The organism is Flavobacterium sp. 140616W15 (assembly GCF_003668995.1).
Taxonomy (GTDB): Bacteria; Bacteroidota; Bacteroidia; order Flavobacteriales; family Flavobacteriaceae; genus Flavobacterium.
Genome location: NZ_CP033068.1, coordinates 1,672,472 through 1,730,142, shown reverse-complemented (window position 1 = coordinate 1,730,142; position 57,671 = coordinate 1,672,472). Strand labels below are relative to the sequence as shown.

At 30.6% G+C, this 57,671-nt stretch carries 47 protein-coding genes and 2 pseudogenes (1 of these 49 cut by a window edge); 32 read left to right on the top strand and 17 right to left on the bottom strand.

Features of this window, described 5'->3' with window-relative positions; translation table 11 throughout:
- Positions 1-541, bottom strand: the start of a protein-coding gene (locus tag EAG11_RS07375; protein WP_129538615.1) for a class I SAM-dependent DNA methyltransferase. 1,487 nt of this gene lie to the left of the window's left edge; only the first 541 of its 2,028 coding nucleotides appear in the window; its start codon is at positions 539-541; the stop codon falls past the left edge of the window.
- A 427-nt stretch (positions 542-968) separates the two neighbouring features.
- Here EAG11_RS07375 and EAG11_RS07370 point away from each other — a divergent pair, with 427 nt between their 5' ends.
- The 21 genes and pseudogenes from EAG11_RS07370 to EAG11_RS07270 all read left to right on the top strand — a co-directional run bounded on the left by EAG11_RS07370 (position 969) and on the right by EAG11_RS07270 (position 18,539).
- Entirely contained in the window at positions 969-1,259 is a 291-nt protein-coding gene (locus EAG11_RS07370) for a hypothetical protein (RefSeq protein WP_129538614.1), read from the top strand.
- 161 nt (positions 1,260-1,420) lie between these two features.
- Entirely contained in the window at positions 1,421-1,840 is a 420-nt protein-coding gene (locus tag EAG11_RS07365; RefSeq protein ID WP_129538613.1) for a helix-turn-helix transcriptional regulator, read from the top strand.
- A gap of 141 nt (positions 1,841-1,981) precedes the next feature.
- A complete protein-coding gene (locus EAG11_RS07360) occupies positions 1,982-2,680 on the top strand; it encodes a pseudouridine synthase (protein ID WP_129538612.1) in 699 nt (232 codons plus the stop codon).
- Between the two features lie 429 nt (positions 2,681-3,109).
- Positions 3,110-3,504: pseudogene (tssD, locus tag EAG11_RS22770) on the top strand (type VI secretion system tube protein TssD).
- 221 nt (positions 3,505-3,725) lie between these two features.
- Positions 3,726-5,567, top strand: a complete 1,842-nt coding sequence (locus tag EAG11_RS07350; RefSeq protein ID WP_129538611.1) for a type VI secretion system Vgr family protein — start codon at positions 3,726-3,728, stop codon at positions 5,565-5,567.
- Position 5,568: 1 nt separating this feature from the next.
- On the top strand, positions 5,569-6,072 hold the full coding sequence (locus EAG11_RS07345) for a hypothetical protein (RefSeq protein ID WP_129538610.1): 504 nt from the start codon (positions 5,569-5,571) through the stop codon (positions 6,070-6,072).
- A 5-nt stretch (positions 6,073-6,077) separates the two neighbouring features.
- A complete protein-coding gene (locus tag EAG11_RS07340; RefSeq protein WP_207209624.1) occupies positions 6,078-6,806 on the top strand; it encodes a hypothetical protein in 729 nt (242 codons plus the stop codon).
- A gap of 18 nt (positions 6,807-6,824) precedes the next feature.
- Positions 6,825-7,052 (top strand): hypothetical protein, encoded by a 228-nt coding sequence (locus EAG11_RS07335; protein ID WP_129538609.1) that lies wholly within the window; start codon positions 6,825-6,827, stop codon positions 7,050-7,052.
- A 20-nt stretch (positions 7,053-7,072) separates the two neighbouring features.
- Positions 7,073-7,543 carry a hypothetical protein gene (locus EAG11_RS07330; protein ID WP_129538608.1) on the top strand — a complete coding sequence of 157 codons (471 nt, stop codon included), beginning with the start codon at positions 7,073-7,075 and terminating at the stop codon, positions 7,541-7,543.
- Positions 7,483-7,866, top strand: a complete 384-nt coding sequence (locus EAG11_RS07325) for a hypothetical protein (RefSeq protein WP_129538607.1) — start codon at positions 7,483-7,485, stop codon at positions 7,864-7,866. The genes EAG11_RS07330 and EAG11_RS07325 overlap by 61 nt, the downstream gene beginning before the upstream one ends.
- A gap of 1 nt (position 7,867) precedes the next feature.
- Positions 7,868-8,266, top strand: a complete 399-nt coding sequence (locus EAG11_RS07320) for a PAAR-like protein (RefSeq protein ID WP_129538606.1) — start codon at positions 7,868-7,870, stop codon at positions 8,264-8,266.
- A 188-nt stretch (positions 8,267-8,454) separates the two neighbouring features.
- Complete coding sequence (locus EAG11_RS07315) at positions 8,455-10,926, top strand: hypothetical protein (protein WP_129538605.1); 2,472 nt, start codon at positions 8,455-8,457, stop codon at positions 10,924-10,926.
- Between the two features lie 2 nt (positions 10,927-10,928).
- Positions 10,929-12,092: a CHAP domain-containing protein gene (locus EAG11_RS07310; protein WP_164998669.1), complete on the top strand. Its 1,164-nt coding sequence runs from the start codon at positions 10,929-10,931 to the stop codon at positions 12,090-12,092.
- Between the two features lie 11 nt (positions 12,093-12,103).
- Complete coding sequence (locus EAG11_RS07305) at positions 12,104-13,318, top strand: hypothetical protein (protein ID WP_129538603.1); 1,215 nt, start codon at positions 12,104-12,106, stop codon at positions 13,316-13,318.
- A gap of 44 nt (positions 13,319-13,362) precedes the next feature.
- Complete coding sequence (locus EAG11_RS07300; RefSeq protein ID WP_129538602.1) at positions 13,363-13,575, top strand: hypothetical protein; 213 nt, start codon at positions 13,363-13,365, stop codon at positions 13,573-13,575.
- Between the two features lie 194 nt (positions 13,576-13,769).
- Complete coding sequence (locus tag EAG11_RS07295) at positions 13,770-14,564, top strand: hypothetical protein (RefSeq protein ID WP_129538601.1); 795 nt, start codon at positions 13,770-13,772, stop codon at positions 14,562-14,564.
- 347 nt (positions 14,565-14,911) lie between these two features.
- Positions 14,912-15,226: a hypothetical protein gene (locus EAG11_RS07290; RefSeq protein ID WP_129538600.1), complete on the top strand. Its 315-nt coding sequence runs from the start codon at positions 14,912-14,914 to the stop codon at positions 15,224-15,226.
- Positions 15,227-15,229: 3 nt separating this feature from the next.
- Positions 15,230-15,619 carry a hypothetical protein gene (locus EAG11_RS07285; RefSeq protein ID WP_129538599.1) on the top strand — a complete coding sequence of 130 codons (390 nt, stop codon included), beginning with the start codon at positions 15,230-15,232 and terminating at the stop codon, positions 15,617-15,619.
- Positions 15,620-16,148: 529 nt separating this feature from the next.
- Positions 16,149-17,246 carry an exopolyphosphatase gene (locus tag EAG11_RS07280; protein ID WP_129538598.1) on the top strand — a complete coding sequence of 366 codons (1,098 nt, stop codon included), beginning with the start codon at positions 16,149-16,151 and terminating at the stop codon, positions 17,244-17,246.
- A 165-nt stretch (positions 17,247-17,411) separates the two neighbouring features.
- Complete coding sequence (locus EAG11_RS07275) at positions 17,412-17,936, top strand: DinB family protein (protein WP_129538597.1); 525 nt, start codon at positions 17,412-17,414, stop codon at positions 17,934-17,936.
- 249 nt (positions 17,937-18,185) lie between these two features.
- Complete coding sequence (locus EAG11_RS07270) at positions 18,186-18,539, top strand: DUF6713 family protein (RefSeq protein WP_129538596.1); 354 nt, start codon at positions 18,186-18,188, stop codon at positions 18,537-18,539.
- 127 nt (positions 18,540-18,666) lie between these two features.
- Here EAG11_RS07270 and EAG11_RS07265 read toward each other — a convergent pair whose 3' ends face one another.
- Positions 18,667-19,500 (bottom strand): AraC family transcriptional regulator, encoded by an 834-nt coding sequence (locus EAG11_RS07265; RefSeq protein ID WP_207209623.1) that lies wholly within the window; start codon positions 19,498-19,500, stop codon positions 18,667-18,669.
- A gap of 86 nt (positions 19,501-19,586) precedes the next feature.
- Between EAG11_RS07265 and EAG11_RS07260 the strand changes: the two genes are divergently transcribed.
- Genes EAG11_RS07260 through EAG11_RS07250 form a run of 3 tightly spaced genes read left to right on the top strand, consistent with a single transcriptional unit; the run spans position 19,587 to position 22,096 of the window.
- Positions 19,587-20,534 (top strand): NADP-dependent oxidoreductase, encoded by a 948-nt coding sequence (locus tag EAG11_RS07260; RefSeq protein ID WP_129538595.1) that lies wholly within the window; start codon positions 19,587-19,589, stop codon positions 20,532-20,534.
- Positions 20,535-20,546: 12 nt separating this feature from the next.
- A complete protein-coding gene (locus tag EAG11_RS07255) occupies positions 20,547-21,512 on the top strand; it encodes an alpha/beta hydrolase (RefSeq protein WP_129538594.1) in 966 nt (321 codons plus the stop codon).
- Positions 21,509-22,096, top strand: coding sequence for an NAD(P)H-dependent oxidoreductase (locus EAG11_RS07250; protein WP_129538593.1), 588 nt, complete (start codon positions 21,509-21,511; stop codon positions 22,094-22,096). Before EAG11_RS07255 ends, EAG11_RS07250 begins: the two co-directional genes overlap by 4 nt.
- Before the next feature lie 90 nt (positions 22,097-22,186).
- Here EAG11_RS07250 and EAG11_RS07245 read toward each other — a convergent pair whose 3' ends face one another.
- The 5 genes from EAG11_RS07245 to EAG11_RS07225 all read right to left on the bottom strand — a co-directional run bounded on the left by EAG11_RS07245 (position 22,187) and on the right by EAG11_RS07225 (position 30,656).
- The gene (locus tag EAG11_RS07245) at positions 22,187-22,504 is read right to left on the bottom strand and encodes a DUF2834 domain-containing protein (protein WP_129538592.1); all 318 of its coding nucleotides are present in this window, start codon (positions 22,502-22,504) and stop codon (positions 22,187-22,189) included.
- Positions 22,505-22,690: 186 nt separating this feature from the next.
- Positions 22,691-23,968: a RagB/SusD family nutrient uptake outer membrane protein gene (locus EAG11_RS07240; protein ID WP_129538591.1), complete on the bottom strand. Its 1,278-nt coding sequence runs from the start codon at positions 23,966-23,968 to the stop codon at positions 22,691-22,693.
- Between the two features lie 15 nt (positions 23,969-23,983).
- Positions 23,984-27,049 (bottom strand): SusC/RagA family TonB-linked outer membrane protein, encoded by a 3,066-nt coding sequence (locus EAG11_RS07235; protein WP_129538590.1) that lies wholly within the window; start codon positions 27,047-27,049, stop codon positions 23,984-23,986.
- A 296-nt stretch (positions 27,050-27,345) separates the two neighbouring features.
- Positions 27,346-28,764 carry an AcvB/VirJ family lysyl-phosphatidylglycerol hydrolase gene (locus tag EAG11_RS07230; protein ID WP_129538589.1) on the bottom strand — a complete coding sequence of 473 codons (1,419 nt, stop codon included), beginning with the start codon at positions 28,762-28,764 and terminating at the stop codon, positions 27,346-27,348.
- A 155-nt stretch (positions 28,765-28,919) separates the two neighbouring features.
- Positions 28,920-30,656, bottom strand: coding sequence for a tetratricopeptide repeat protein (locus EAG11_RS07225; protein WP_129538588.1), 1,737 nt, complete (start codon positions 30,654-30,656; stop codon positions 28,920-28,922).
- Positions 30,657-30,883: 227 nt separating this feature from the next.
- Here EAG11_RS07225 and EAG11_RS07220 point away from each other — a divergent pair, with 227 nt between their 5' ends.
- The 5 genes from EAG11_RS07220 (at position 30,884) to EAG11_RS07200 (ending at position 39,037) form a co-directional block, all read left to right on the top strand.
- A complete protein-coding gene (locus EAG11_RS07220) occupies positions 30,884-34,048 on the top strand; it encodes a gliding motility-associated C-terminal domain-containing protein (RefSeq protein WP_129538587.1) in 3,165 nt (1,054 codons plus the stop codon).
- Positions 34,049-34,069: 21 nt separating this feature from the next.
- Positions 34,070-35,008 (top strand): type IX secretion system membrane protein PorP/SprF, encoded by a 939-nt coding sequence (locus tag EAG11_RS07215; protein WP_129538586.1) that lies wholly within the window; start codon positions 34,070-34,072, stop codon positions 35,006-35,008.
- 60 nt (positions 35,009-35,068) lie between these two features.
- Positions 35,069-35,239, top strand: coding sequence for a hypothetical protein (locus EAG11_RS07210; RefSeq protein ID WP_230728931.1), 171 nt, complete (start codon positions 35,069-35,071; stop codon positions 35,237-35,239).
- Between the two features lie 220 nt (positions 35,240-35,459).
- Complete coding sequence (locus EAG11_RS07205) at positions 35,460-36,521, top strand: AraC family transcriptional regulator (RefSeq protein WP_129538585.1); 1,062 nt, start codon at positions 35,460-35,462, stop codon at positions 36,519-36,521.
- A gap of 116 nt (positions 36,522-36,637) precedes the next feature.
- Positions 36,638-39,037: a TonB-dependent receptor domain-containing protein gene (locus tag EAG11_RS07200; RefSeq protein WP_129538584.1), complete on the top strand. Its 2,400-nt coding sequence runs from the start codon at positions 36,638-36,640 to the stop codon at positions 39,035-39,037.
- 50 nt (positions 39,038-39,087) lie between these two features.
- Here EAG11_RS07200 and EAG11_RS07195 read toward each other — a convergent pair whose 3' ends face one another.
- The 10 genes and pseudogenes from EAG11_RS07195 to EAG11_RS07150 all read right to left on the bottom strand — a co-directional run bounded on the left by EAG11_RS07195 (position 39,088) and on the right by EAG11_RS07150 (position 54,204).
- On the bottom strand, positions 39,088-40,638 hold the full coding sequence (locus EAG11_RS07195) for a DHA2 family efflux MFS transporter permease subunit (RefSeq protein WP_129538583.1): 1,551 nt from the start codon (positions 40,636-40,638) through the stop codon (positions 39,088-39,090).
- Positions 40,639-40,746: 108 nt separating this feature from the next.
- Positions 40,747-41,340, bottom strand: coding sequence for a TetR/AcrR family transcriptional regulator (locus EAG11_RS07190; protein WP_129538582.1), 594 nt, complete (start codon positions 41,338-41,340; stop codon positions 40,747-40,749).
- Positions 41,341-41,523: 183 nt separating this feature from the next.
- Positions 41,524-42,174, bottom strand: a complete 651-nt coding sequence (locus EAG11_RS07185) for a VOC family protein (protein ID WP_129538581.1) — start codon at positions 42,172-42,174, stop codon at positions 41,524-41,526.
- Between the two features lie 150 nt (positions 42,175-42,324).
- Complete coding sequence (locus EAG11_RS07180) at positions 42,325-43,083, bottom strand: LytTR family DNA-binding domain-containing protein (protein ID WP_129538580.1); 759 nt, start codon at positions 43,081-43,083, stop codon at positions 42,325-42,327.
- 59 nt (positions 43,084-43,142) lie between these two features.
- The gene (locus EAG11_RS07175; protein WP_129538579.1) at positions 43,143-44,462 is read right to left on the bottom strand and encodes a RagB/SusD family nutrient uptake outer membrane protein; all 1,320 of its coding nucleotides are present in this window, start codon (positions 44,460-44,462) and stop codon (positions 43,143-43,145) included.
- Between the two features lie 10 nt (positions 44,463-44,472).
- Entirely contained in the window at positions 44,473-47,808 is a 3,336-nt protein-coding gene (locus EAG11_RS07170) for a SusC/RagA family TonB-linked outer membrane protein (protein WP_129538578.1), read from the bottom strand.
- A 25-nt stretch (positions 47,809-47,833) separates the two neighbouring features.
- Positions 47,834-50,429 (bottom strand): annotated as a pseudogene (locus EAG11_RS07165) (zinc-dependent metalloprotease).
- A 105-nt stretch (positions 50,430-50,534) separates the two neighbouring features.
- The gene (locus EAG11_RS07160) at positions 50,535-52,097 is read right to left on the bottom strand and encodes a histidine kinase (protein WP_129538577.1); all 1,563 of its coding nucleotides are present in this window, start codon (positions 52,095-52,097) and stop codon (positions 50,535-50,537) included.
- A 228-nt stretch (positions 52,098-52,325) separates the two neighbouring features.
- Positions 52,326-53,057 (bottom strand): hypothetical protein, encoded by a 732-nt coding sequence (locus EAG11_RS07155; protein WP_129538576.1) that lies wholly within the window; start codon positions 53,055-53,057, stop codon positions 52,326-52,328.
- 589 nt (positions 53,058-53,646) lie between these two features.
- Positions 53,647-54,204 (bottom strand): GNAT family N-acetyltransferase, encoded by a 558-nt coding sequence (locus EAG11_RS07150; RefSeq protein WP_129538575.1) that lies wholly within the window; start codon positions 54,202-54,204, stop codon positions 53,647-53,649.
- 728 nt (positions 54,205-54,932) lie between these two features.
- On the opposite strand from EAG11_RS07150, the gene EAG11_RS07145 reads away from it, so the two are divergent.
- The 3 genes from EAG11_RS07145 to EAG11_RS07135 all read left to right on the top strand — a co-directional run bounded on the left by EAG11_RS07145 (position 54,933) and on the right by EAG11_RS07135 (position 57,410).
- Positions 54,933-56,684, top strand: coding sequence for a HAMP domain-containing sensor histidine kinase (locus EAG11_RS07145; protein WP_129538574.1), 1,752 nt, complete (start codon positions 54,933-54,935; stop codon positions 56,682-56,684).
- 76 nt (positions 56,685-56,760) lie between these two features.
- Positions 56,761-57,213 (top strand): response regulator transcription factor, encoded by a 453-nt coding sequence (locus EAG11_RS07140; RefSeq protein ID WP_129538573.1) that lies wholly within the window; start codon positions 56,761-56,763, stop codon positions 57,211-57,213.
- Positions 57,214-57,233: 20 nt separating this feature from the next.
- Entirely contained in the window at positions 57,234-57,410 is a 177-nt protein-coding gene (locus EAG11_RS07135) for a helix-turn-helix transcriptional regulator (protein WP_129538572.1), read from the top strand.
- The last annotated feature ends 261 nt before the right edge of the window (positions 57,411-57,671 follow it).

Here is a 57,671-nt window from a genome sequence, read left to right as displayed (position 1 = left end):
GTGTTGCTGCTTTATAGAACTCTGTAAATGATTTTTTAGATTCTAAAAAATCTAATGAAGTGTAAGTATTTATTAACTTGTAAGTTTCATCGGTTGCGCCGAAGACATAATAAATTTTGATAGTTACATTGTTGGCGTTATTACCCGATATCCCAATTGCAATTGCTTCGGTATATTTTTTACTCATTATTGCACATTGTGCATAATGGATTGCTCCATTAACTGCAAAATTTTTAACGGATTTGATATCGTTTTTTATTTTATCTCCATTTGTTGCCCATAATTTATTAATCCCTAGTTTGTTTTCAATTAAAACTGGTATATCAAAAGTCTCCAAATGAAAATCGGGCTTCCAAGATTTGCCTTTTTCTGTTTCTCCTGCTTCTTCAAGTTCGAGACGTTTTAAAATTACACCTTGTTGAATTGCATTTTTTAGATAATCAGACATTGCTGATTCTACAGTATATTTAGTTTGCTTAATTCTTGCAAATTCTGACTTTACCCAATCATTTACATTGTCTTCTAAATTCCAGTCTTTCATTTTATTTTTCCTATATATGTTTCTATACCGATTGACAAAAATAGCTTTTTTGAATAGACTTTGATAATAAAAAAAAGGGAGGAGGCTTATGCAAAAAAAACTTTTTTGGTCTGTTTTTCTTTGAGTAGTTTCTATTTAGCAGTTCATACTCTTCGTAAGCTGTTCTATTTTCAGTGATCACGGAGGAGTTAGAACCTCATTAAATTAAATAGTATTTAATTAGTATTTTTAAGACGCATTTATCAAATGATTCCTTATTCTTCTAATATCTTAATTTAATTTCCTCACAAAGTTCGGGAATCGTTTGCGGGCACTAGCAAAAAAACTCCATAAATTCAGAAAAAAAAACCTGCTTTATTGTGGTGATTTTGAGTTTACTAGGCTATTCCTGGTAGATGTTCCATAATTAATTTTAAATATAGAAATTATGGAAACTTTAAATCAAAACTGCCAGACTTTATTTGAAATTGAACAGAACTACAAAACGAAAGTAAAAAACTTTGAAAGACCAGAAATCAAATCTTCAAAAGATGCATATAAATTGGCTCTTTCAACTTGGGATTATAGTAAAATAAATCCTTCTAGCAGTTCAAAAGTATTGTTTATGAATCAAGTTGACAAAACACTTAGAATTTACGAAATCTCCTCCAGAGGAATAGCAGGAACTGTTGTAGAGCTTCAGAGAAATCTGAAGCTTTGTTTTTTATTATGTTTTTAATTCTTTGTATCACACGAAAGAGATTCATCCCAGAGTAGGACAAAAGCAGATATAATATCTGACAAAAGAATGTTTTATAAGATATTTTTTTATCTTTGAAACTCAGGATTTTTAAGCCAAATGGCTTTATCTTTGAGCCTTTAGAAAAATTGATATTCATTATGGAACAGAAAATACATCAAGGAAGAAACGTAAAACGCTTCAGAGAAATGCTTAACATAAAACAGGAGGCATTAGCTTATGATCTGGGAGAAGACTGGAATCAGAAGAAAATTTCTATGCTGGAGCAGAAAGATGTAATTGAAGATAATCTGTTGAAACAAATATCTGCAGTATTTAAAATTCCAGTGGAAGCTTTTCAGAATTTTGATGAGGAGCAGGCAGTGAATGTAATTGCAAATACTTATTCATTCCAAGATTTCAAAGACAATGCAGTTGCTTCTGGATTCAGTTACCAACCTTCTTTCAATCCCGCTGATAAAATTGTACAATTATATGATGAAAAAATAGCATTATACGAGCGTATGCTGAAAGAGAAAGATGAAATGATGGCAAGGCTTGAAAAATTAATTACCAAATAATCATTTATAAAAAGATATTAATTCTACAAAGAGACTTTCGAGTCTCTTTTTTATTTTCGATCTAAAATAAAATAAGGAAAAGTATAGAAACAAATAAGTCATAAAAATGATTTTAATCGAAATCTCTTTTACTTTTGCCAAATGTTAGAAATTCTTTACCAAGACGAATATATTATCGCAATTAATAAACCAAGTGGCTTGTTGGTTCACAAATCATTTTATGCACGTGATGCAAAAGTGTATGCTATTCAGGAATTGAGAAATCAAATAGGAGGGCAGCACGTTTATCCTATTCATCGGTTAGACCGAAAAACATCTGGTGTTTTGTTATTTGCGTTGGATAAAGAAGTCTTGAAAATTATGAATGATCGTTTTGCCACACGGGAAGTCGAAAAAAAATATTTAGCCATTTTGCGTGGTTGGTCTCCCGAAGAACTAACGATTGATTATGATTTAATTAATGATGATGATGTTAAACAAAATGCTATAACATACTTTCATCGTTTGCAAAATACTGAAATTGAGTTAGAATTTAATAATAAACCAACATCACGGTATTGTTTGGTAGAAGCGATTCCTGAAACTGGCCGTATGCATCAATTGCGAAAACATTTCAAACATATTTTTCATCCCATTTTAGGTAGTCGACCACATGGTTGTAACAAACAAAATAAATTGTGGTTAGAGAATTATGATCTGAAAGGAATGATGCTTCATGCACATCAGTTAATTTTTAATCATCCCATAAATAATAAACAACTAATCCTAAATGCAAAGATTAATGAAGAGTTTAGCAGAGTAGGGACTATTCTTAATTTAGATTTGAGTAAGTATAAATAGAATACTAATTCATAACAAATTGGTTAGCTATTTAAAGGCTTCGGTTACTAAGACAAGCTTCAGATTTCTCTGAAGCTTTTTTGTTTTGGGTTACTTTGAAACTGCTCACGCTAGGGGGATAAAATGGACTAGATATAAACGGGTTGTATTCTTACTTTTTTACTTTTTATTTTTATTTTTTTTATGAAAAACATTACAAATTAGCTTGGTTATTTTATTTATAGTTGTATATTCGCGTTAATATTGATTGCGAATCCTCTTTATCTTCCTACAAGAAGCAAGTCAAAAAAGTGCGTTAGTACAAAAAGAGGTATTCTAAAATCATATAGAATACTTCTTTTTTTGTTTATACTAGTCAGACAACAGAGAGGGTTCTAAAAAACAATTTTTAACAATTTTCAACAATTTTACAATTTAATTATTTTTATTATGGCATTTAAAGCAATTTTAGAATTCGAAGGACACGAGTACCAAGTATTATTTTCAAAAGTTGATATGATGAGACATACTGACGGTAAAGGAGCAGTTTCATCTGAAATTAAAGGAGGTAGATTAAATTAAAAGTAAAATCTACAGACAACACTACTGTTATTGAGCAAGCAGTAAACAGCCAACACAAACCGGTAAGTGGAAAAGTAAAATTTTTTAAAGCTGACTCTGAGCAAGTAATGAAAGAACTTTCTTTTGAGAATGCTTTTATTGTTTTCTTCAGCGAGCAATTAGATGCTTTGGCAGAAACTCCAATGGTAACAGAGATCACTTTCTCAGCAGAGAAAATTACTTTAGGTAATGCAACATTAGATAACAATTGGGCAAGAGTTTAATTTTTCCCTTTTTGACAAACAAGAAGTGGTAACATACCGCTTCTTGTTTTTTTATTATATAATTTATTGAACAAAACATTGATTAGTATTGCTTCTATTTTCAGAACATGATATTTTAGCTTAAAATCGAATTCGGTATAAGAACTTTAGAAATAAGAACTTTAGACTATAATCTATTTAAGTTAAAATTTAAAAAAATCAAACTTATAACTAAACATATTATGGTCATTCCTAAAATAATATTTGGTATTAATAGAAAAGAAATCTCACATTTTACCAGTATCGAGCTGCATCAAACCATTAATACACATCATCATTTTAAAATTAGTGTTCCGCATTCTGTAATCGAAAAACCAAGAGCATACACGATAGAGAGTGCTCAAAAATGGTTGGGAGGGGTTTTGCACATTGCTTTTGAAAACAACAATAATTTTTTAGGAATAGTAACAAATATTCAATATGCCCAAGAATTGGGACATGTGGGAAGCCAAATTATTATTTCGGGTTATTCCAAAACCATACTTCTTGAATCGGGAGTAAAACTCAATTCTTGGGAAGATACCAATTTACAAGATATCATTGAGGAAGTAATAAAAACAGCAACAGGCGAACAATTGCAAAACAATATCAAACCTGAATTTGGCAGCAATTTAGGTTATCAAACTCAATATCTCGAAACAGATTTTCAATTTATACAACGTTTAGCCAAACAATACAACGAATGGTTGTATTATGATGGGGAAAAACTTTTTTTTGGTAAACCAAATGTTAGTATGGAATTTACAAAATTGATTTACAACAAAGACCTTTATAACCTAAATATTTCTGTTCAGGCAATTCCCAACCAATTTGAAGCATTTACTTATAATGAAGATGTAAATAAACTGTACCAAGCCAAGACCAGAGACCAAATAGAAGGATTTCCAAGATTGGGTACTGATGCTATAACTGCTTCTCAGAAACTATATGCTACATCATCATTAGAATATGGAAGAATTGCCACTGGTGATGACATGTATTTGCAAACCATACTGCAAAATAGGCAACAAAGTGCCGCTGCAGAATCTAATTTTATAACCGCAACTAGTCGAAACAGAAGTTTACGAATAGGTATGAGCATTAGCATAGATGCCATGCAGGTAAAAGACAAATTAGATGCATATAAGAGTGGACAAGACATTAACAAAATCAACTACGAAACTAATGAAGTAGGGATTTATATTATCACAGAAATAACTCATAAATCAAGCGACATTGGCGAGTACGAAAATAGTTTTAAAGCACTACCTGCCAAAATACGCAAGTTACCAGAGCCAAATATCAGCTTTCCGATAGCTCAAATGCAACAAGCAGAAGTAGTAGCCAATGATGATCCAAAAGGACAGGGCAGAATACGTGTAAAGATGCTATGGCAAGCCACCAAACAACAGCGTACACCATGGTTACGCGTAATGACACCTGATGCAGGAACCAGTGGTGAAGTCACCACCAACCGAGGAATGGTTTTTATCCCCGAAGTGGGTGATCAGGTTATGTTAGGTTTTCGCTATAACGACCCCAACAGGCCATTTGTAATTGGTAGTTTATTTAATGGTAAAACGGGTACTGGCGGTAAGATAAAAAACAACATCAAAAGCATTTATACCCGTACAGGAAGTACAATTACTTTTGACGAAGGTGATTCGAGTATTTTAGTAAAAGACCCTTCTGGCAACAAGTGGTATATGGATGGTAATGGTAATATTGAAGTTACGGCACCAAAGAACATTACGATGAATGCAGGAGAGACTATAATTATGTCAGCAGGACAAAATATTGTAGCTACAGCACAAAAAGATATAAATGTTATTGCTGGAGAAAGTATCACAGAAATAGCAAGTGAAGATTATAATCTTACAGCAAGTAATATTATTGAGACTGCACTTATAGGTAGAAATTCTAAAGCTAAAAGTATTACCGAAAACATGGAAACAGGTTCTTACATAAGTACTAAAGAATCTATAAATGTGGAAAGCGCCAAGCAAGTAAATATTAACAGCGGTAAACAGGTAAAAATGCAGTAATATGGCAGGAGAAAGCGGAAATATAATACGTAACATATCTGGAAAATCTTATAAGGAAGCGGAATCTATTACTAAAGATGCATCTAAAGGAGCATTGGATTTTAAATCTCCAAAAGAAAATACTTTTTACGGAAAAGATGGCGGAAAAAAATTTGCGGATTATGAAGCAAAAAAAGAAGAGAAAACATTGCTTGTTAAAAAAATAAAAGGTCCCATAGATCCTTCCACTAATAAAGCTGTTGATATTATAGAAAAAGGTAAAGCATACAATTATGAAGCAATAGAATTTAGCAGAACTCCAAAAAAATCAGAACTTAAGAGCCTAAAATGGGGAATACAGTATGATGAAGGAGAGATAAATGAAGCTGTTGCTGTAAAGGGATTAGATGCTATTTCTTATAATGTACCTAAAGGAAGCAGTGTAAGCAAATTAAAAGTTTATGCTTTTTTAATAAACCAAGTGAAAAAGTTTGTATTGAAGCAGAAGTATTATTGCCACATATAAGAATTGTGATTACTAATGAAATTACAGGATATACTATTCAAGGTTTAAAAGGAGAAGATTATATTTTTTCAGATCCGGTAGTTGTAGTACCGACTTATAAAGTCAAAATTCTAAACTATGATGATAAAAACAAGGATGGTAAATTTCAATTTTCATTTAATGTAACTAGAGATGCATGGTATAACTTAGGAAAAAATAATAAAAATGAATATGAGTTATTGAATAGAGCTTTTATTCCAGAAAATTGGAATCAAAATCTTTATGGAGTTTTCTGGATTCCGAGTTACCCAAATCAATTTAAAGTTGCAAGATCAGGTTTAGATGCCTTTATATTTACTCGGTTCGGTAAAAGAAAAATCCCTGCTCAGCCACTAAAAACTCAAAAACTACTTAATGGAACAAATATAGACCATCATAGAGTAGAGGAAAAATTTGCTACAGATGTAATGATTCATGTTGGCGGAACATATGATCTAAAAGGATACGACCACGTAGGAGGTTCATATGGATGTTTTGGATACATATCAAATGATGATATATATGCAACTTCAGAACTAGCAAAAAAGGCATCCGAAGATGATAATTATGATGATGTAACAACAAATTCTGACTGGAAAAAAGAGGCAGATAAAATAATTAAACTCTCATTTGAAAAAAAGAAAGAGTTGCGAATTTTATTAGAATATAGAGATGAAAATCAAAATTATTATCCAAAACAGGTATTGGCTGAATAAAAGAAAAAAAGATAGAGAATGAAAAAGACATTAATAATAACAGGCGGAGTAATCGGATTTTTGTATTCTTTAATAGGACCTATAGTTAGCTATTCTGATACAGCACCTTTAGATGATGAGATAGGTTTTGAAATTGTTTCCTGGAAAGTTTTTATTTTAGAATCTTTGTTATGTATAAGTGTAGGATTATTAGTAGGATGGATAATGTTTTTATTGTTTAAAAAGGTTATAAAAAAGAAAATATAACATATAAGTTTACATAAAAAATGACATTTGAAATAACACATAAAATAAGCACAATAGTTAATGATAATGCAAAAGAAATTGAAACGTCTTTTAATGTTGAATTTCTTGCTTTAGAAAAAAAATCAAATTTTAATACATACGAAGTTAGTAAGACAAAAGTTATTAATAACCCTAGTCATGAAAATACCTATTTAACATTTCTAGAGAATTTAGAACAGCTTACCTATCCAATTAAGATTCAAACAACAAGTCAGGGAGAATTTGTTAAGCTGATAGAATATAAAGAATGGCTTGAAAGATGGGAGAAAAACACTGCTATTCTAATGGAGGAATACGATGATAACAAAAATGCTAAAGATATATTAGAAAAATTTAATCTAAATGTGTATGATAAACAGGTTTTTACGCAAAATAAGTTTAAAGAACCTTTTTGGAATTTAATTTTTTTAATCCAGAAGTTGATAAAGAAGAGCATCCCAATAAGACAATAATTAATTGGAATATAAAATCAATTGGAAATGTAGAATGTGCTGGTAAAACAAAATTTGTTATATCAGATAATGGTGAATCGTTACTGTATTTTGAATCGCAAGAAGTGGTAAATGAAGGATGCACCGAAAGAATAAATTTTGTAACAAGTAATAAAACCAATCTAGAGCAGTATGTAACAAATGTAAAGGCAATTACAGCTTTGGATAGTTCGCATAGCAGGGTAAAATACAAAAGTGCCATTTTTGAAATTCAGACGGACACTTCATTTCATTATAAGGAAGAAATATTTTTAAATATTAAAAGAGAAATCAATTCTAAATAATATGGCAAAAGGAGAAATAATAGTAGATGGAGCTAAATGCTTTTGTTCTAATTCTGCTGATAATAATAGTAAGGCAAAAGCGGTGCCTTTAATGGTAAAAAGCCAGACTAAGAAGTTAGGAAAAAATAAATACTTTGCTCAGGAAAAACCTATTGCGACGAATCTTGATGATACATCAGAAAGTTTTGGTGGCGGAAACGGCTTTGGAATGTGCAATACGCCCGACAATAAAAAACTACCCTGCAAAGCAAAATGTAACATCAAATACAGTGACTATTATAAAAATGTAGATTTTCATAAAAGTATGAAAGTACTTCTCGATATATCCACGGGCACCTGTGAAGGTTATGGCCAGAAAGGCACGATTGAATTTGCAACCACTGGGCAAAAAAAGCAGTAAATACAATTGATGTAAAAGAAGCAGATGCCTTTACTGTTGAAAACACCTCTGCTCAGTGGGAAACCTCAGATCCTACCAAAGAAGATTCGGTTTCTGAAATCACCATCGTTGCTCCGCTTGCAGATAAACCAACAGGCAAATATTATTTTATAGAAAAAGCTAAAAACACAAATATTTGGCCTTCGACAATGTCAGTTGCAGAAGCAAAACTTCAATTAAAAGCAACCTATAAAGGAGATCCAACAAAAATAACATGGGCTATCTTTAAAGGAGATGGGGTAAAAGATAAAGTAAAAACTTTTGTGGGTATTGGGGCCAACATTGTATTTACATTAGATAAACTTTTTAGAGATCTGGAGGAAGGTGTGTATCGAATTGAAGCTTATGCAAACAAAGCCGGATCTGACAAATGCTTTATACTTATTGAATATATAAAAGACCATGTAGAAGGAATTACGGCACCCGGTAAAACCCTGTTAAAAAACACACCAATTCCTTTAACTTTAAAATTTAAAGCAAGTTCCTTAGTAGAAAAACAAAAAATACTTAATCCAGCATCATTAAATCCTATCTATGAAACATCGCCAATTGCCAGTTGGAGAGTAACTTGTAAGAATGCAGTAATATTTAATAGCCAGATTAGTAGTGAATCTAATCTAATAAAAGTGGAAACGAAAACGGGGGCACTAGGTATTTTTACCTTCAAAAACCCCGATGAATACCAAGTTGAGGCCTATACATCGCCGAATGATTCAAGCCCGATAAAAACTACTTTAACCGTTTTAGAATCTCTGGGAGTAAATACTGTAAAAGGAACCTGTAACCAACTTTTGCGATATAATGAGAGCCTGAAAGTAGAAGTAAGCAAGTTTAATGTAGAATTTTTACCTGCCAACGCTACCAAAATGCAGTGGTATTTGCAAAAAGACGGCATAAGATTAACAGCTTTTGAGAACGCTGCCATTTCAAAAGAAAAAAGCATCAACAAACCTATCAATCAAATACTTTATTATGATGCTAGAGGAGGCAACAACTATTTTGGCAAATATGTTATAGAAGGCTACGGAAAGCCGGCTAACGAACCTTTATTTAATGGATCAGACTGCTTTTTCTTTGAGGTAATAAGAAATGCTATAGACAAAGTAAAGCTACCAGAATCGATACCCAAAGGAGCAAAAGTAAAAATTGAAACTGTAGCCCGTATTATGCCCTTGGTAGGCGATGAAAAAATAAATTTAGAATTGCCAAATGATGTAGTGGACAATCATGACGGAACAATTACTTTTAACAGTGAAGGAGAATTTGAAATAGCCGCCTACCTTACAGGAGAACAAACCCTTGATATAAAAGCAACAACAAAAATAAAAGTAGCCAATCCAGAAGTAAAACGGGCTCTATGGGCGTATGGAACAGGTTATAAACGTACGGAAACAGGCTATAAGGAAGAAACACATGCCTTTGTAGAAATTGCAGGATTAGAAAATCAATCGATCACCATAAAAGTTTGGGTAAGAGGCGCAGGCGGATCTTTTTATTTAGAGCCGGCAACATACATGCTCGAAGAAAAAAAGATAGCTCTTAATGATAAAGGCATTGGTTCATTTAAAATTTCTACTGATGACAAGTATAAAGAAAAAATAAAAAAAGCACTACCGGCAACAACCGAAACACCAAACCCCAATATAAGTTTGACTTTTACCGTAGAAATACCAACTGGAAGCCAAGGAACAATAACCTTGCCCGACGATATGGCTATAAAAAACGGCAAACCGGTAGTGGGAACAAAATTTATAGAGGTATTAGACAGTAACGAAGAACTTGCAGTAACCAGCGACAAAAAAATAAAGTCAATATTTTTTGCTAAAGAAGACGGTAAAAGTGTACAGCAAACCCTTACCCATCAAGACAAAAGCCACAAAATATGGGTGCATACTGTCAATATGCAGGAAGAAGAATTAAGAGTTGATGTTATGAGCTTGACGCATTCTGATTGTATGGAAGAAAAAAACGGCATCATAACGGTATTGCAAAGCATTCAGGAATTTAAAGAGAAAGTGGGTAGTGATGGGCTTTTAGAACTCAGTTTCACCCCCGAAGAAAAATACCTTACCGATGCAGAAACCAACCCTGTACGTTTTACTATACAAGTAAGCCGAAAAGTAAAAGACCCAAACGATGACAAAAAAGAAGTTTATGTTTTTGAAGATGATCAATTAGCGGAAATGCCTTATCCAAATGCAAGCTTGGTAAGAAGCCCAGACATGAAAACCATAGGCATAAAAGCCACCAAGAAAGACGAAACACCTTTTACTAAAGAAGAAAAGATAACCTTGCGAAAACAACTCATCTGTTTTAAAAACACAGCTTTAATAGTAGAAAAAGGCATTTTAACAGAGGAAGCTATTGATAATTGTACTGTTCCTGTAATGGTAGATTTGGAAATGGCGGAGCTTATAAAAGGGAAAAGCTGCTATTGTAATAAAGACTTAACGGAGGAGGAGGTAAAAGATCTAATAAAAGCAGTAAACGGAAAAGATACTATTTGGGGAAGTCAAAATTGTAATATAGATGATAAAAGTTATGCATCATTAACTTTTCAACTCAATGCTATGTTCCGTAAATATGGTCTCAATGAATGTATTCAAAAAATAGCTTTTTAGCCATGACAAGCGTTGAAACTGGTTTTTTTCAAACCGCAGGAGAGATTTCTGGTAATACAGCTTCAAGTCAATATTTTTATAAAGGAAGAGGGCTTCTGCAATTGACAGGTGATGGAAACCAACCTGTTATGTATTCTGATTATCAACAAAAAATAGGAACTGCACACGATATTATAGGTAATCCTGACTTAGTAGCTCAAAAAATATTTTTAGCTGTCGACAGTGGTGGCTGGGTTTGGAATCAAATTAAAGCGCCATCATGGCCTGCAAGAGGCAAAAAAAGTGATGAAACACAAACTGAATTTGAAGCTAAAATGAGAGCTTTTGAGTGGAAAAGGAATAAATTCCCTAAAGGATTATCAAAAAACTTAAACGAAATTGCGCTGTTAATGAAAGAAAATGAAGAAGATTATTTCTTTTTGATCTGTCGTTTACTACAAGGATATCTGCCCACAAGTACGGATGATTATCCAACAACCTTACATTTAGATAGAAGAAAACAAAATTTGCAAAAAATAAAAACTTGGTTCAAGTATAATAAAAATGTTTGTGATAGTGGAGGGATAATTCCTGAATTATCGGGGAAAATTCCATGGATGGATGTAGCATGGAAAGAATATGAAAAATATAAAGGTTTAAATAATAATTTAATTCCTTTAAAAGATAAAGTAGAAACTTATTTTGATAATGCTAATTATACAACAGGAAAATTTACTGAAAATTGGTGTGCTGCATTCGTAACTTGGTGTTTAACAAAAGGTACTTTTAAATATCCACCTCCATCTGGATTAGGAACCATACGAGCAAGAGCTTTCGCTCCAAAAGCGATATATGCTATTGATCATTATTGGGAAGAAGGAAGTCAAACTAAAAATAATACACCAGCTTATGGGGCAATAGCTTTGATAAAGTGGGAAAATGGAGGTGAACACGTAGCTTTTGTTATTGGAAAAACAAGTACAGGGAGAATTGCAGTTTTAGGTGGGAATCAAAGTGTAAAGGAAAATGGCATTAAAATAGGCAGTGGTATAACTTTATCATCAGCAAAACTCTCAGAAATAAAGTGTTTTACATATCCTTCAAGTTTTTCAGATTATACAAAACTTTATAATTTAACTTCAGAAAACATAACTGATTCATTAACTTCTTCAGATACACACCAATGAAAACAAAAAGCATGATTATTATTATAATTTTTTATTTTACTACTTCTTGTAACTCACAAGGAAAAGAGGTGAATGAAAAAATAAAAAATAATATAGAAAGAACAGCGACTAATATTAAAAATAAAGATTCAATAATTGACAAGATGAATAAAGTATTAACAAGACAAATACAGTTTGGAAACTCAGTTTCAAATGATGTAACAGATATTAAGTATTATGAATTTAGTGTAGATGATATTGAAGTATTAGAGGACGAATGTTCGAAAATTTTATTAAGTAATGGGTATATAGCTCCAACAGAAGAAATTTTTAATAAGCATATAAACAAAATATTTAATAAACTTCATAATAATAAAAATTTATTTTATATAAACACTTTTGATATTTGTAAAGGAGTATCATCATTTGCAGATTCGGATGGTTTTAGACCTAATGTTTTTATTTCAAAAACAAAAAAGTTAATTGTTGACCAACTATTTATTGCTGAGATAACAGACTATGAAGAGCTTTATCCTCCTATAATAGATATTGAAAAAAAAATAAACACAAAGTTTAAAGATAATAATGGTGATAATGTTTATGTGACTAGATGGAAAGACGTCAAAGACCTAGCCGGACAACGCAAAAGAAACATCCAAATTCTAGTTGCTCGCAACATGTATTTATTTAACGATAGTAGAGCTCATTTTAAATGGTTACTCTTAAATGACAAAAATTTCATGCAAAGTTTGGTAACAACTTTTGGTTATTATGATGATAAAGAATTGTTGAAATGGGTAGTAGAAAACACAAAATTTGATAGCAATAACCCAAATGAGTTAGACAAGATATTTTGGAATAAAAAATGCGATGGAACTGTAAAATTAAATTTAGAAATTTTCACTGTTTTAAAAGAAATTATAAAACCCGAAGGGACTAATTATTTTGAAGCTTTAAAAATGTATGTAATGTATTTGCTTGAGGATAAGGATAAAAGAAACGAGCTTTCACTTCAAGACAGAGCAAAATTGCTAGCTCATCTGGTCTATTTTGGGGAGCAATATCGTTATGATGAAAAGTATAAAGATAAAAGTTATTTTATGCAAAGAATTTGGATGCGCGACATTGACGATTCTATTAAAAAAGAAATAATAAAAAACAATTACTACAATTTACCTGGCTATAAAAATCTTTATGTAAAATCAGAGGAATATCAAAATGCACTTGCTGATGAAAATGGAGGGTAGAAAATATGTACCTAATTTAATAATCTTAAAAAAAAATATAACAAATGAAGAAACTAATCTTTTTTTTATTTATAGCAACAAAAACATTTTCCCAGACATATGAATTGAAATATCAATGTCATAAAGAGATGAACGATGAGAAATATAATTTAATTCAGCAATTTGATGAAAAAAGATATTCGTATACTGTCGAAAAAGTATTTGAAGAAAGTATGTATTCAAACGAATCAAAAGTAAGCCTTACTATTTGCATCTAGGTGGACTAAAAGATACTTCGGTGATTGAGTGTAAGTTATTGTATGCTAAAGAAATAAATTCCATAGAATGTAAAGAATAGTTTCTCAAACTAATTGTGTCTCGTCACAAAAAGAAGAAAACATACTTTAATTGATAAAGTCTAATTTACAAAAAATTAAAATTATAAAACATTAATTATTTCAAATTAAAATTTATGAAAGGCAGAAATATAACGATAGTCATAATTATTTTCATTATTGGAATTTCGATTTACAAAAAAGACCAAATAATTGAACTTTTTAAAACAAATGAAGAACATAAAAGAAATAATTTGAGCAATCAAAATGAGAACTCCATTGAACCTCCAACTGCTATAGCTTTTGAAGAAGTTGCTACTAGACATGAGGAGGATCCTTTAACTGAAGAACAAGGAATGATTGAAGAAATGAAAAATATATTAGATTACCTTGAACAAGGTGAAAATTTTGATGAGAAAAGACACTATATATCATCATATCTTAGTGATCATAATTATAAAGGAGTTAATGACTTTCTTTCTGCAAGTTTTGTCAATCATCTTAAAAAGAATCCATCTTTAATTACTGATATTTTTGAAAAAAATCATAATATGTTTTATAGTTTAATAACTCGCCGTACTTACAAAAAATTGGACTTTGATAAAGTTGTCACTGGATTATTAATAAGTTATAACGATATATACTCAACTCCAGATTATAAAGAAAGATTAGAAGAAATATATAAAGTAATGAAATTTCAAAAAGAAAGAGATGATGACGCAAAAAAATTTTACTCAAAAATAGAACCTTTCACGTCAGATGAATTTTTACTAAATCTCGAAGAAATAAGATTAATTTCCGGGAAACAATTTGCGGATGGAGATATTGTTTGGTTTTATAGTTTTTGGGCAAGAAGATATAATGAGAATAATATTAATCAGGTTTATAAAATAATTAATGAAATTAACAGCCATTATACTGAGGACAATTAGGCTTGTCTAATCTGTTTTTTGATTATTGAAAAGCATTGAAGAACTAGCTAGTAACCAGTAAAAATGTAGTGACAATGTTTTTATAGCCACTATAGTGTCAAGTCTTAAAAAAGTAATACAGGATTAATAAAATAAAAGTACAAATTTTAGATAGTAGTAAATTTTACTTTACTGCTATTTTTTGTCTTATAAGTTCTCATTTTAATTTGTTTTTACAATATCTGTCAAACCATTTTTATTTTATAACATTGATTTTTTTGCATTATATTTAACTTAATTTTGTTTGAATTAAACGATCTCTATAATACACAACCCCAGGTTCTCATAATCTTTTTAAAGGCAAACGTATGAAAATGTATATTATCATTAAAGACAATATTCCAGATAAATTAGCTCCAGTAATTGCAGCACATGCATCATTGGCTTGTTATAAAAAATTTCAAGAAAATGAGGATATGATAAAATGGATAAATGGGATATTTAAAAAAGTCGTTTGCTTAGCGAATGAAATTGAATTTGATAAACTTAAAAATGAAACTGATTTTGTTGTAATTACAGAATCCTCACTTGACAATAAAGAAGTTGCTTTGGCATTTTGTCCAAGAGAGGAGTACTCAAAAAAGTTTAAGTTTCTAAAAATGTGGACACCTCAAAACAGCTAAAAAATGGAAAATCAGGTTTATAATTGGTTTGTTAAGAATGGAAATATTCAGATTCAAAAAAAGGGAGATTGTATTTCACTACAATTAAACTATGAAAAAGGAGAGTATTGCTTACTCACACATTCTGATGCTTATGAAATTATTGATCTGTTAACTCAAATTTCAAAAGAAATATGGGAAAATCCTAATTATCAAAGACAACCATATACCCATCAGCTTTTCAGAGATAATGGTAACGAATATTATTGGAAAATTGGAGCATCACAAATTTTAATAAAATACAATGAAACAGAAGATGCTATTGAAATTAAATATAAAGGAAATAGTAGCATGGATTTAGAAATAAACCATGTTATAGAGATAATACAAATTATAGAACAATTAAGTAGATAGAAAATATTTACCTAATAAGATTTTTCTGTTTTTTTAACCAAACAATACAGGTTATTTAACCTTAAATTACAGTTGCTTATTCAAACAAAACTTGTTAGAATCGACTCCTTGTTGCCTTTATTAAAACTAGTATTGCAGTAGCCTGTTCTTCTTCAATGTGTTAGAGGAAATGAAGTTATTTATCATTAACTTAACATTGCTAGCTAGATAATTTAATACTACATTTTCTTAATAACTGAGTTTGTATTCGTAAATGTTTTTATAGATTTGTGGTGTTTTATTTAACAGTTTTTGCTTCGTCACCTTTTAGATATGATAGCCAATTATTCTTTTATTTAGTCATTTATACATTAACCATCATGAAGCCCTTTTTACTTTATAGTTGATATAAAAGACATTGAATTAGTTATGAAGAATCTACTTCAACAACATCTTAATTTTGATATTTAAAAAACGCAACACCAACTTCTTATTTAAACACACATTAAAAATTTTCCTCCAAATTAAATTATAACACTAACTAAATCCAATGCTTAAAAAAAACAAATCCCAAATTTTAATTTTTACCCTTTTAAATTTATTTTTTTCCATTAGTTCCTTTTCTCAAAAAAACGTTTATGCCGGAATTGAAATCGGACGTAGAACAATAAAAGTTACCGTTCTAGAGGTAAATAACATAAAGAAAGCCGATTATAAAATTGTTCATTACGTAAATGAAGAAGGACTTAATTTTGCCAAAAATATTACTGCTTTTGGCGAACTTACCCAAGAAGACATTAACAAAGCTAGTAGCATCGTTTATAATCATTTGTCGCAAATCAGAGTGAAGTACAATATTAATGAAGATAATATATTTTTAGTAGCTTCTTCTGTTTTTGCATCTGCTCGTAACCTTGATGTTTTAAAAAATAAAATTGCGACGCTTACCAACAAAAAATTAGAAGTTATTAATATCAACGAAGAAACTAGAATGTTGGTTAAGGGAGCAATTCCTCCTGTTGATTATCCTAATGCCATCTTACTTGATATTGGCGCTGTAAGCACAAAAGGTGGTTATATCGATGAGCTTGGAGATAATAAATTAGAATTTATGCCTTTAGAGCTTGATTTTGGTACAATGACACTTACTGATGCAGTAAAAAAGACAGTAGCAAATCAAAAAGAAGCTAGTGACATGTTAGCATATCAAGAAAAATCTTTTGATTATAACACTGTATTGCGTAAGAAGGTAAAAGAAATGCTTGACTCAAATCCTCTTCTACAAAACAAAGAAAAGATCTACTTATCTGGTGGTGCTGTTTGGGCTTTTACAACGCTATATTTTAATGAAAACACTAAAGATCATTATATTCCTTTTAATTTAGAAGATATTATGAATTATGATGCTGTATTGAAGAACAACTTCAATAAGTATAACAATCTTTCTAAAACGGATAAAGAAGCGGCTAGAGTTTTAAATATATACGATCAAAAATATTTAATTTCTGCCAATAACATATTATTGACTCTTGTAGAAAGTATTCCAAACTCAGAAAAAAAGAAAATATACTTTGTAAAAGAAGGTCCAATTATTTGGTTAATCTCATACGTTGCTGATCGTTCTAAAAGAATAAATACTAATTTTTAAGGTATTTTATAGAACCTTCGTCAAAGGCTATTATGATAAAGCTTCAGAGAAATCTGGAGCTTTTTTTATAAGAAAAAGCTTTTAATTTGAAGTATTGAATAATAAATGTTTTATTGCGTTAGCTATTACGATTAAAGCATTTAATAATTATTTGTAAACATTGTTATGAAACGAACAGAAATAAAAGTATTACCTGACTATTTTGACCGTTATATTAATTTAGTTGAGGATATTGTTTTGTTTCAGGCTTTTGAGGAAAGTTTGAAACAAATTGAGGCTCTAGATTTGCAAAAAGTTAAACTCATCGGAAATAAAACGTACCAAGCAGATAAATGGACTATAAAAGAAATTTTGCAACACGTTACTGATATTGAAAGACTTTTAATTGCTGGCACATTAAAATTTGCAAGAAATGAGAATGATTTTGTAATTGCATTTGATGAAATAGAAATGGCCCGACAATCAAAAGCTAATAGTAAAACTATCGAACAAATTATTACCGAATTAATTGCTGTTAGGAAATCTACAATAGAATTATTCAGCACTTTTGATGAACTTGATTTTCAAAAATCAGGAATCAATTGGAAACATCGGATTACTATTGAAGCTATGGCATTCAATATTATTGGACATCAAATTCATCATATCCGCTTTATAGAAAATTATTACTTTTCAATATTAAAAAAATAGTTGTTAATTTTTCGGTTATGTACAATTAGCCTTTGGTTGTACTATTGCTTAAATTAATTGAGTGAAAATAAAAGAGCAAAACAAATGATAGCATATTTTACTAAAGTGTAGCATAATCACTAAATCGCAAAGAGAGTTTTGTTAAACATTATTTGTAAATTCGTTTTGTAATTTATTTTGGATATCAACAAAGCCTAAATTACTTGAAGTCTAAGATAAATTAAACAAGACGGAAATAAATTCAATATAATGATAGATCATATTTTCTTTTATTTAGGACTTTCGTTTATTACAATCCACGAAATGGACGCAATACGATGTAGAGAATGGAGAATTTTCCCTGGACTTTCTTTACTAAGCGACAAATTAGGATATATAGTATTCATTTTAGTGCATATTCCATTATTCTTTTTTATTTATTGGGAGCTAACACATAGTCAGGACATAGCAGTATTTATTAAAAGTTTCAACATCTTTACGATTATACATTTGGGACTTCATGTTTTATTTTTGAAACATAAAAACAATGAATTTAAAGATTGGATTTCTTGGACCATACTAATCGGAGCAGGTTTATGCGGGCTAATTGATTTGATAATATAGCTTAATAAATTTGACCCAAAATCAATACCTGTTTTTATTTTATAAATTCAAAAGAGAGCTTTTAACTACTGCATTTAATTCGAATTATGGAGTCATTATAAAAGTATATCCTAAAGTTGCTATAACATCAGTTACTCAATCCAATTCTATATGCTTTAAGAGTAAGTTCTTTATGTCGTTTGAAAAACTTATTGATATGACTTTCATCTACAAATCCAAATTCATCGGCAATTTCATGCACCCTTTTATCGCTGAAACGCAATCGATGTTCTATTAGTCGGATGCGATAAGAAGAAATATATTCCTGTATCGATTCGTTGCATTGTTTTCGGAAGTAGCTTCCAAGATAAGTGGGTGACAAGCCAAATTTTTCAGCAATTACAGCCACTTTCAAAAATTCTGGCTGGCGGATATGTTCTTGGATATAATCTAATATTTGCAATGTGCGAATATCTGCATTGGGTGAGATGCTCTGAGGTTTAATTATAGCAATGTTTCTGGCTGCAATGACAATAATTGCATTTACTAAATGACTTATGAGATCTTCGCTATACATTGCTTGAAGCTCCGTAGCTTGTTGTAGATTTCGCATCAGTAAAATAATCATTTCTTTGTCATCATTATTTACGAGCACTGAACCTGATAAATGAGAGGCGTAATATAAAAGACACTCTATATGGTCTATACTTTTCCATTGGAACTCTTTGATATAGCTTTCGCCAAAACGAACTACCATAAATTCACAGGTACTTTCTAAATCAAATCCATGAGAATCATTTGGTGTTATTAAAAACAAATCTCCAGCAAGGTAAGGAAACGTATTTCCATTTACCGTATGATTCCCAGTACCCGATATAACGTAAACGAGTTCAAAAAAATTGAACAACCTGTCACGTAAAGGACATTCATCTACTTTCTCGTAGAATACTTCAAGCGATTGATAGATGTTTTCTCTAGCCATATTGCAAAGATACCTGAATAAGCATTAATTGTACCTGTTTTTATCCTTTTTACCAGTCTATTTTTGCTTAAATAAATAGAAGTAATATGAAAGCAATCGTATTGGCAAAGTTTGGAGGCACTGAGAATCTTGTTTATAAAGACATCCAAAAACCTGAAATAAAAGCAAATGAAGTACTTGTTAAAGTAAAAGCAATTGGTATTAATCCGGTAGATGTAAAAGTTCGTAGTCGCCAGGCTCCACTTGCAGAAGAATTGGTTCAATATGATCCATTGATTTTGGGTTGGGATATTTCGGGCGAAGTTGTAGAAATAGGAAATGAAGTTACTAGATTTCAAATTGGTGATGAAGTATTTGGAATGGTAAATTTCGTTGGGCATGGCAGAGGATATGCCGAATATGTAGCAGCTCTCGAGGAGCATCTTGCACTAAAACCTAAAAACAGCAGTCATGTCGAAGCTGCTGCTAGCACTTTGGCAGCATTAACAGCTTGGCAAGCATTTAAAGATTATGGGAAATTGAGACCAAAAGATAAGGTTCTTATTCATGCGGCTTCGGGTGGTGTAGGGCATTTTGCTATACAGATTGCGAAGCATATTGGTGCTTATGTTATTGCTGTTTCATCGGTTTCCAATCGCGATTTTGTTCTTAAGTTAGGTGCAGATGAACATATTGATTATAAAACAATTCGTTTTGAAGAAGTACTTACTGATATTGATTTTGTATTAGAATCTGTTGGAGGAGAGAATTTTCAAAAATCAGTACAAGTATTAAAACAATTTGGAACCATTGTTACATTGCCCTCAGGACATACGAAAGAAGATGAGTTAAAAGCTAAAGAAAAAAACTTGCATGCTTGTTATTTTATGGCTGTATATTCTAGCGGTCAGGACATGCAATATATCGCTTCTTTGTTAGAAAAAGGAATACTGAAACCTTATGTTTCTCACGTTTTTGAGTTTGATGAAATGGCAAAAGCACATCTGCAAATTGAAACGGGGCGTACAGTGGGGAAAGTTGTGGTAAAATTATAATGCAATTGAGATATGGAAAGTATAATTAAAAAGATAGATACAGATCTTTGGAAAGCTATTCTTAATAGCCCGTTTAACCACATAGATTACGAAGCATTGTTAGCGAATGACCCTGCAAAAATCAGGAAAGAGGAAATGGATGTTTCCTTAAAAGAAGAGGCAATTGCAGTTCCAGAATATCTTTCTGTTGAGAATATTCAGATTCCATCTTCTGATAAATCAAGAGAAATTAGATTGAGAATATATAAGCCAAAAGGGAAACAAAATTTACCAGTATTACTCTATTTTCATGGAGGTGCATTTATATATGGTACTCCTGAGCAATATGATTTTATATTCTTTCGGTTGGCTCTTGATACAAATATGCTAATTGTTTCTGTTGATTACCGTTTGGCTCCTGAGTATCCATTTCCAGCAGCTATTGAAGATGGATATGATGTTTTATCATGGTTGTCCAAATATGCAGATGATATAGAAGGAAACAAAAATAAAATCCTAATAGGAGGGAGTAGTGCTGGAGGAACAATTGCAGCATCGGTTACGCATTTGGCAAGAGATAAAAAAGAAATAGAAATCAGACATCAGTTTTTGTTGTATCCTCCAATGAGCCATCTTTTACAAACATCATCTATCAATGAATTAGCAAATGCACCTATGCAAACTAAAAATGCAGCAGAATGGATGTGGAAACATTACTTGCAACACAATATGACAAAACCACCTAAATATGCAGTTCCTTTATTAGAAGACAACTTCAATGATTTACCAGATGCCACTATTATTGTGTGTGAGTTAGATCCATTGAAAGATGAAGGAAAATTGTATGCACAAAAATTAAAGGATGCAGGTAGTGTTGTTAATCTAATGGAAATAAAAGGTGCTGTACATGCTTTTGATTTCTTTCCGAGCTCATTATCAGATATTTTTTATTATCAACAAATTGAATTATTTAAACAAATTTTAAATCAAGAAGAATGAAAAAAATAGTAGTTATTAACGGGCATCCTGACAAGAATAGTTTTAACAGTGCGATTGCCCATTCCTATATTAAATCTGCATCAGATGCAGGTTCAGAAGTACGTTATATTGCTATTGGAGAAATGGATTTTAATCCTAATTTACAGTTTGGTTATAAACAAAGAATAGAGTTAGAACCCGATTTAGTAAAAGCATTAGAAGATATTAAATGGAGTAATCATCAGATTTGGATTCATCCTATATGGTGGCTTGGTATGCCAGCAATTATGAAAGGATTTTTTGATAGAGCCTTTTTGCCAGGTATTGCTTTTAAAAGTAATAAAGGACATCTAAGCGAGGGATTATTAAATGGTAAAACGGGAAGAATAATTACAACAGCAGGTGATTTATCTGAAACTGATTATGAAAACATTTATAAATCAAGCGGACTCGTTCAGTTAAAAAATGGCATTCTTGAATATTGTGGAGTTTCTTCAATTCAGAGTAATTTTATAGGACCTCTTTATGAATTAGATGAAAGTGATAAGAAAATGTGGATAGGTAAAATAGAAGATTTGGCTAGGATAGACTCTCTAAGCTTGTAAGTTTATATTATCATTTGTTGGTTAAAATACTACAATTTCTTCACGACTATTGATCAATAAATTTCGATAAATTTTATAAAGATTGTAGGATTATATTTTGTTTTCAAGATGGCATTGCTTCATGTACAAAAACAAAGGAAGTCCCACAGAAGCTCCTCCAATAAATGAGGCAGCTATAGGAATCCATAATTTTCTCATTTTAAGTTTTTTGCCTTCGCTAACAACCATACACACAATAACAATGACCGTTACGATAACATCTAGCCAAGCAAAAACTGCTAATGGATTCTCTACAATTTGTTGTAATAGTAATGGAAAATGAAATCCATTTTCGACTAGCCAAGGGATAAATTGTGAAAATGGCAATACGATTCCAAGAAAGGTTAATAGTAAATATATTGTCTTCATAATGATTTTAATATAGGTCAAATATGATGGTTATTGTTGTGTAAATATAATTAAAGGTATTTGAATATGTATTGTTTTAAGACTGTTAAAACGAAAGATTTAAAAGTGGAAATTGGTGTTGTCAATAGTATAAAAAAAAGTAATAAAAAATGAGGTATCAATTGATACCTCATTTTTTAGCTGTTCTTATATGGCAGGATTAGGAGGAGTATTTGTGTTGTTGTTTCTTTCAGAATCGGGATACGGATACCAATTACGGTTTCTTTCGGCTCCAGCAGTTCCTGCAGCAGGACGTTCAAATCTTCTACTGTCTTCCAATTTTAAACCAGACATATACATTTCGATACAACGATTTCTGTAAATTTCGGTTAGAACAGCGGCCTTGGTTGCAGCTCCAGAATATGGAGCAAGATTTGCACCAATTCCGTAAGCATCAGCAGCAGCTGTTTTGGTTAAGACTTTGTTCAATTCAATAATAGCTTGTGGTAAATTTTCTTTTCGGGCATATGCTTCTGCTACAATTAACATCATTTCACCAGGTAGATAAACAGGTATTGATTTAGTATTAGAATCGAAAAAACCAGTTGCTGTTGTAGGATTTGATCCTGGTTTGATATAAAAATTTAGTCTTCCATCAGAATTTGAAGGAGCTAAAGCTGCTGGTAATCCTAGGGTTAAATCAACAGGCTGAAATACATTATTAGTCGTTATCGAAATATAAGCTATTGGATTAGCGCTAATTTGATCAAAGACAAATACTGATTTAGAAGTAAGATCGACCAAATTAGCATATTTGATGGCATTATCATTGTCTCCAGCCATTAAATAAGTTCTTGCTAAAAGTGCGTAAACGGTATTTTTATAATTAATACCACTTACCAATTCTGTAAAACCAGTTGCTTTATCAAGATAAGGTTCTGTTGTTTTTAAGATTTTAATAGCCTCATCTAATACCTCGGTTCTGGAATTAAAGGTTGCATTTTTTCCGGTTGTTAAGGGTACACTTTGAAAGTATTGCACAAGAGTTGTAAGTGCCATTGCCTTATAAATGGAGGCATGAACTAAAACGCTTGTTCTTTCCGTTTCTGAAGTCAAAATATCGACATGATCAATTACTTTTTGTGATTCAGATTTAATTATTAGACATTGTGACCATAGATTATTTACAACCAAATTTCTAGTAGAAACTACTTCGCCTCCAACCGAAAGTTCGCCTTCGTCAACATTTCCTGCATTTAGTAATCGTAGTTCTTTTGTTGTAAATCCACTACCTGTAATTGTATTGTAAACAGGACTTGTTCGATCAACAGTCCAAAGTAACTGTAATCCGTTTGCAGCACCAATAACACCACCTCTGGTTTTAAAAACTAATTCTTGTGATGGTTTGGTTGGATCTAAATAATCTTCATTACAACTTGTTAAAAGTAATGGGAAGGCTACTATAAGAATGAATATTTTTTTCATGATTTCTTTATTTGATTAAAATTGAAATTTCACAGCCAATGAATAAGAACTAGGAATTGGCACTGTTCCAAAATTGTATTTCGCAACTGATGATTGCCCTCCAGAATTTGTTTCTGGATCGAAACTGGTAAAATTATCCCATGAAATTAGGTTTCTTCCACTTGCGGTGATGGTTAAGTCATCAAAAAACTTATTTATTTTTCCAAAAGAATAGTTTAAAGAAATTTCTCTTAGTTTCAGATAGCTTCCATCAACAATTCTAAATTCTTCTATATTATAAACGGACCAAATATAGCCACGTGGTAATTCTCCGTTAAGTTCCTGAGCAACGATTGTTCCTGATCCAACACCTTGTCTGGTTCTGTAATCGGCATCAAAAACATCTACCCCCTGAACGCCATCAAATAATACTGACAATCCAAATTTTTTGTAATTCAAATTAGCTCCAAACGAAATGATGTAATCTGGATTTGGATTTCCAATTTGTTTATTCAAAATAGCTCCTTTTGGTTGCCCTGTAGTTTGATCTCTTTCTGCAACTCCTGTGCTTGCATTTCCTTTTTCAGTTTGAGGATATCCATCTGGAGTTAGTAATAAACTGCCATCAGGATTTCTTGCAAAATAAGTTCCGTAGAAAATCCCAACTGGTTTGTCCATTTCAACAAAAACGGGTGCTCCTGCTAAATTACTATCTAGTTTGAAACGTGTTTGCGGTAATCCCGTTACTTTATTTCTGTTGCTGCTGTAGTTTACAAATGCGTCAAGATGTAAGTTTTCTTTTTTGATAATATCATATTTAAGATTCACTTCAAAACCTCTATTATTCATTTGTCCAATGTTTTTAATGGTATTTGTAGCTCCTTCAGAAGCGGCTAACTGAACAGGTAATAATAAGTCATCAATGTCGGCATTGTAGTAGCTAAATGATAGATTTAAACGATCTTTTATAAAACCAAAATCACCTCCAATTTCATAAGTCACACTTTGTTCTGGTTTCAAATCTAAATTTCCTTGTTTGAATCCTTCAATAGTAAAAGTACTGTTACCTATAAGCGTTCCAGTAGAATAATTGGTAAAACGTGCATAAGGCTTGATAGCGGTTAAACTTCCTGATTTTCCCCATGAACCTCTAATTCTAACCGAACTTACTATATCATGAATACTTTCCATGAATTTTTCGTCTGAGAGGACATAACTAAAACTTGCCTTTGGATAAAACTGTGATCTATTATCGCTTGAAAAAATAGTTGAAGCATCTTGTCTTCCAGCTATTGTTACATATAATTTGTCTTTGTAACCAAAGGTTTCCTGAAGATAATATCCCCATAAATTATATTTTGACTGGCTAGAGCTTGGAGAGCCAGGTATTAAGGTATTAAAAGCATTTATGGTTTCTATAAATGGTTTTAAATTACGCCCTTCTACAGCAACAAAATTATCGCGATAGGTCTGGATATTATACCCTCCATAAGTAGTTGCTTTCCAATTTTCGTTGATGTTCCAAACATATTTTAAATTCAAATCGTTATTAAATTGCACCACTCTATTTGTTGCTTCAGAAACATAACCATCATTGTAATAGGCCGGATTAACGATATAAGGATATCTCGGAATATATACGTTTCCTCTTTGGTTATAATTGTCAATACCAAAAATTAAATCGGCATTGAAATTTTTAAAAGGCACATAGTTTAATTGTAAGTCTGAAATAATACGGTCTGTATTTTGTTTGATTTTAAAAGTTTCTATAATCGAAAGTGGATTAATTCTGTTGGGATCAACAGCTAATAAGTTGCCGTTAGCATCTCTTTGACTGATGTCATATATATTATTGGTAATATTTATTGAATTAATTGGACTCCAGAAAACGTTTCCATCTGGCTTTTCATTCGAGCTTGAATTAACATAATTTAATCCTACCGTAGCAGATAGTTTTGAATTGAAATCATGTTTCAATCTTACTTTTGCACCTGTTCTTTTAAAATCGGTATTTTTTATGATTCCTTCGTTTACCAAATGGCCAAGAGAAGCAAAATATTTTGTTTTTTCATCTCCACCTTGCATCGAAAAGTAAGTATCAGTTCCAATTCCAGTAGTGAAAATATCATCTTGATAATCATATCGCTGTACGCCAAAAGTTCTTGTTTCAAGATTTCTTCCTAATACACTTACAGTTGTTGGACTTGCTGGATTTCCTTGAATTGGAAATAAAGCAGGAGAAGTACTTACGAATTGCTTGTCGGACATATTCAGGTCTAATTTTTTTCGAATCTGGTTTGAAGTTACACTGGTTGAAAACGTATATCTAGTTTCGCCAGCAACACCTTTTTTAGTTGTTATTAAAACAACTCCATTGGCTGCCCTTGATCCATAGATTGCAGCGGCAGCTCCTCCATTTAACACTTCAATACTTTGTATGTCGTTTGGGTTTATGTCTGAAGATCTATTTTGACCAATTTGCATATTAGAGTTTCCTGTTGTTACATTTAAGTTTGTAACATTGGTGGTAGCATTATTCAAAACTACTCCGTCAATAACATACAACGGATCTGATGAACCTAATATCGATGAAGTTCCTCTAAGTTTAATGCTGAATCCTCCTGCAGGATCTCCTGAATTCTGAGAAACCTGTGCGCCTGCAATCTTACCCTGCAATGCTGTTGAAAGCCCACCTGGTTGCGCTTTTACTAAGTCTTCTCCTTTTAGACTCGTAACTGCGTTTCCAAGCTCTTTACGTGTTGCACGGACAGTAGATCCTAATACAACAACTTCTGATAGCGCATTGAGTTCTTCTGTCATTTTTAGATTTACGACACTTGTACCAGCTAAAACTTTAACCTTTTTAGTTGAAAATCCCACAAAGCTAAAGAGTAGCGTTTCATTTTCATTTACTAGAATGCTAAATTTTCCATCAAAATCGGTTACGGTACTCTTAGCTGTTCCTTCAATTAAAACAGATACGCCAGGAAGTGATAAACCGTCAGATTGACTAGTTACTGTACCAGTTACAGTTTTTGATTGTGCAAAAAGGGTTTGCGCAAACAAAATAATTCCAAATAAAGTAAATAATTGTTTTCTCATTTTAAAATATTTGATTGGTTATAAAAAAGGAAATGTACGAATTTTATGTAAATAGAAGTGCGTTACAGTTATGTGTATGAACTTAATTTTGAATTAATTAATGCATAAACGCACATTTTATTTAATGGAGAAGCTAAAAAAAGAATAATTTTAAAGTTATGAGAGTTTTACCTGAGAAATTGTTGATTCGTTCAGACGTTACCATTATGACGAGTCAATATTTCTAAAGTATTTATAATTGAATCAAACACTTTTACGAAGTATAATTTGACATGACAGTTTTAATAATGAAGAATCTAAGGCATCATTTCTTTTGTTACAGTTATAAATGCATCTGTATAATGGTGTCCGCCTTCGAGATATATGATTTTAGCGTTTTCTTTTGAAATTTCTTTAATTGGCAGATCATCTTCATCTTTTCCAAAAAAGCAAATTGGATGAATATCATTAATTTTATTAATTTCATTGGGTACAGAAAATCCTGATGTGCTGTTTATATCCAAAAGTTCGGATACATGAACCTCAAAATCTGTTTCTTTAGACGGAGATAATAAACCTATTCCTGTGATGTTTTTTTTGAATTTTTCAGGAATTCGGTTATATAGAAAGGGAACAATGTCTGCGCCGAATGAATAACCAACTAATACTATTTTTTCTTTTTTCCATTCTTCACTATAGGTCTCAATTAGTCTTAATACATCTGTGGTAGTTTCTTCAGGGCTTTTTTTCTGCCAAAAATATTTTAAAGCATCTAGACCAATTACAGGAGCTCCTTTTAAAGCGAATGCACTTGCCATTTGTTGATCAAAATCTGTCCATCCACCATCGCCAGAAATAAATACAACCATATACGGACTAATTTTATCTTTAGTTGGAGTAGTGATATGTAGTGGTAGATTCAATTTTTTGGCTGTATCATCAGGCATATAAGCTTCTTTTTCTACAGTAATATTATTATAGACTTGAATGAGTTGTGGAAGCCAATTTTTTTCTTGACCATAACCATGTCCCACTTTTGGAAGCGAAACAACTTGCGCATTAGTTACATTTTTAAGGAAAGATACCGTTTTTAGATAATTACAGACTTGGTCATTTTGACCTTGTAGGGATATAAAAGGTGTTTTAAGATTCTCTACTGGTCCTAAATCATAGCCTTTACCATTTTGAAGTTTTGTTGAAGTAAATTTTCCAGAACCTGCGCACAAAGGTTTATCTATATTTATGTCTGGACAAAAACCTAATGCAATTCCGGCACGAAAGGTATTTTGTGGTGCTTGAGCAACAAGTCCATAAACTAAAGTTGCTCCAGAAGAATATCCCAAAAGAATAGGGATATTATATGTTTGAAATTTTAATTTTTTTTGTACAAATTGACTCATTCGCTCAAAGTCGGCGGCAGGGTAGAGACATGCCGATTTGTTTTTTTTCATACTCTTAAAAACCTGACGAATATCAACACCAATAAGTAATGTCTTTTCATTTTTTAGATGAAGCGCAATACCCTCGATTCCACTATTCCAACCTCCATCACCCGAAATGCAAATAATAACATTATTTACAGTTTTTGTAGGTTTATAAAGGGTAAGATAACCAAAACCATTATACGCTATTGTGTCTTTTTGTATTGCAAAAACGGCTTCTTGAAAACTTATTAATGCTAGTAAAGTAACTAATAATTGAACAGATTTAAACGCTTTTAATTTTTGTAGCATCATATGATTTGGTTTAAGGTTGAAATCATAATAAAGTGAGCGATAACTACATAAAGATACTATTTTAAGTAATATAAATTAATTTAATTGAAGCTTGTTACTAATTATATAAAACTATTGACAAGCAATTTTCATAAAATCATTTAGTACAGTACTTATTATGGCATATCTATAATTTCAAATAATTGATGTTGTTTTTCTCCCAATTTTTTCTTGAGGCGCTGTTTTGACTTTTTAACTGCATCTGTAGTAATACCTAATAAGGAAGCTATTTCTGAGTTGCTAAATCTTAATTTTTGAAGTATGATAATTTTGAGATTTGAATCCTTTAATTCAGGGTAATCAGTAATTAAAGTTTCATAAAATGGACCGTACTCTTTTTTAAATTCTCTCTTAAAATTATTCCAGTTTTCATCTGTCATCAAATGAGAATCCAATAATTCTTGTAGTTTTCCTTTCTCTTCTTCTAGATAATAAGATGGAGATTTTTTTATTTGTTCGAGTTCTAATTTTAATTTAGAAATCTGTATGTTTTTATTATGCAAGAATTCAATATTAGAGTCAAGATCTTGGTTTGCGGCTTTGAGTTTATTTTCAAAAGATATTTTTTCGATTTTATATCTTGTGATTTTTTTGTCATACTCTAAGCTACTATTTTTTAATCTTTTTTTAAATATAATTAAGATAGATACAGACAACAAAACTGCTAGAATAACAATTATTGCATAGATGTTTTTGGTCTTAATTTCTTGTCTATTTTGTTTTTGAGCTTCTTTGAGTTCATTTTTATACTTTGTTTTCTGAACGAACCAATTTGCTTTTCTCAAGGCATTTTCTCCATCAGTTTTAAGTAATGAATCATCTATTCTTTTAAGCTCGCGCCTTAATAGCAACTCTTTTTCGGGGTCTGAACCGTTTAATATATCAAGTTTTAATTCGATAATATCTTTTAAAGAATTGTTATAATAAGATTTAGATAAAGCAATTTTTTCTGCCTTTTGTAAAAAGATAGTTGCTTTAGAAGTATCTTGATTTTTTAAAAGAATTTTTGCCATTAAAATTAAGGCATACATATTATTTTTTTCGTCTTTATATTTTTTTGAGTAATCAATATCTTTTTCTAAAAGTTGCAAAGCAGTTTTATAATCTCCTCTTTTTTCATATATAAGAGCTTTATCTCCAAGTGCTTTTGCATATCGAATGTTGTCGCCAATTTGTAAAGAAACTGCAATTGTTTTATTGAAATAATGCATCGCAGTAGAAAGCTTGTCTGTCTTTAAATAATGGGTTCCAATTGCATTTAAAATACTAGCATATTCAGGTGTATTGGTTTTAGAATATTCTAATGATTTTTTCAAGAATTTCAAACTTAAATCATTATCATCAATGGTTGTCATTATCCAACCAAAAATTTTAAAAGTTTCTCCGGGGAGAATCATTTTTTCTGGTTTTATATTCTCCGCATTTTCAATAGTTTTTAACAAGGTTGGAATTAGTTTATCCATATTCCTGTAATGATAGAGATATTTTGAATAATTCATCTCCGTCCAAACAACGAGAGGGATATCATTTATATCTTTTGCTTTTTGAATAGAAAGCAAGAAGTACTTATCGCTTTTAGAATTTATTTTATCAAAATAGCTTGAATAGCCATTTGCTAATAAAGCATAATATAGGATATTATATTTTTTGCTTGAAGATTGTTGTAAGGGAGCCAAAAACTTTTTTAATCTAATAGAATCATTTTGAAAATCTATTTCCTGAAGAACGATTTCTTCAATGCTTCTGCCTGAATCATGAAAAGGAATTGATAATGTTTGAGAATATGATTTAGAAAAAAAAGCAAAAATTAAAACAATAAATAGAGTCTTAGTTTTTTTTATATTATTGGGCATGTGTACTGAATCATTAATCTGCTAAAATACAAAAAAGGGCTTCCATCGCTCATAAAATTTACTTCAAAACAACAATTTGCAATGTGTTGTTTATAAGTTGTTTAGTTGTTATTGGTTAATTTGTCCCCTATTTGTCCCCCCTTTATTTTATTAAAAGAATTCTTGGTAGAGTAGTTTTGTCCTTTCTTTTTATTAGAATCTTAAAAGAGCAAAACAAAAAAAATATTATGGCAAAAAAATACCTAAGTGAGTTGATTGTTAAAAAAAAATATATCATTGTGTTCGTCTTATTGATAGCACTTAATACTATTTCAGCGCAAAATGTATTTGACAACAATATTCTTCGTTTTGGTACAGGTAGTGAAAATTCTGTAAACAGTAACGGAAACTTGCAACAGCCTTTTTATTTTAATTCAACAACATCTTTATGGGCTCCATTAACTTTTAGCAATTATCCTTTTGATAATACATATTATATTGGTGGTGACGGTACGAATGAATGGAATGTAAATGGTAATTCTTTGATTAATGGAGCCATAACGGGACAGACAATGGATGATTCTAAGTTCGTATCTACTGGTGCATCAAAAGGCCATGGAACGATAGTCTCAAAAGGGAATATCAATATTTCGGGTTCATTATTAGAAGTTGAAAACACATTTACATTAGAAAAAGACGCAAGTTTTATTATAATTAAAGTGAAAATTAAAAATATTGGGACTTTGCCTGTAAATAATTTAAGATATTGGTCAGGTACAAAAGATGATTATATTGGAAGTAATGATAAACCCGAAAAGACCCGAGGGAATATAGTTGGTGATTTATTTACTCCTATAGTTACTCCAAGTGAAAGATCTAAAGCACTTAAACTTTTTTCTGGTGAAGAAGGGGTTTTTATTTTTTCAAATTCTAATCGCGCTAATACTTTTATTGATAGGTATGGTACTTGGTCTGATATAATTATGAAAGACCCAAGTACAAGTGTCATTTCGAGCGGTCCTACAGATGGTTCTTATGGTTTTTTTGTTAGATTAAATGATTTAAATGTAGGGGAGAGTGACGAATTTACATGGTACTATGCCGCTGGTAAAGTTGTAGAATTAGAAGAAATAATACAAGATATTGCTAATGCAAGTGGATCTGTAACCAATATAAAATATACATCGGCAATTTTTAACACGACTGTTCAAACAGATTTAACAGGTTATTATGTCGTCGTTCCAGCTGGATCTACTGCTCCTACTGAAATCCAAATACAAAATGGTGTAGACTATGGAGCAGTCAATGTTATAGCTAATGGCAATTCGAATCTTACAGCTAATGTGCCAGCCTCGTATCCTATTACTGGCCTTACGTTAAATACAGCATATGATTTATATTTTGTTACTAATGATGGTAATTCATCTTATTCAACAATATTTCATTCTCCTTTTAGTACACCTGATATATTGAAATTAGAAGTTGATTCAGAAAATAATGCTTTATGTTTTGGTGCTAATAACGGTGCTGCTTCGGTTACTACGATTGGAGGAACACCTCCTTATTCTTATTCCTGGTCTCCGTCAGGCGGAAGCAGTGCTAGTGCAATAAATCTTAGCCCAGATAATTATGTTGTTACAGTAACAGATCATAATAATGAGACTGCATTTAAAAACTTTACAATAACAGAACCTGATAAACTTATTGCAATAATAGATACTCAAATTAATACTGATTGTAGTACGCATAATAACGGAGAAGCAACTGTTACTGTAACTGGAGGTACTGGACTTTATACATACAGTTGGAACACAACACCAGAACAAACTACAGCTACAGCTACAGGATTATTACCTGGTGGTTATAAAGTAACAGTTACTGATGAAAAGAATTGTACCGCTACAGATGATGTTATCATTATTGTAGAAGATTTGATTGCGCCAACGGTAATAACACAAAACAGAACCATACAATTGGATGCAACAGGAAACGCAAGTATAACTGAAGCGCAAATTAATAATGGTTCTACAGACAATTGTGCTGTTACTCCAATTATGACATTGGATAAATTGGATTTTGATTGTACTAATATTGGGGTAAATATAGTAACATTAACTGTTACTGATATTCATGGAAACTCAGCTACAGGCACAGCAGTAGTTACTGTAGAAGATTTGATTGCGCCAACGGTAGTAACACAAAATATAACAGTCCAATTGAATACCACGGGGACTGCAGTAATAACTCCAACGCAGATTGATAATGGTTCTGATGATGTTTGTACTATCGATACTATGATACTCGATAAAACAACGTTTACTTGTAGTGATATTGGGCCAAATATCGTAATATTAACAGTTACAGATGTTAATAGTAACTCAGCGTCTGGAGTTGCTGTGGTGACAGTTGAGGATAAAATAAATCCAAATGTAATTACACAAGATATTACGATTTCTCTTAATGTAAATGGAACTGTTAGTATTACACCTAATCAGATTGATAACGGTTCTACAGATAATTGTACTATTGCCAATATGATTCTTGATCAAACTCTTTTTGATTGTAACAATATAGGATCCAATACTGTAACGTTATCCGTAATAGATCAATCTGGAAATAGAAATTCGGCTACAGCTAAAGTTACTATTCTGCCTGTACCTGAACCAACTTTTGAAAGTTTAGCACAAGAGTTTTGCTTAATAGATGATCCTACAATACGGGATATTGCCATAAATGATGCAGCTAATGTTAAATGGTTTGTTGATGCTATTTCTACTCAAGCATTGTCCCAAAATACAACTATTACCAATGGGATATATTACGCAGCAACAGTATATGGTAATTGTTATAGTAATCGCATTCCAGTTGAAATAAATATTAAAGATGCTCCGTCTCCAACGGGAGCAGAGATACAATATATGTGTATAGAAAAAGAAGTAATGATTACAGATCTTATAACAAATGAACAAGAAGTTGTATGGTATTCAACAGCCACTGGTGGTAGTCCATTAACATCAACTACCATTTTAGAAGATAACCATAAATACTATGCATCATATACAGGTTCTGAATGTGAAAGTACAAAAAGATTAGAAGTAACAGTTCATGTACGTTATTGTGATGTTTCAGTAAATAATGGAATTTCGGCTAATGGAGATGGTAAGAATGATTCGTTTTTTGTAGAAGGAGCAACGACTTTTCCTGATAATAAACTTGAAATTTTTAATAGGTGGGGAAGTCTAGTATTCGAAACTAGTCGTTATGGATATAATGATAATTTATTTAAAGGCTACGGTAATAAAGGATCAGGAAACAGCTTACTTCCTTATGGCACTTATTATTATGTATTTAGTTTTACTAATCATGATAATAAACGCATTACTAAAACTGGTTTCTTACATCTAAATCCTTAATATCCAAACTACAATAAACAAATGAAATTTAATTACATATTAGCTTTTGCATTTACTTTAATTCTATTTTCTGCAAGAGGCCAACAAGATGCACAGTTTTCAGATTATAAACTTAATATGTCAAGTTTTAATCCTGCTTTTGCAGGTTTCTTCGACGGAAGTGTATTATTGATTCACCGAACGCAATTCACGGGTTTTAAAGGGGCACCGGAAAGTAAAAATCTAAATGTCAATATTCCACTTACGATGAATATGGGAGCAGGTATCAATGTGTCGAGTGAAAAAATAGGTGTAACGGAAGAACTAGTTATAACAGGAGATTATTCATATACTATTTTTACAGACGAAATTAATATGCTTTCGTTTGGACTTAAAGCTGGTTTTAATATGCTTAATGTAGATTATACTTTGCTTGATTTACAGAATAATAATGATTTGAGTTTTGAGAATAATATTGTAAACAGAATATCTCCTAGAATAGGAGTGGGCTTTTTATTTAATACTCCAAAATGGTTTATAGGAATATCTACGCCCAATTTTATAAAGGAAAGTTACGACCCAACCGTTAAAGGAATATCAGTTACAAAACCTCAAATTTATTTTACGACAGGTTATCAAACAGCACTTACCGATGAATTATTATTTAAACCTTCAATTTTAGCAAAAGAAGTGCAAGGATCACCATTAGCAATAGATTTTGCACTAAATTTTGAATTCAAGGAAAAGTTTCGTTTTGGAACTTCATATCGTTGGAAATCAGCTATAACTGGGATCGTAGGAGTTAATGTACTTCCTGAATTTCAGGCAGGATATGCATACGATCACAATATCAACGGATTAGGAAAATATGCTCCATCATCACATCAATTTTATATAAAATATACATTTAAGCAGTCTAAAAACATGCGTCGTGATTGTGGTTGCAGTTTTACGGATCCAATTAATAATATCGGTTTTTAAGTTCTGTTGTAATTGTAGCTGTGCTTATTTAGATATTAAGGTTTACCTTTTGGTGTAAGTATGACAAATCCGTATTGGGGTTCAAGAACTGAACTGATGGAGGTAATTGGACTGGCATTACAAAAGAAAATTCATATTGAAATAGAAAAATATAGTTTAGACCAAGCTCTTGAAGTTTATGATAAATTAAGAAAGGGGCAAATAAAAGGAAGAGCTGTACTAGTTCCTTAATTACTTTAAGTTAGCCGGTATACATCAAAATTGAATTAATAAGCCCAATCTTAAAGGTGGGCTTTTTATTGACTTTAGGTGATACTTTATGTTTACTATTTTAATACCAATTCATAATAGTAAGTTATACCATAATTTTTTAATTAATTTATTATCACCCTACATCAATCTTTTTTTAGCTTTGTCAATAGAGTAATCATTATATAATGTAGAATAAATTATGGATACAGGCAAAGAACTTTTATTCTTTTTTAGTGCTTTAGGGGCTTTTAACGGAATTATTCTAGGAGTTTATTTCTTTTTCTTTACAAAGAAAAAGTATTTTGCAAATTATTTTTTAGGTGCACTTTTATTTGCATTAAGTATCAGAATTGCAAAATCTGTATTTATATATTTTGATCCCACTTTGCCAAGAACATATCTTCAAATTGGGCTTTCGGCCTGCTTTTTTATAGGTCCATTTTTATATTATTTTTTTAAAGCTTCAGTTAAAAATATAAATAGCATACCTCAAAGATGGAAGCTCACGCTTATTTTTTGGTTGTTATTAATTGTTACTGTAGGAATACTATATCCATACAAAGATTACCCAAAACTTTGGAATCTTTATTTTGTGAAACTTATCTATTTACAATGGTTTATTTATATTGTTTTTTCAGGTTTTACAATTAAAGCAATACTAAAAATTATTGTAAGCAGAATGTATAAAGCAAGCCCAGCAGAAATATGGTTAAGTATGATTTATTTAGGGAATGTATTACTTTTTACATTTTATTTTCTAGCCTTAATTAATGCACCATCTATTTCATACATAAGTGGATCTATAATTTTTTCTTTCATTTTGTATCTAATAATTTCGATTCTTTTGTATAGAAAAAAAACGGATGATTTATTTTTACTCAATTCGTCAAAACATTCAGGTAAAAAGATAGATTCAGCCGAAGAAATAATTTTATTGCAAAAACTTGAGAATGCAATGATAGAAAAAGAACTGTATAAAAATCCAAATTTGACATTGCAGGATTTAGCCAAAGAAATAAATAGTACGAGCCATCAATTATCTCAATTTTTAAATACTAATCTGGGAAAGAATTTTACCAGTTACGTTAATGAATTTAGAATAAACGAAGCTTGCAAAATAATAGCTTCAAATGATAAACTTACGTTAGAATCTATTGGCTACGATGTAGGTTTTAATTCTAAATCAACCTTTTTTGCCTCATTTAAAAAACATACAGGAACAACGCCATTAAGCTATCAACAACAAGCCTTATTGACTTAAAATTGGGTACAGATTTATAAATCCGTACTCCAGATTTCTACTTAGATTACCTCATATTGCTATTTACGATTGACTTTTGTACCAACAAAAAATCAAAAATTTAATAGTACTATTTTATGAGAACACTAATCGTAGCTTTTATTTATATCTATTGCTTTCTTATTTCTGCCACTGGAGTTAAAGCACAATCAATACAGCATATTTCGGGTAAAATTGTCAATCACAACAATGAACCCATGATGGGAAACATATCGTTATTGTCCGTTCGTGATTCAACTTTAATTAAACAAAATGATTTTTTAGATGGTGTTTTCCAACTATCAGATATCAACCAAAAAGAAGTATTAGTAAAACTTACTTCTGTAGAATTTGCCGACACATTCCAGCGTATTATTTATGATGGAAAAGAAAATATAAATTTGGGTACGATACTCGTTAATGCAAACAACAATCAGCTAAATGAAGTAGTCATAAAAAATCAGACTTCTTTATTAAAATACGGACCTAATGGATCTATTGAGGTGAATGTAGCTAATACATTGCTTTCTACCAGTAGTTCAGTAAATGAATTATTAGGCAGAGTTCCAAATGTGGTGGTTTCCGAAGGACAAATTAGTGTATTAGGAAAGGGGGAAGCTATTATTTATTTAAACGGAATTTTGATTAGTAGCGAACGTTTTGCAGCAATCCCAGTTTCGCAAATTACAAAGATTGAAGTTATTTCTAATCCGTCAGCGAAGTACGATGCCGAAGGAAAAGCGGTAATTAATATCATTACAAAGAGAAATATTGAAAGCGGAATCAAGGGAACGGCAAGCCAACAAATTACTGTTTCAGAATTTGCGGGAACAAGCACAAATACCTTGTTTGATTTTAATTATAATAAAGGAAAATTTTCTGTTATAGGTAATTATGGATTACAATTAGGAAAAAATAGAGAACTGCTATATACAACCAGAACAAGACCTGATCCTACAGAATTTATGAAATCTGCACTCACCACAGATTGGAGGCGTAGATTTAATAATTATTCTAATTTTGGATTTGGACTTCAATATTCTTTTTCGGATTCAAATTATATTTCGTTAGAGTATAGTGGAAATATTGAAGATTTGGGTGGAGTAGTAGAAAGTCGTAATTCTATTTTGACTACTAATAACGATATTTTTTACGCTACAGATGTTGCTAAAAATGATGTTAGACTGAACCAATTTATTAATTTAAATTATAATGTAGCTAATAGCACCAATGGATCATCATTGTTTATTGGATTGCAATATTCTAATTACAATAGTAAAGTAAAAGATTTAATTAATGAAAACGGTTTGGTTGATGCGCTTAACTCTGAAAGATTCTTAAAAAATAATGCCGACTATACCATCAATATCGTAAATACTCAAGCTGATTACACAAAAAAAATTAGTGATAATAGTAAGTTAGAGGTTGGTACAAAGTTTAGTTCTGCTGCCATTAAGACCAGTTCAGCTTTTTTAATTTCGGATGATAATAACACTGAATTTGAACTTAACGATGCACTTTCGAGTGATTTTAAATATGAAGAGCAAATAGGGGCGGCCTATCTTAATTATAGTAGTTCTCTGATGGATAAATTTAATTTTTCGGTTGGCGTTCGAGGCGAATGGACCAATTATGAATTAAGTACAACAGCAAATGGAAGTCAACAATTCAAAAAAAATTATGCAAATGTATTTCCTAATTTGTTATTGAATATGCCAATTTCAGATGATTTAAAATTGCATGCTTCTTATGTTTCAAGAATTACAAGACCAAGATATCAAGGGCTTAATCCGTATGTTATTTATCAAGATCCATTTACAACTATTGAAGGTAATCCTAATCTTAAACCCGAAAAAACACATGCTTTTGAAGTTGGTGCTTTGTATAAAAAATTTGATTTTAAATTGGGATATACTTATAAAATTGATCCAATATCAGGAGCCGCTCTGAGAGGTAACAACCCTAATAGCTATATTTTAAGGGGAATAAATATGGATAAGGAAGACAGTTATTTCGCTTCAATTTCTAGATCGTTTGCTACCAAATGGTGGAGTTCAACTAATACTGTTAGTATGAATTATTCTAAACTTGTTGATAATACTTATTCATTTGCTTTAGGAACAACTAAGCCTCAGATATATTTGTATTCAAATAATACTTTTACAATTCCTAAATTTTTTAAAATTCTGTTACTTGCTTGGTATTTAGGTGATAAAAGTTATGGTTTAGGAGATGATAACAAGCGTTCTACAGTGTTATTAGGAATCGAAAGATCTTTTTTAGATAATGCTTTAAAGTTGAATTTTACTGCAAATGATATTTTTAAGGGGTTTAATCGATCCGGAAATTATGAAGTAGGACAAACTGAGATTTATTATCACAGAACTTATACTACCAATTACTTTAAACTAATTGCAACGTATAGTTTTGGGAATTCTAAAAAAACAGATTACAAGAAAAAGGAGCTGGAGCAAACAGAAAATAGTAGAGCAAGATAAGTTGGTTATAAAATTTAGGCTGGCTTAGAAACTATATTCTAAGCCAGTTTTTAGTGATCAGAAAGCATAATATCTGATTTAGCTTTTTTTGATTTATTCATCACAAATAATAATAACGGTAAGGTAATTGCAAAAAAGAGTCCTACTAGAAAAAAAGCATCTCTATAACTCAATAATGAAGATTGTTTACTAACAATAGCTTCCATCAATTTTAATGCCTTTAATTTGGCCTCATTATAAGCAAAACCTTTATTTTCAAAATATTTTATGTACCCATTAATTCTATCCATTGCAGTGGAGTTATCAGGTGTAATATTTGATATCAATACATTTCTATGTGAGGCATAGCGATTAACGATATAGGTGTTTATAACCGATACACCAAATGACCCTCCCAGCTGTCGCATCATATTATTTAAAGCAGCTCCTTGAGCCACATCTTTATCATCTAGAGATGAAACAGCAAGCATAGTTAGTGGCACTGTTAATAATGCTAATCCCAGTGCACGAAAAATTAGTGCGGTTGAAATTTCTGCAGCACTAGTATTTAAAGTTATTCCCGACATTCTCCAATTAAAATAGATAAAGAGTAGAAACCCCACTGCAATAATTAATACAGGAGATACTCCCTTTTGTAATAAAGTACCGCAAACTTTTAGTGCCAATAAAGCCAGTATTGCACCTGGAAGTAAAAGTAAGCCTGTTTGAGTAGGTGAAAAACTTAATAAGCGTTGCGCCACAACTGGACTAATATATATAGAAATGAACATTCCGAATCCTGTTACAAAGGTCAGAATAGCAGCAATACTCAATGATTTACTCTTAAGTACACGAAGATTAACTACGGGTTTTTCGATGGTTAACTCCCAATATATAAAAGTTATTAATGTTAGAAATGCAACAACTGACAGAACAACAATATATTTAGTTTCAAACCAATCTTCAACCTCACCTCTTTCAAGTACTGTTTGTAAGCAGCCAACCCCAATAGCCAATAAAATAATTCCAGTCCAATCTACTTTTGCCATTTCAGGCTTAATTGTTGGTTCTTTCAATAAGAAATAGCAAGAAATAGCTACAAGAATACCAATAGGAATGTTGATTAAAAATATCCAAGGCCAATCGTAGTTTTCAGTTATATAACCACCGAGTGTTGGACCTATAGTTGGTCCTATAAATATTCCTGCACCAAAAATAGCTCCTGCTGTTGATTGTTTGTCTTTAGGGAATAATTCAAAGATAATAACTTGAGATATTGATAATAATGCACCTCCGCCAATTCCTTGCATAAATCTAAAAAACACCAACATCCATATGTTTGAAGAATGCCCACACATGAAGGAACAAAATGTAAATAAAATTACAGAACCAATATAGTAATTACGTCGTCCGAGGTTAGCACTTAAAAAACTTGTCAGCGGTATTATAATAACATTCGCAATGGCATAAGCAGTAATAACCCATGAAGTGTCTTCTAATGTTGCTCCAAGATTCCCACTCATATGAGAGAGAGCCACATTTACAATTGATATATCTATCAATTCCATGATAGCTGCCAAAATAACTGTAATTATTAAAATTTTGCGATTTAAAGGTGTCATAAAATATAAAATTAATTATACCAATCGGTATATTTTGTTTTGTGAAAATAATCAGTATTTATTATACCGTTCGGTATATTTTTGTTTAAAAAAAATGGAGTTTGACTTTTAGTTTTCTAAGTCTTCGATAATTCTGTTTAATGATATCATGATGTCGGATAAGTGCTTTAAGTTCCCCGTTACTTTACTGATCATCACAGCGCCTTCAATTATGGCGATAATGGTTAAAGCTGTTCTTTCAGAGTCGATAGCTTTAGCTTTAAATTCTCCAGTAAGAATTCCCTGTTCTATAAAAAAAACTAGTTTGTCTTTCCAAAAAACAATAGCTCTTTCTACACCTCGTCTAAGTACAGGATGAGTATCGTCTGCTTCGGTGGCAGTATTTAGTATTGGACAGCCACCTTCAGTAATTTTTAAATGAAAATAATCAGAATATAATCTGGGATAAACTAATAATTTACCTTTATAGGTACTTTCTTTTTCAATTGCTTTAGCAAATGCATCTTGAAGTTTTTTTATATTATATTTAAAAGCAGCAATTGCTACTTCATCTTTATTTTCAAAATTACCGTAAATGCTCCCTTTTGTAAGTCCAGTTGCATCTGTAATGTCGTTTATAGATGTACCACTATATCCTTTCATATTAAAAATAGGAGCAGTTTTCTCTATTATAAATTGTTTGGTTCTAGCAGCTTTACTCATAACTAATTTTGATATTAAAATACAAATATATACCAATCGGTATAATTATTTAGCTTTTTTTAGTTTTTTTTGATGTTGATAGATTCAAAGCTATAAAGACGCAGAGATACAAAGGAAATGTATATTAGGTTTTGTGCGTAGCATCCCCGCGTGATATTTAACAAACATCTATGAGTGGAGAAACTAAAAAATTAATTCAGTGATTTTATTGTTATTTTCTAATCGAATTTCTGTATTATTACTTTCTGATGGTGTTTGGGTTGGATACCAATTCCGATTCGGTTTTACAATGATTAATAAACCTTCATCATCACCAATGGCTGCAAAAACTTCGCTATTGACATTCTTACTAAAGAAACTTAGCTGATGCTTGTTTATCAAATCTTGACCTAATTCTAGTGGTTTTTCATATACGATACCAATCTCACTAATGTTAAGTATAGATTTTATATCAAAGGATTTAGTTTCTGAATTATCCAGATCATGTCGTGCTATGAATTCTAATAGATTGCCATTATTGTCATAAAAGTAAACTGCATTGGCATTCCAATTTTCGAATCTAGTAATAATTTTTTCGTCCTCAATACGAATTAAGTCAATTTTATTGTCGCACCATTTTATAGCTTCGTCAAGTTTATTATTAGGAATATTAAAGGCGAAATGATAAATGGAATCAAAATTTTTGTTTTCGATAAACTTTAAAATAGAACTCCCTATTTGAAAGGAAACTGAGGTAGAATTGTTTTCTATAATTTGAAAACCTAGTGTTTGAGTATAAAATGCAATAGTTTTGGAGAGATCATTAGTCTGAATTTGTATGTGCTGTAATTTCATAATTGTATTTATTAGATAAAGATGTTCGGTTAAAATCTTTGTCGTTTACACAAATATATGAAAACACTATTGTACTAATTAATAAGTCTAATTGTATACCTCTATAAGAGAATCACATTTGTTTATATTCCGATTAAAGTATAATTTGAGTTAGGAATCAAGCCAGTTCTTGAAATTATTAATTTCTTTTTTACTCAAAATAATAGGGTCTGTATCGGGAATAGAAATATTTAAAAGCAATTCAATTTTCTGACTAGAATGTTTCACAATATCCTGAATATGATTTCTGTTTAAAATATATTTCCGGTTTACTTTAAAGAAAAGGGCAGGGTCTAATTTATTGATTAGTTCTTTAAGATTGCTGTTGTAAAAATAACTATTTCCAGAGTTGGTGTAAATAAACAGATGTTTACCTGTAGCATAGAAATAAGCAATGGTTTGATCGTTTATTGAAATTAGTTTATCTCTATGATTTACTAAAAAATGATGTTGAACGTTAGTTTGATTTTCAAGTGTAACAAGTGATTCAACTATAGGATTAGGATTAAATGCTTCTTTTATGTTTTTGTATTTTGACAAGGCTTCTAATAACTCTTCTTCCTCATAGGGTTTAAGAAGGTAATCTATAGTAAAATGTTTGAAGACTTTTACAGCATAAGAGTCGTAAGCAGTAATAAAAATTACAGGGCATGAAATAGTTGCTTTTTCAAATATATCAAGGCTTTTACCATCACCAAGATGGATATCCATAAAGGCAAGATCAACCGTGTTTTCTTTGAAAAAAACAACAGCATCTTTTACTGATTTTATCAAAGTTATTTCACTTATGGCAATAATACTTTGCTGTTCCAGAATTGATTTTAGATAACTTGAAGCAAGATGTTCGTCTTCAATAATTACTATTTTCATTTATTCTTTTTTTTTACAAAGTTAAAAAAAAAGCTCCGTTAAAAACGGAGCTAGTTAATTTACAATTCTGGATTGTTTAATCTTGCATCTAATGGGAAAGGCAATGTGTATCTCGGATCATTCTGGATCAAAGTATAAGTCTTTCCACTCAATGTATGCACGATTTGTTTTTGAGTAGTTCTTCTCAAATCAAACCAACGTTGTCCTTCAATAGCAAACTCACGTTGTCTTTCTTGATATATAAAGTCAAGAAGTTCTGTTTGATTCATAGCACTAATCTTTGTACTCAATTGTGCGAAACCTGTGGTATTATAGCGGTTTTTAATAAAAATTAATGTAGTTGTTCTTGCTGTAGCAAGATCATTTAACTGTGCGGAAGCTTCTGCTTTAGTCAAATACAATTCAGAAGTTCTAAACGTGTTTTTTTGGTATATTTCGCCACCTTTTAAAAATATAAACCCATTTCCACTTGCTTTATAGTACACATTAAAACGCAAATCATTAGCTTGGTCATATGTATTTATTAAGCTTGGAGCTGGATAAGCAGATCTTTTTAATTTGTTTTCAAATGTATTTTCAAGAGCCATTATTGATTCTTTAGTATCATAATTATTTGGCAAAATAGGAGTAGCATTTAAATCAACTAATGCGTTATTAATAGCCAATCCTTTGTCTGCAGCTTGTAAAGCTTGAGCCCATTGTTTTTGATATAAGTAAACACGTGACTCCAATGCGTATAATGCAGCTTTAGAAAAACGATAGTTTAGTCCTGTTGCTTGAGTATCTTTATTAAGAAGTTTTTTAGCTGCCTCTTTATCTGAAATAATTTGCCCGTAAATAATCGCTACGCTTTCTGGTTTAAAGACTTGTTCTAAATCTATCTCTAATGCCAATGGAACACCTCTCTCAGAATTTGCAGTCGTTGCATCATATTGTTTTGCAAATAGATTAACTAAGTCAAAGTAAGCAAATGCTCTTAGTGCGTAAGCCTCCCCAATCAATTGATCTTTCTCAGGCGAAGCTTCAAGTTTGTTGTTAGCTTCGTTAATAATTACATTGGCATAAAAAATGCAATTGTATAATGCACCATATGGAAATTTTGTAGCAATAAGGTCGGGATTTGCATCATTCCAGATATAGTTATCTTTATAGAATGCATAATCATTACTTTCTTCTTCAAGAATCATTTCATCTGTTCTTAAAGCAGTAAGTGATTTATGTAAAGGAAATACAGCATATCCTCTAGTAAGAACAGCTCTAAAATCAGTAAGTGTTTCAGGAATCACTTTCCCTACTGGTTTTACGTCAAGGTAATCATCACAGCTTGAAGCCACAATTGCAGCTACAAAAAGGAATAGGTATTTTGATATATTTTTCATCTTAAATTAATTAAAAAGTTATGTTACATCCTAATGTTAATGATTTAGGAATAGGCTGAGCATAGATATTACCATAAGACTCAGGATCAAAATATCCTTTGTAATCAGAGCTAATTACAAATAAATTTCTTCCTTCAATACTGAATCTTAGACTATCAAAAAACATTTTTTCTACTGCTTTTTTAGGCAAAGTATATCCAAAACGTAAACTGCTTAATCGCATATAACTCATTTCATGTACCCAAGTATCTAAGTATTTGTTGGTATTTATTGGATTTGCTCCAGCATACCATTTGTAAGCCATCCAAGAGTCTCCAGCGCCGTTATTCCCAACAATTCCTGGTAAGTTTGATCCTGTGTTATTTGGTGACCAAGCATTTAGAATATCAGTAGTAAAGTTTTTTCCACGATCTACCATTGCACCATTGTACGGAGGCGTCTCCACAACTGTTTGCTTAATATTAAAAGTGGTAGCAACTGTAATATCAAAATCATGAATTTTGAAAGTATTGGTAAAACCACCAGTAAACTTAGGATCTAAATCTCCAGCATAAGTAAATAAATCTCTTATCTCTTTAATATCGAGTTTAGATTGTGCAAACTCTCCAGGTATAACATCAGCTAAAGCATCGTATAACTGAAAGAAGGTTTGGGTATTAACTGTTTCTCCTTTTTTATTTACAAACAAAGGGTATCCATTTTCATCAACTCCATTTGTTTTTAAAGCAAATACCGCTCTTACTGGGTATCCTTGTAGTGATGGAGTAAGTTCATTTTCTCTAATTTGCACACGATCAACATGGCTCTTATTGTGTGAGAAATTAATATTAGTTGTCCATTTAAAATTTGGACGATCAATATTTTTTGTTGCTAATGCAATCTCAAATCCTTTATTAGATACTTGCGCCCAGTTTAAGGTAGTGAACTCAAATCCATTTTCAACAGCAAGTGACTGAACACCAATTAAATCACTACTTTTTCTTCCATACATATCAGTAACGATACTAATACGGTTATTGAATAAACCTAAGTCCATACCAAAGTTGGTATTTTCTGTTTTTTCCCATCTTAGTTTATCATTTGGAGGAGATAATATAGTAATAGTAGGTTCAGATTGTCCTGGCAAAAGACTTACAATACCATAATCACCTACCACAAACGGAGATGTTCCTTTGTCTATATTTCCTTGCAATCCATAAGAAGCACGTAATCTTAAGTTAGATAGTGTTTCATTGCCTTTTAAGAAATCTTCTTCAGACACTAACCAAGAAGCAGAAGCGGCCCAAAGTGGTAAGTATTTGTATTTTGGATCTACACCAAATAAATCAGAACCATCATAACGTACACTTCCGAAGAAAGTATATTTTCTATCATAGGTGTAAGATGCTGTTGCAAAAAAAGATGCAAAAGCATTTTCATTCTCAGACTTTTTGTAGGCTCTATAAGCTGCATCATTTGCAAGATCGGCGCTTGGGAAAATGATTTGGATAGAAGTTAATGTTTTTGGATCGTAACCAAATGCTTTGGTTGCAATACTAGTATTGTAATTTCTTCTTAATTCACTTCCTGCCATCAATTCCAACTCGTGTTTCTCATTGATAACAGTTGAATAGTTTAACATCGTTTTCCAGTTGTATTGGAAAAAATCGGTATTGTTATTTTGAATTATTCCACCTTCTGGAAGAAAATAACTTGGCTTACCATTATTAAATCTACGTGTTTTTTCTCTTTCTTTTCTTGTAAAATAAGTGTCTTTACCCGCATATTTTTCACTTGAAGTATTATCAAATTGTAAACCAATTTGGGTACTTGCTTTTAAGCCTTTTGTAATTCTGTAATCGATATCAAGAATAGCTTTAATAGCTCTGTTTTTTAATTCGTAAGAAGAGTTTTCTCTTTCTTCAATAAAATTAAAAGGGATGTAAGTATCAGAATAACCGCTAATATCTTTATCATAGTTATAACTTCCATCAGGATTAAAAGGAGTTAAATATGGGTTTACTGTTCTTGAATAATTTGATGGATTTGTAAAACCATCTGTGTCCGTTATGTATGATTTTGTTTTACTTTCAGATCCAAATAATCCAATACCAATATTTAATTTATCTGTTACTTCAAAATTATTTTTTAAAGTAACGTTATATCTGTCGTAACCAGTTCCTATTGTAGCACCTTCTTCATTATATGCTCCTAAAGAGAAGTAGTAATCAGATTTTTCGCCACCACCAGAAAAGCTCAAGCCATATTGCTTATTTATAGCCGTTTGGTATAATAAATCACCCCAATTAGTATTGTTGTTTCTTAAATTATTAATAGCATTCTGTGTGTCTGATGACAATGCCGAAAAACCTCCCGCTCTATAAGCCCCTAATTCATTAGACTTATTTAGGATACGAGAAATTTCTCCGCCACCATCTCTGTAGGTTAAGTCAGATCTACTAGCTAATCCTAATTCTAGATCTACTTTTTGAGAAGCATTTAAAAGATTCAATTTTGAAAAATCTGGTTTTTGAGTAACAAAAGTATTAGCGATGAAATTTACTTTCATAGTACCTTTTTTACCTTTTTTGGTAGTAACAACAATTACCCCATTTGCAGCTCTGGCACCATAAATTGCAGTAGCAGCAGCATCTTTTAAAATAGTAATATCCTTGATATCGTCAGGGTTTAATCCTGCAATAGAAAAGTTATTTAATTCATCGATATTGTCTTTGTCAAAATTCTTAGGAACATCGTTACTTTCTAATGGTAAACCATCTAATACCCATAAAGGATCTTGTGAACCTGAAAGCGATGCAGTACCACGAACTCTGATTTTTGCAATTGCACCAGGAGCTCCTGTTGTTTGAGTAACAGCAACACCAGCAACTTGACCGATTAATAATTGATCTAAACTCGCAACACCGGCTTGTTGAATATCAGCCATATTAACTTTGGCTACAGCCGAAGTCAATTTTCTTTTTTCAATTTTTTGGTATCCCGTTACTACAACTTCTTTAAGTTCACTTAAATCAGCTTTTAAAGAAATAGTATAGCTGTTTTGAGAGGTAATATTAATAGTATAAGATTGGTATCCCATGTAAGTCACACGTACACCAGTGGTATTTTTGTCTATTTTTAATTCAAAATTACCATCAAAATCAGTAACAGTTCCAATACTAGCGCTTTCTATAACACCTTTTTGGTTTGTACTGTTAGATACTGAGCTGTTCTCAACATAAACTGTTGCACCTGGAATAGGTAATTTGTCTTGGTAATCTATTACCTTTCCTTTAATCGTTCTAGTTTCTTGAGCATACCCGACTACTGTCAGGAATATGCTTAAGATGTAAATTAATTTTTTCATTTCTGGTTTAATTGGGATAAAAGTTTTATAAAGTGGTATTTAAAGCTCTCTCTATTCGTTGAATCAAATCAAAATAATGGTTTTGTGTTTCTTGATTTCCAATATTTTTCTTAGTTCTCAATAATTGTAATACTTGTTTTAATTCTCCTTTTTTATCAGATGTAACTTCTGAAACTCTCTTAAGAGAGGTTTGATTGATGTTACGCGCCATTCTTGATTCATCTAATTGATTACATAAATGGGGGATGTTTAGATTCTCTTTTATTTCGATTAGTTTTTTACCGTCTGTTTTTTCAAAAAGTTTATTTGTAGAAACGATAAGTACATCAACATAATTTTTTTGTGTCATACGCTCCATAATCGTTAATGACTTATTCTGAATTGTTGGAGCAAAAATACTTTGACGCATGGTTTTAAATAATTGCGTTACTGTAAACACATTTTCTTTAGCTCCATTACGTTGAAATAATTCATCTTCTGTAATTCTCAATAAACGATCATCACTAAGCATACTATAGATAATACCGTATTGTAATTCTCTTGCTAGGGTATAAGGAGTATACTCATATGGTCCAAGTGGAGAATCCTTTAATGGATTTGTTTTATCTAATATTGGATTAAAAAACAACCATTCAGGAATAGTTATACTGTTTTTTAATAAATAAGCGACAGCTCTTTTTTGGATTGCAGCAGGAACAGCAACATAACTTGCTTTATTATCACCATGAACAGTTGTGTTAAGATAAACACCTCCTAGATTACCTAATACATGTCTGTTATAAAGTTGCCATTGTCCTATAGTACCAATATAAAGTTTACCAGTTTCATAATATGATTCATCTTTATCGTATGTCCAATCTAGAATACTATTAACAACTCTTTTTAAGTTTTTAAGGCCATATTCACTTGCTTTCATTGCATCATTTCCTAAATCTTCAGATTGAGAACGTGGATCAATTATTTCACCTTGTTGTTCTCCATAAAAATAAATTGGATCGTTTTGATGTTTTTCAATTAAACCATTTATAGCCTTGTGCTCTTCTTTTTCGTCACCATACCATCTGTATCCCCATTCGATAGCATATTTGTCGTATTCACCAATTTTTGGAGTAATAGCTTCTACATGATCTTCTGGTTGTGCAATGTAATTGTAACGAGCATAATCCATAATTGATGGAGCAGTTCCTCCCATTTTTGCCGTAAAATCTTTAGAACGCAATGATTCAACATCATAAGCAAATGAAGAACCCATATTGTGTTTTAAACCAAAAGTATGTCCTACTTCATGAGAAGAAACAAATCTGATAGCTTCACCCATATGTTCGTCGCTAAATTTATTCCCTCTAGCTTTAGGATCAATTACTCCAGTTTGAATACGCATCCAGCTGTGTAATGAAGTCATTACGTTATGCCACCATATAATGTCAGATTCAATAATTTCACCACTTCTAGGATCTACAACTGCAGGTCCCATAGCATTTGATTTTGGAGAAGCTACATATGTAATAACTGAGTAACGTACATCATCAATATCAAAATCTGTATCTTCTTCTGTAGGCTCTTTTGCTATAACTGCATTTTTAAATCCAGCTTTTTCAAAAGCTACTTGCCAATCACGAACACCTTCTATAATGTATGAACGCCATTGTTTTGGTGTAGATGGATCAATATAATAAACGATAGGTTTTTTAGGCTCTACCAATTCTCCTCTACGGTATTTTTCAATATCTTCTTTTTTTGGCTCTAATCTCCAACGCGTAATTAGTTCCTTTTCACGCATTGCATGTTGATCATCACTAAAGTACCAGTGTTTTTCTGTAAAATAACCAATACGTTTATCTGAAAAACGAGGTTGCATAGGAACTTTATCTAATAAAATAATGTTACTAGTTACTCCAAGCGTAACAGATAGGGCAGGACCACCACCTTCACTTACTGATGTAGTAAGTTGTGATTTAACCACAATGTTTTTAGGAAATGATTTAGCAAATTCAATATAAGATAGATCCGATTTAACAGAACCACCAAAACCAATGTTGCTTAAAACATCGTTAAAGCTTTTTTGTTTACCATCAAAAACTTTGTTTGCTTTAATAATTACTGAAGTTGAATCATTGTTTTTTGCTTCAATATCAAAAACTTCTATAATAGATTCCGAAAAATTATTAATCACAGAAGCAGTTATTGCATCTCCTTTTGGAGAAGAAACACTAGGAACAGATGATTTAACCCATACTTTTTTGGCTACAAGGTCTTTATGAAAAGTAATGATCTTGTTTTCATAATTCATTCCTTTGTTTAGTCCAGCCTCATTAACTTGCATTGGGACATTAGAAATTTTATTTACCACAAGAAATTCTCTTTGAAAAGAGAATCATTTATTTCAAGATAAAGATCAGTTTTAACTTGTATTATATTAAACAGCCCTTTTTTTACAGTACCATCTTTTATAAGGTCATTATATTTTTTCCTTTTTTGTTACTTGTAGAATCTTTAACTTGTTCTGTTTTTTCTTTTCTACTTTTCTTGTCTTTTTTCTGCGCAATAATAACGCTACTATTAATTAATAATAGTAGAATTAATGTGTTTTTTAAATTTTTCAATAATGCCTTTTCCCTCATTTGAAGTTAAGTTTAGGTTAATTTTTCGCCTAAAATATTCCATCTGTTACGTTAAAAAAAACTAAAACGGAGTGAGTGGCTTTTTTTTGGGAGTGAATGCTTTTTTTAATCAATTAAGGGTAAAATACAGACAAAAAAATCATCCGTTTTAAATGTCTCAAAATCGTTTTTAGAATAAAAATTATAAATACTCTTTAAGTATTTGTGACCAAATTTAGATTCCTTCTCGAAGTTTTGTTTTTCGTTTAGAGTATTGGTAATGATTACCATGTTTTCTTTAATAATAATTGTTATTTTTAAAGGGTTTTCATCAGAGGCAATATTATGCTTAATTGCATTTTCTATGGCAATCTGGAAAGATAAATAAGGAACTTTTTTTAACAAAGCGTTATTGTCTTCAATTGTAATTGTAAATTCAAACTCTTCCTTAAATCTAGTTTGTTGTAAAAAAATATATTTCTCAATAAAAAGAAGTTCCTCCTTAAGACTAACAATATTTTGTTCTGGTGGATTGATTAAATACCGATAAATTTTAGATAAATTCAGTGTGAATTTACGTGCTACTTTGGTATTACTTTCAATTAACATATAAAGAGAATTCAAAGAATTAAATAAAAAATGTGGATTTATTTGTTCCTTTAATTGTTGCAATTGAATTAATGCTTTTTCTTTCTTTATTTTTTCATTTTCTAAACTTAATTTATTTTTTTCTTTAGCCAAATCTTCTTTTTCTTGAAAGCTTTTACGCGTAAAAATCGCAAACAAATAAAAGAATACAAGTAAGATGGCTGTAGTTATAAAATAAATTAGTGACGCATACTTTTTTATAGCGTTTACATCTTCATTAGCAATATTTTCAGGAAAGTTTACACAAACATACCAATCAGTATCATCTACCTTTAGGCGTTGTGTATACCTAACAATATCTAATTTTAAGTATTCTGAAAGAGCGGTTCTTTTGGTGAAACCCTTTTTGGGAGCAAAGATTGTATCTGATGCAACGACATCAGTTATTTTAAAAACATTTTGTTTAATAAATTTAATTTCGGGATGATAGAGTATAGTTCCGTCTTTATCAAATACAAAAGCATAATTTTCGGCCAATTGATCTACAGTTGAAAAATAGAAACGTAATTCTTTTAAATCAATATCATAACCATAACGTACTATTTCGCCATTTATAGCTTTAGACTTAATATAAATGCGCCAAAAAAAGTTATCACCATCTTTAGTAATAGTATTGAATTTGTCTTTGTCACCATTTTTAGCGATAAAATCATTTATCTCAGCTGTTAAATTGGTGTTTTTTTTAGAGTTGCTAAATTCTATTTTGCCATCATTTATCTGAAACCAATTGTTCTTTACAAGATTTTGATTGGCGTGTATGGCACTTAATACTTTTAAATTATCCGATAAATTGTTAGAAGTACTAATTTCAATAATTTGGGTTATTTCTTTTTGAACTTCTAGAAAACGTGAAAATTCCAGTGCTAGAACTTCTTGTTTTTTAATAAAACTACGTAGTGAATTGGTCGAATTTGATTTTTCGGATATTTGCGTTATTAAACTGCTTAATATGTAAATAGAAAACAAAGTTAGGACTACGAAAACAATTCCTAGAATAAAGAAGTTACGCCTAGAAAGGCTATGTTTTAAAGTGAATTTCAATGCTGTTCCTTAAAAATAAGGGATATAAAGACCCTTAATGTAATGTGGTATTATTTTTTATAAGGCTGCAAATCTAGTGTTTTATTTCGAAGAATAAATGTTAATTTGTTCATAATGAAGATAAAAGGAGGGAGCTATGTACAAGAAAAGTCTAATTAGTAACAATTAGACTTTTCAAATTATTCAGATTAACTTATAATATCGACTGTTCAATAATATTTAATTTTCTTATATTGAAACGACACGGAACTGTCCTTCATAAGTGTTATTTTTTCTTGGAACAAAATATCCTATTGTTTTTACATTACTCCTATAAATTGTACCTATGCCCTCAAAAAATATATTACGATTAAGGACACCGTTTATTGTGAGTTGAACTGTCATAGCTCCACTACCGCGATGATAAAAGTCAATATGATCATATGAGTAGCCAAATGTTAAACCTATTAATGTCGAAGAAACATTTCGAATTCCACTTTCACCATAAGTATTTTGCAACTCAAACCTTTCATATTGGAACGATATAAACAAAGACATATTACGCTTAAAAAGACTGAATAATTGAGGTACAGGAACTTCTGTTTGAAAAGAAGTATATCCATAATTAGTCCCGTCATAATACCTATTATTAGAGTAATCAGAATTTGAAATTTCAGAGAATTCTTTTGAATTAATATTATTTATAATTTCTTTATTTTTTTCTAAATATATTTCATGAGACATTACATTCTCTAAGTCTTTTAGAGATTCAACTGTAATAGCATTACTACTATCGATTGTGTATGAAAAAATAACATTCGCTGGATCTAAACCTAATTCTTCAAATTTTTTAAGAATAAGTTTCTTCTTATCGGCTTGTGTTGTATTAATATTGTCTAAATTGTCGCTGTCTGAGTCAGAGCAAGAATTAATGGATATGAGAACCATTAATGCAGTAAGAAATAATAGAGTTTTTTTCATAATCAAAAAAATAATAATTAAAAAGTTGTTATAAAAGCAAACAAGATATCTTGATGATTATTCTAACGCAAATGATTCAAGCTATACGAGATTATCCTCAATGTTTTTGTCAATAATATTTTGCAAAATTTATAAACTCATAACAAAGAGAATAATTTTCAAATTATTTTTTTGATTCAATAAACGTTATACTTAAGAAAGTTAAGATTATTTTCGAGCTTATTAATTTTATAAGAAAAATATTTAACTTTCATTTAGGTTTTGAGTAATTTGTAAAGAATGTTTTACTTTTAACATTGCTAATATACTGTTTTTTTATGTTCAATATATTTTTTGTAAGTTAAATATTGTAAAATATTTAACTTACTCACTTGTCAGTGAGTACGCTATAAAAAAAAGGCTCAGAATTTCGTGAAATAAATAATGAAATTATATTATTTGAGTAATAATATAAAAAAATAATGAAGGTCAAAAAAGTGAATAATAATATGACAAAGGAGTTATTGTTTTGCACAAGATGTAAAGCGATATATCTAAGCTAATAGTTTGATTTGAGCAATGACAAATAAAATTAAAAGAATAAAAAAATCTACCCTTTTATCTGAAGGTGTTCCAGTCTTTTTCCAACTAATGTTTTAACCCCTACAGGCTTAAATCCTAATTTTAAATATAGTTTTTTAGCATTTGGATTTCCTTCATCCACAAGTAAACCAAGAGTTTTATGCTTTTTTGTTACGTATTCGTCTATCAAAAACTGTAATAGTTTAGAGCCAATACCTTTTCCTTGACATTTAGGGTTAACGCCTAATGTATCAATATAAATTTCACCTTTTTGAGTTTCGTCTTCAGGATTGAAATTCTTATTATAATGTGTTCTAACATATTGTGCAATAGGTTCTCTCAAGAGATGCAATTTAGCTCCATCATATATATTTACAGCAGCAACAATTTCATTGTCATCTTCTACTACAAAGCAATTTTTATAAGAATATTGATTATTTTCTTTTTCTACAAAATGCAATAAAAAATCTTTAGCTTTGTTATAGTCTTCTTTACCAATAAATTTATATACTATATCTTCCATTGCCAACAACAAATATGTTACAATATCATTTGAATCGTTTATAGTTGCTTTTCTTATTATCATAACCAATTATTTTCGTTTTGGCAAAAATACCTTAAACTAGTATATATACCAAAATCGGATACATATATTAAGTTTTATTTGGGTTTTTTCTTGTAAATTAGTTTCATCAAACAATTACGGAATAAAATTATATAAATAATAATTGCTGATTTTTAATTTAAATATGTTTATCTTTTGTCTTAAAAATAAACAATTAAATAAAGCATTTAAGATAGCAACAAGCTTTTAGATAAAAGTTTTTGTAAAATTTGTAGGAATCATTTTTTTTGGCTTAAATTGCAATCCTATTCTTATTTTTTATAGAATTAAAGGATCTCAATTTGTAGAATAAGTTCTAGAGTTAGATTCTCTAATGTTCTACATAATGATAAAATTTAGCGGTTTATTTTTGCATAATATCCTTTTCATAAAAAAGAAATTTTATTTCTATATAATTAAAATATGTAAATTGTATTAGCATTTTTATTTTTAAATTTAATTAAGAGAACTCCCCCCAAATCTCTATTAAATAGTTGTTATAGTTTTAGTTTAGTATTAATTTTTACATAAAAATAAGGTTATCAATTAAGCTTGTTTTTTTTATTGTAAGTCATAATTTAATATTTTAAAAAAAAGCAGTATCTATTTTAAATTGTAGTACATGATGCTACATCAAATACCTATATTAAAAGCATTTATTATGAGTTAGTAATTTTTGACTCATTTTTTATCTTAAAAAAATATATATTTTGATTGAAAAAAATTTGATAAGCGATAGATTTAGTTTTGCAAAACTAAAATTTGAACATAGAAAAGTAATTCATTATACTTTGCTGGCATTTGTTATTCTATTACAAATTATGGCGGTTATAATCTGGCATAATGAAACTACAAATGAGGATAAAATGTCAAAATATTTTGACTCAATAAGTAATTTAGGAAACCTAAAGCAACTGACCAATGAGATAAGCGATTCATTTATCAATTCTCAAAAATATTACAATCATTATATAAGTAATAAAGATGAAGCTTCGTTAGAAAAATATTCGGCTTCATTAATGGAGACAGGCGAATTGGTTAATAAACTGAATGATGCTACTGAAAAAAATATAGAGTTTAAAAAAGTATTAATTGAGAAAAGTAAATCAGAGTTGGGTATTCTTGCTCTAAAATCAACAATTGACTCTATTATTAATCTGCAAACCGAACCAAAAAATCAAGAAGCTTTAAATATATTAGATTTTAAAAAATTTGAGTATAATAAAATTCTAGATAGCATAAAGACAGATTCTTATATGAAAATCGACAGTGTTTCTAAAAAAGGTCTTTTTTCTAGATTAGGAGATGCGCTGGCTGGGAAAACAGAAGTACAAAAAGAACAGTTAAAGATCATTGTAACAATGAAGTATAATGACAAACTTGTTTCTGGAAGTATTGAAGATCAAATTAAGAACGTCTTTTTGACAACTAATAAATACTATGAAAGTCAGTTTAATAATTTAAAAAAGACATTCACAAAGCTCAGAAACCAGGATTTAAAGCTTACAGAACTCAATAGTAAATTATTAAATCTTAGCGCAACGGTATTACCTAATTACAGTAAACCTATTAATGAACTTCAGGCAGATTCTCAAAAGAAATTAGAGAATCAATACAAGTCAAATATAACAGTTAGAAATTACACATTATTAATTTTAATAATACTAATGTTTATTGTTTCTATTATACTTTTTAGCTTTACTAGAATAGCTTTTGAGTATGAGAAAAGATTGACTATAGCTCAGGATCAGATACGTCAGAGTTTAAGTTTTAAGAACAGGATTATGGGTATGATAAGTCATGAAATTAGATCTCCTTTAAGTATAATTTCTATGTATAGCAAGAAGATAAGCTCTTCTATACAAGATATTGAAATTAAAGATACTTTCAAGTCTATTCAGTTTACCACTAATTCATTGCTTTTATTATCAAATCAGATTTTAGAATATTCTAAAGAAGAAAACTATGAGCTCAAGCTAAAGAACAAAAATTTTCACTTAAAAACAGAAATAAATCAAATCATTGATTCCTTGTCTTCACTAGTAGAAACTAAAGGAAATAAAATAGAACTAAATTCTAATTTAAATTCTGACGATGAAGTATATTCTGATGCAACAAAAATTCATCAACTCTTTTATAATATAGTTGGTAATGCCAATAAATTTACAGAGAACGGCCGTATAGCTATTACTATCGATCTGGATAAAAATTCTGATTATGAATATAATTTAAAAATAGAAATTCAAGACACTGGAGCTGGTATTCCAGAAGAAAACTTGAAGAATATATTTGATTTGTATTACCAAGGGAATGTTTCTAATAAAATGAATGATTTGGGAGTTGGTTTGGGACTTAATCTATGCAAAGAAATAGTTGAATTATTTGATGGTGAAATCAATGTGGAAAGCGAAGAAGGAAAAGGTACAAAAGTTGTATTTAATTTAATTTTAAGTCCAGCTTAAAATACTACAGAAACCACTACTGCTTTTTAATATTTACGAATAATAAGCAGGGTGTAATTAATTTAATAGAAAGATAATGAGCGCTTCAAACAACTATAGTTTTTTAATTGCCGACGACCATGTTGTAGTTCGTCAGGGAGTTGGTATGATTATTAAGGAGCTGTTTATGAGTGCAACAGTTTACAAGGCGGCAACTTTTATAGATACATTTAAAATTTTAAAAGAAGTAAAAATAGATTTATTGATTTTGGATGTTAATTTCCCTGATGGCAATAGTATAAATATTTTGACAGAAATTAAGGTGATTCAGCCTGATATAAAAATTTTGATATTTTCTGCTTTAGAAGAAAACATCTACGCCATGAGGTATCTTAATGCAGGTGCATCTGGTTATTTAACTAAAGAAAGCTCTGAAGATGAAATGAAATTGGCTATCAATTCAATGATTTCATATGGTAAATATATAACTCAAAATATAAAAGATAAAATACTTGACTCTTACATTTCAAAAAACCAACAAATCCGTTAGAAGCTTTATCAAATAGGGAGATGGAGGTAGCTTTATTATTTGTTAAAGGATACGGTAATCTAGAAATACTGGAGTTATTAAAAATAAAAAAAACGACAGTTAGCACCTATAAAAATAGAATTTTTGAAAAATTAGAAGTAGATAATTTAGCCGAACTTATAAAGATTTTTCAATTATATCATGATGAAACTACTTAGTTTCAAAGGCTTTATTATTTGTTAACATAAATATTTTAAAAGTGAAGGTATAATTCCTTCACTTTTTTTATGCAATAAAGCCAACTAACAAGATTACAATCTGTAGAACAAGTTCTATATTAAGTAGTTTTTAGTACTATAAAGTATTGATTTTATTGGTAATATATTTGTAATGTAAATAATGAAATAAATATATTCTGAGATTTTTTAATGTGTTTTTTGATTTTATTGCAATTTATTAAAATGATTTTGAGAGAGTTT

Coding starts and splice junctions, on each gene's coding strand:
- EAG11_RS07280 (WP_129538598.1), top strand. CDS start 16,149: ATGCTTAAAAAAAACAAATCCCAAATTTTAATTTTTACCCTTTTAAAT.
- EAG11_RS07265 (WP_207209623.1), bottom strand. CDS start 19,500: ATGGCTAGAGAAAACATCTATCAATCGCTTGAAGTATTCTACGAGAAA.
- EAG11_RS07310 (WP_164998669.1), top strand. CDS start 10,929: ATGACAAGCGTTGAAACTGGTTTTTTTCAAACCGCAGGAGAGATTTCT.
- EAG11_RS07235 (WP_129538590.1), bottom strand. CDS start 27,049: ATGAGAAAACAATTATTTACTTTATTTGGAATTATTTTGTTTGCGCAA.
- EAG11_RS07245 (WP_129538592.1), bottom strand. CDS start 22,504: ATGAAGACAATATATTTACTATTAACCTTTCTTGGAATCGTATTGCCA.
- EAG11_RS07320 (WP_129538606.1), top strand. CDS start 7,868: ATGGCAAAAGGAGAAATAATAGTAGATGGAGCTAAATGCTTTTGTTCT.
- EAG11_RS07270 (WP_129538596.1), top strand. CDS start 18,186: ATGATAGATCATATTTTCTTTTATTTAGGACTTTCGTTTATTACAATC.
- EAG11_RS07250 (WP_129538593.1), top strand. CDS start 21,509: ATGAAAAAAATAGTAGTTATTAACGGGCATCCTGACAAGAATAGTTTT.
- EAG11_RS07220 (WP_129538587.1), top strand. CDS start 30,884: ATGGCAAAAAAATACCTAAGTGAGTTGATTGTTAAAAAAAAATATATC.
- EAG11_RS07135 (WP_129538572.1), top strand. CDS start 57,234: ATGGAGGTAGCTTTATTATTTGTTAAAGGATACGGTAATCTAGAAATA.
- EAG11_RS07285 (WP_129538599.1), top strand. CDS start 15,230: ATGGAAAATCAGGTTTATAATTGGTTTGTTAAGAATGGAAATATTCAG.
- EAG11_RS07260 (WP_129538595.1), top strand. CDS start 19,587: ATGAAAGCAATCGTATTGGCAAAGTTTGGAGGCACTGAGAATCTTGTT.
- EAG11_RS07365 (WP_129538613.1), top strand. CDS start 1,421: ATGGAACAGAAAATACATCAAGGAAGAAACGTAAAACGCTTCAGAGAA.
- EAG11_RS07195 (WP_129538583.1), bottom strand. CDS start 40,638: ATGACACCTTTAAATCGCAAAATTTTAATAATTACAGTTATTTTGGCA.
- EAG11_RS07205 (WP_129538585.1), top strand. CDS start 35,460: ATGGATACAGGCAAAGAACTTTTATTCTTTTTTAGTGCTTTAGGGGCT.
- EAG11_RS07315 (WP_129538605.1), top strand. CDS start 8,455: ATGTCAGTTGCAGAAGCAAAACTTCAATTAAAAGCAACCTATAAAGGA.
- EAG11_RS07350 (WP_129538611.1), top strand. CDS start 3,726: ATGGTCATTCCTAAAATAATATTTGGTATTAATAGAAAAGAAATCTCA.
- EAG11_RS07200 (WP_129538584.1), top strand. CDS start 36,638: ATGAGAACACTAATCGTAGCTTTTATTTATATCTATTGCTTTCTTATT.
- EAG11_RS07290 (WP_129538600.1), top strand. CDS start 14,912: ATGAAAATGTATATTATCATTAAAGACAATATTCCAGATAAATTAGCT.
- EAG11_RS07330 (WP_129538608.1), top strand. CDS start 7,073: ATGACATTTGAAATAACACATAAAATAAGCACAATAGTTAATGATAAT.
- EAG11_RS07370 (WP_129538614.1), top strand. CDS start 969: ATGGAAACTTTAAATCAAAACTGCCAGACTTTATTTGAAATTGAACAG.
- EAG11_RS07240 (WP_129538591.1), bottom strand. CDS start 23,968: ATGAAAAAAATATTCATTCTTATAGTAGCCTTCCCATTACTTTTAACA.
- EAG11_RS07170 (WP_129538578.1), bottom strand. CDS start 47,808: ATGAAAAAATTAATTTACATCTTAAGCATATTCCTGACAGTAGTCGGG.
- EAG11_RS07275 (WP_129538597.1), top strand. CDS start 17,412: ATGAAACGAACAGAAATAAAAGTATTACCTGACTATTTTGACCGTTAT.
- EAG11_RS07140 (WP_129538573.1), top strand. CDS start 56,761: ATGAGCGCTTCAAACAACTATAGTTTTTTAATTGCCGACGACCATGTT.
- EAG11_RS07210 (WP_230728931.1), top strand. CDS start 35,069: ATGACAAATCCGTATTGGGGTTCAAGAACTGAACTGATGGAGGTAATT.
- EAG11_RS07360 (WP_129538612.1), top strand. CDS start 1,982: ATGTTAGAAATTCTTTACCAAGACGAATATATTATCGCAATTAATAAA.
- EAG11_RS07185 (WP_129538581.1), bottom strand. CDS start 42,174: ATGAAATTACAGCACATACAAATTCAGACTAATGATCTCTCCAAAACT.
- EAG11_RS07175 (WP_129538579.1), bottom strand. CDS start 44,462: ATGAAAAATATATCAAAATACCTATTCCTTTTTGTAGCTGCAATTGTG.
- EAG11_RS07215 (WP_129538586.1), top strand. CDS start 34,070: ATGAAATTTAATTACATATTAGCTTTTGCATTTACTTTAATTCTATTT.
- EAG11_RS07345 (WP_129538610.1), top strand. CDS start 5,569: ATGGCAGGAGAAAGCGGAAATATAATACGTAACATATCTGGAAAATCT.
- EAG11_RS07190 (WP_129538582.1), bottom strand. CDS start 41,340: ATGAGTAAAGCTGCTAGAACCAAACAATTTATAATAGAGAAAACTGCT.
- EAG11_RS07255 (WP_129538594.1), top strand. CDS start 20,547: ATGGAAAGTATAATTAAAAAGATAGATACAGATCTTTGGAAAGCTATT.
- EAG11_RS07300 (WP_129538602.1), top strand. CDS start 13,363: ATGAAGAAACTAATCTTTTTTTTATTTATAGCAACAAAAACATTTTCC.
- EAG11_RS07295 (WP_129538601.1), top strand. CDS start 13,770: ATGAAAGGCAGAAATATAACGATAGTCATAATTATTTTCATTATTGGA.
- EAG11_RS07155 (WP_129538576.1), bottom strand. CDS start 53,057: ATGAAAAAAACTCTATTATTTCTTACTGCATTAATGGTTCTCATATCC.
- EAG11_RS07150 (WP_129538575.1), bottom strand. CDS start 54,204: ATGATAATAAGAAAAGCAACTATAAACGATTCAAATGATATTGTAACA.
- EAG11_RS07225 (WP_129538588.1), bottom strand. CDS start 30,656: ATGCCCAATAATATAAAAAAAACTAAGACTCTATTTATTGTTTTAATT.
- EAG11_RS07305 (WP_129538603.1), top strand. CDS start 12,104: ATGATTATTATTATAATTTTTTATTTTACTACTTCTTGTAACTCACAA.
- EAG11_RS07230 (WP_129538589.1), bottom strand. CDS start 28,764: ATGATGCTACAAAAATTAAAAGCGTTTAAATCTGTTCAATTATTAGTT.
- EAG11_RS07335 (WP_129538609.1), top strand. CDS start 6,825: ATGAAAAAGACATTAATAATAACAGGCGGAGTAATCGGATTTTTGTAT.
- EAG11_RS07180 (WP_129538580.1), bottom strand. CDS start 43,083: ATGAAAATAGTAATTATTGAAGACGAACATCTTGCTTCAAGTTATCTA.